General features: G+C 48.0%; 17 protein-coding genes and 2 pseudogenes (2 of these 19 running past the window's edge). 7 read left to right on the top strand and 12 right to left on the bottom strand.

The genetic code is table 11. The features are described 5' to 3' along the window. The 6 genes from ACOMG9_RS17165 to ACOMG9_RS17140 all read right to left on the bottom strand — a co-directional run. Positions 1 to 2,621, bottom strand: partial view of a hypothetical protein gene (locus tag ACOMG9_RS17165; protein ID WP_448217793.1) — the beginning only. The gene continues 3,706 nt to the left of window position 1, outside the view; only the first 2,621 of its 6,327 coding nucleotides appear in the window; the start codon lies at positions 2,619 to 2,621; its stop codon lies off the left edge, out of view. Between the two features lie 200 nt (positions 2,622 to 2,821). Beyond that, positions 2,822 to 7,489 carry a hypothetical protein gene (locus tag ACOMG9_RS17160; protein ID WP_494529154.1) on the bottom strand — a complete coding sequence of 1,556 codons (4,668 nt, stop codon included), beginning with the start codon at positions 7,487 to 7,489 and terminating at the stop codon, positions 2,822 to 2,824. A 161-nt stretch (positions 7,490 to 7,650) separates the two neighbouring features. Then, complete coding sequence (locus ACOMG9_RS17155; protein WP_494529153.1) at positions 7,651 to 17,721, bottom strand: coiled-coil domain-containing protein; 10,071 nt, start codon at positions 17,719 to 17,721, stop codon at positions 7,651 to 7,653. A 200-nt stretch (positions 17,722 to 17,921) separates the two neighbouring features. Then, on the bottom strand, positions 17,922 to 21,473 hold the full coding sequence (locus ACOMG9_RS17150) for a hypothetical protein (protein ID WP_448217790.1): 3,552 nt from the start codon (positions 21,471 to 21,473) through the stop codon (positions 17,922 to 17,924). Beyond that, positions 21,451 to 21,957 carry a hypothetical protein gene (locus ACOMG9_RS17145; protein ID WP_448217789.1) on the bottom strand — a complete coding sequence of 169 codons (507 nt, stop codon included), beginning with the start codon at positions 21,955 to 21,957 and terminating at the stop codon, positions 21,451 to 21,453. The genes ACOMG9_RS17150 and ACOMG9_RS17145 overlap by 23 nt, the downstream gene beginning before the upstream one ends. 168 nt (positions 21,958 to 22,125) lie before the next feature. Beyond that, positions 22,126 to 28,017 carry a coiled-coil domain-containing protein gene (locus ACOMG9_RS17140; protein ID WP_448217788.1) on the bottom strand — a complete coding sequence of 1,964 codons (5,892 nt, stop codon included), beginning with the start codon at positions 28,015 to 28,017 and terminating at the stop codon, positions 22,126 to 22,128. A gap of 469 nt (positions 28,018 to 28,486) precedes the next feature. Between ACOMG9_RS17140 and ACOMG9_RS17135 the strand changes: the two genes are divergently transcribed. Further along, entirely contained in the window at positions 28,487 to 28,612 is a 126-nt protein-coding gene (locus ACOMG9_RS17135; protein ID WP_448217787.1) for a hypothetical protein, read from the top strand. Beyond that, positions 28,609 to 29,550, top strand: a pseudogene (locus ACOMG9_RS17130) (AAA family ATPase); the annotation flags it as partial. The gene ACOMG9_RS17135 and the pseudogene ACOMG9_RS17130, both read left to right, overlap by 4 nt. A gap of 49 nt (positions 29,551 to 29,599) precedes the next feature. Here the strand turns inward: ACOMG9_RS17130 and ACOMG9_RS17125 are convergent. Next, positions 29,600 to 30,133, bottom strand: a pseudogene (locus ACOMG9_RS17125) (DUF4277 domain-containing protein); the annotation flags it as partial. A 97-nt stretch (positions 30,134 to 30,230) separates the two neighbouring features. Here ACOMG9_RS17125 and ACOMG9_RS17120 point away from each other — a divergent pair. After that, the gene (locus ACOMG9_RS17120) at positions 30,231 to 31,121 is read left to right on the top strand and encodes an ankyrin repeat domain-containing protein (RefSeq protein WP_494529152.1); all 891 of its coding nucleotides are present in this window, start codon (positions 30,231 to 30,233) and stop codon (positions 31,119 to 31,121) included. Here the strand turns inward: ACOMG9_RS17120 and ACOMG9_RS17115 are convergent. Beyond that, a protein-coding gene (locus ACOMG9_RS17115) for an IS3 family transposase (protein WP_448215008.1) occupies positions 31,118 to 32,682 on the bottom strand; the annotation gives its coding sequence in 2 pieces (ribosomal slippage) (positions 31,118 to 32,229 and positions 32,229 to 32,682; 1,566 coding nt in all). The genes ACOMG9_RS17120 and ACOMG9_RS17115 overlap by 4 nt on opposite strands. A gap of 410 nt (positions 32,683 to 33,092) precedes the next feature. Between ACOMG9_RS17115 and abiEi the strand changes: the two genes are divergently transcribed. The 4 genes from abiEi to ACOMG9_RS17095 all read left to right on the top strand — a co-directional run bounded on the left by abiEi (position 33,093) and on the right by ACOMG9_RS17095 (position 36,432). Then, positions 33,093 to 33,617, top strand: coding sequence for a type IV toxin-antitoxin system AbiEi family antitoxin (gene abiEi / locus ACOMG9_RS17110; protein ID WP_422134649.1), 525 nt, complete (start codon positions 33,093 to 33,095; stop codon positions 33,615 to 33,617). Position 33,618: 1 nt separating this feature from the next. Beyond that, positions 33,619 to 34,509, top strand: coding sequence for a nucleotidyl transferase AbiEii/AbiGii toxin family protein (locus tag ACOMG9_RS17105; protein WP_422413905.1), 891 nt, complete (start codon positions 33,619 to 33,621; stop codon positions 34,507 to 34,509). Positions 34,510 to 34,915: 406 nt separating this feature from the next. Further along, the gene (locus ACOMG9_RS17100; RefSeq protein ID WP_448217785.1) at positions 34,916 to 35,923 is read left to right on the top strand and encodes an AAA family ATPase; all 1,008 of its coding nucleotides are present in this window, start codon (positions 34,916 to 34,918) and stop codon (positions 35,921 to 35,923) included. A 2-nt stretch (positions 35,924 to 35,925) separates the two neighbouring features. After that, entirely contained in the window at positions 35,926 to 36,432 is a 507-nt protein-coding gene (locus tag ACOMG9_RS17095; RefSeq protein WP_448217784.1) for a hypothetical protein, read from the top strand. 160 nt (positions 36,433 to 36,592) lie between these two features. On the opposite strand, the gene ACOMG9_RS17090 is transcribed toward ACOMG9_RS17095, so the two are convergent. The 4 genes from ACOMG9_RS17090 to ACOMG9_RS17075 all read right to left on the bottom strand — a co-directional run. After that, positions 36,593 to 42,262, bottom strand: a complete 5,670-nt coding sequence (locus ACOMG9_RS17090; protein WP_448217783.1) for a coiled-coil domain-containing protein — start codon at positions 42,260 to 42,262, stop codon at positions 36,593 to 36,595. 97 nt (positions 42,263 to 42,359) lie between these two features. Continuing rightward, positions 42,360 to 48,185, bottom strand: coding sequence for a coiled-coil domain-containing protein (locus ACOMG9_RS17085; protein WP_448217782.1), 5,826 nt, complete (start codon positions 48,183 to 48,185; stop codon positions 42,360 to 42,362). Further along, entirely contained in the window at positions 48,182 to 53,077 is a 4,896-nt protein-coding gene (locus tag ACOMG9_RS17080; protein WP_448217781.1) for a hypothetical protein, read from the bottom strand. The genes ACOMG9_RS17085 and ACOMG9_RS17080 overlap by 4 nt, the downstream gene beginning before the upstream one ends. Positions 53,078 to 53,350: 273 nt before the next feature. Next, positions 53,351 to 57,671, bottom strand: partial view of a hypothetical protein gene (locus ACOMG9_RS17075; RefSeq protein WP_448217780.1) — the 3' portion only. It continues 338 nt past the right edge of the window; the window shows 4,321 of its 4,659 coding nt (coding positions 339-4,659); the start codon falls outside the window, past its right edge — the gene reads right to left on this strand; it ends in the stop codon at positions 53,351 to 53,353.

Raw genomic sequence — 57,671 nt, 5'->3', positions numbered from 1 at the left:
TTTCTTTTGATGCTCAGTTGCAAAAGATGTTCTTGCCCAACCTGTTCTATCCGTTGCTTGAGGTGTTGTTGAAGGGCATATTGCCGGTATTCCAGGTGATAATCGTTATCCGGAAGGCCGAGCTGATCTTCAAAGTTAGCCAGTCTCGTGCAGATTAAGTCGTCGATGAGTTCTGTCTTTTGTTGCAGTTCCTGTTGCAGCTGCTGCTGAATGGACTCAATGCGGGCAGCCAGATCGTTTTCATTGTTGGGAGTAATATCGTACTTGCTTTCAATGGATGCCAGTATTTCTTTTAAACCCTCTTGCGGAAGCTGTCCCGATTTGCTGATTTTATGAATTTCTTTTCTGATGATTGTGGCTTGTTCTGCCATTGTTGGCTCGGTCTCAACCCAGTTGTCAATACCGAGCTTATCTGCCAGTTGCTCGTTGTAATTTTCTATGGTTTCTATTACGGGATCACGAAGTTCCTCTCTCAGCACTGGAATTCGATCGACTTTCTGCTTCAGTTCCTGTAGCCAGTTTTTTTGTTTTTCCAGCTTTTGCAGATGCCGAAGATGCTGCTTACGGTGCTGACCTTCAATGTTTGCCAGCCTGTTCCAGGCGGCCTTATCGGTGAGTTTTTCCTGTTGTTGCAGGTGCTGTTGAATGGATTGAAAGCGGGTATCGAGATCGTTTTTATTATCTGGAACAATACCGAGCTGGCCTTCAATAGCGGCCAGATTTGTTCTTACAGTGTCTTCTTCAAGCTGTCCCGTTGCGGCAACTGCACTGAAGATTTTATGAATTCTCTCTCTGATGCGTGAGGCTTGCTCCTCTGATGTCTGGGTATCATCCCATTTGCCAATACCAAGCTCTTCGGCCAGTTCAGCGTTGCGAATTTTTGTGGCTTTTTCCATGGCATCAGTAACTAGTTGTACCCGCGACGGAAATCGTTTGGCTTCCTGCTGCTGTTTCTGTATCGGGTTTTGCTGTTCTTCCAGCGCTTTACGAGTTTTTGCAAGCCCATGCTCAGTCTGTTGCTTGAGTTCAGGTGCTCTGAGCTTTTCCCTTTCACTGTCCCTGTCTTTCTCTGCTGTGAGCTCCAAGTGTTTTATAGGCCTGATGTAATCGCCTTCTATTTTCTGCAGCGCATCTATTTTGTCATAGGTGTCAATCAACATCTGCCGGGACATGGCTTTCAGTACTCTTGAAGCAAACTCTTCATCTCCGGGAGCATCGGCCTGAACTTTGTAGATATCTCTGATAACGTGTATCAATTCCTCCATATTCTGAATAAAGCGCTGGTCAGTCAGAAGACTTTTCGTTGCGCCACAGAAACCGAAGTATTTTACCAGTTGATAGTGCATCCAGATTGGCGTGATGACTGACGAAGTGACTTTGAGATGTTCTAATGTGAGTTCAAATTTATCTGCTATCTGAGGCGTAGCGCTGACCAGTGCTTGCTGGAGAGCTTCATAGTATGCAAGCGAAGTCAGTTTATCCTTGCTAAATCCGGCATCGCTCCGGGCAGCTAATTCCTCCAGCAGTGCCCACTGCTTGCTTCGAATAACATGCAGGTAGCTTTTGACCTTATATTTTTGAACCTTTGTTGTTGCGTGAGTGAGGCCATCAGGCTCAGTTTCTGTCAGGAGGCTGTAGAGGTTTTCTACAAACGCGATATCGGCTGGATTCAGTTTCTGACTGTAGAAAACAATAGTATCTTCCTGAGTATGACCAGGTACCAGCTTTGGATAACCCGAAGGGGCAGGATAAACCTTTGTGCAATCTTCTTCGTGCACAACATATCCGATGGGTTTGCTCAGTGCCAACAGTCTATCAAGAGCCTCTTGTTGTAACTCTTCTTTCAGAACATGAACCTGGATATAGGCCGAGGTAGCTGCGGCCAGAAGCGTTTCATCATTGACAAAGAGCGATTGACCCAGTCGCTTCAGTTCAGGGGGCTGATCGCCCGAAGCGATAAGACGCATAAATGTTCGTCCATTCACTTCAACGGGTTCTACTTTTATGGTGGCAAGGGCAACATAGTGGTCGCTTGTGCCGAGGTTTCCTGCTCTGTCATCGGCACCTTCCAGCACTGCATACAGTTGTTCGGGTCTGGCTATTTTTGTTAAGGGTTCTAATGACGGTATGACAGTTAATTGATCACGAACAGCGTCAACGGTGTCCTGGTCGGTCATTCCGCCTCTGACTTCAATGGTCAGTTTCGTTTCTTCAAGGCTATGGGTGAACCTGAAGACTTCCTCATCACCCACCTTCAGGACTTTGGTGTATTTCTGAGCAATGTCATTCTCGCCTGTTTCAAACAGATCAACACTGGAGACGCCAGCACTAACGGCAGAAAGAATGTCTGTAAAACCATCAGAGGGAACCGTATAGCCGTCTCTGGCTTGAGTCTGATCAGGGTAAGTAGTGGTAAAGGATTTGGGTATTGGTTGCTGGTCACCCGATAAAGTTGGCTGAACCCTGACCAGACTCTGGGTAAACGACACGAATTCACTGTTCGAAATATCAAGAGATTTTGTCTGCAGCTTGCGCTCGGCTTGCGCCTGTGTACTGATGATAGAAGAGCTGATGGCAATGGCTACTGCAAGGCTTAATGCATTGGGGCGGACATTTGTCATTCTACTACCTCAGAGTTGGTGCTTTGGTTATCGTGAAAAGCGATTGCCACACCTGGCGAGGAAACAACTTACAGAGGCTCATAGCTCTTTAACGCTCATAGCCGCTCCGGTAAGCTGTTGAGATAATTTAGTTCACAGTGGTAAATCCGCTAGCCATTAAGCGAATTTAATTCTCGTGGCAAAGTTCACTGCCAGTGAAATTACAACTCGTTCCCTTGCTCTGCGTGGGAATGCATACATCCCCCAACCGGTGCTGCTTTCGGGGTTGCGGAGGGTTGCTCGGGCGCTGCAGTCCCTGACTCAAAGAAGGCACCCAGGGTGTAGGAATAAGGAATACTTTCTGCGTGGGAGAATGACCATTTGGGCACATTTTCCCTGAAGTATTTCTCCCAGCTATTCTCAGACAGTTTCATAGTGCGGTCCCGACGTTCACGGAACTGCAGGTAGTTTTCGTCTCGGGTCCAGCCATACACAGTGTCGTCTTTCTTAACGCAGTTTGCGTACTCTTCATCGGTTTCACCATAGCGTTGAGGTGTAGCAATGGCGGTACGTTTCACATATTCATCCTGGCTTTCACCGACGCCCCGCCAGCGATTAATCCTGTCAAGGCTACGACCCAGAGGTCCACCCAGCCATTGGGTGAGTATCTTGTTGTCGTTCATAAAGAAGTCGAAAGTGAGACCCGACGCCAGAGCGAAGCCAAAGGTTTGAGCATAGGTGAACCCGGATATAAGACCGTGGGCGTATGCTCCAACAGTGGCTACCGGACCCAGCACCAGACCGGCTGTGGCAGAGGCCAGTGTTTTTACTTTTTCTGGTGTCACACTGTTCAGCAACGGCATCTGAACCCCTTGTCCGGAACCCATGGATTTCACTATTTCCGGCACCAGACGGGAAAGGCTGCGATAGCTTTGAGGGTTGGCATTGTACTGTCTGGCAAACAGCGCAGAGCCGGTTCTTAACAGAATGACTGATGAAGCGGCTTTGCCCAGTGGCATGGCCAGTCCGCCCACTTCAGAGATTTGTTCAATGCCGCTGTGGTAGGCATATTGGCCGGTTCGGTCAAGATCAATGCCGTAGCTTTCCAGCCAGTGCTGGAAAGGTGTGAGCATTCTGTGCAGGTAATCACCTCTGTTGGTCAGATCCAGCAGATAGAGGAATGACATGTTTGCCAGGGACAGATTGGCAGCTTGCCAGTGGGTATGAACAACCAGAAGCGGTTTGTAGCTGGAGTAGTACCAGGTGACAGCCTGTACCAGGAAGGCTGAAGGTTTGACCCAGTAATTCGACAACTGTCGCTCAACCGCTGCGGCATGAACTTGCATCAATGTGTCATGAATAATATTGATCAGGTCTGTTCCAGACATCCCGACAGCATTGGTATAGGGTTTCAGGGTATCCTGAATATTGGTCAGGAGGGCTGCCGTCCTGTGGCCATTGTCAAAGGCAATATCATCAAGAACGTAGTTGGCAATGACAGCCGTTGCATACTCTTTCATGCCGTCAAGAGACTCTGTTATACCCGCTGGGCCAGTCGCCGTCACGGTTACAGGAGTAAAGGCACTCTTTGTGAACACCTCAACACCCTCGTCAGACAGCAACTGGACAACGCTCTTGAAGTGAGGCAGCTTGACGCCGTGTCTGTAGCCAAGGAAGTGTTCAAATTCAGCCACAGTCTGATAACCATCGACAGCCCGGGCGGCCTTTATGTAGTTCTCAAGTTCAATCTTGCTGATCAGGCCTTCTCCGATCATTGCCTGCAGGCGGATCGGTGCCAATTCATCGTCAAATTCCAACGTCGTAAGGTCGGGTATTTCCTTACCGCTCTCTACTGCCAGCTCTGCCAGACCCATTGCGTCCTCAAGGGCTTGTTTCTTAAGAGGGTGCTGCTGTACGATGTGGCCCATAATGTACAGAATGTGCTTCTGTCTTGGCGAGAGCTGGAAGGGACCGCTATCATTCTTGACGGCTTTCTTTGCAGCCCTCGCTTCTTCTACTGCACTGAGTGTCTCAAGTACTTCATGTTCGGCTTTTTGCTGGCCCCGGATGTAAGAATTCTCTATATCCTGTTGATCATTTAATGCCTCAACTCTCTGAAACAGGATTTTTTGTTGAGCCTCCATGGTCTGGATTTTTTCAAGCAGGCGTTCCTGCTGAACGTCAATATCTTCATCGCTATCAAAATCCTGAATGTTTAAATGTGTGGCAATGGTTGCAAAGCGTGCTTTGGTTGCAGCTATTTTTTCAGCTTCTGTTCTGATGTTCAGTTGCCGATGATATTCTTGCCCGACCTCGGCTATCTGCTGCTTCAGATGCTGTTGAAGAGTGTATTGACGGTATTCCAGGTCATTTACGTTATCCGGAACCAGGCCGAATTGACCTTCAATGTCAGCCAGGTCGTAGTGGATTCTATTGTCGATCAGATCTGTCTCTTCTTGCAGTTGATATCGCAGTTCCTGCTGAATAGTCTCAAGGCGGCCAGCCAGATCATTTTCATTTTTTGGAGTAATACCATGCTCGCTTTCAATGGACGCCAGTATTTTTTTTACAGCCTCTTTCTGAGGCTGCTCCGATTTGCTGATTTTACGAATTTTTTTGCTGACGAGTCTGGCCTGCTCTTCAGGTAACTCGAACACATCCAATTCAATACCAAGCTCATCTGCCAGTTGAAAGTTGTAATCTTCCATGGTTATTAATAGGGGGTCACGGACTTTTTCTCTCAGCGTTGGCATATGATCAACTTTCTGCTTAAATTCCTGCAACCGGTTTTTTTGTTTTTCCAGCTTTTGTATATGCTGAAGATGTTGCTGACCTTCAAAGTTAGTCAGTCTGTTCCAGACTTCTTTATGAGTTAATTTTTCTTGTTGTTGCAGGTGTTGTTGCAGGTGCTGTTGAATGGATTGAAAGCGGGCATCCAGATCGTTTTCATTATCTGGAACAATACCGAGTTGGCCTTCAATAGCGGCCAGATTTGTTCTTACGGTGTCTTTTTCAGGCTGTCCTGTTGCGGCAGCTGCTGTGAAGATTTTATTAATTCGCTCTCTGATGCGTGAGGCTTGCTCTTCTGGTGGCTGGGTATCATCCCAGTTATCAATACCAAGCTCTTCAGCCAGCTCAGTGTTGTGAATTGTTGTGACTTTTTCTCTGGCATCACGAACTTGTTGTTCCAGCGCTATTCGTTCGACCTCTTGCAGCATTTTTTGTGACTGGTTTTGCAGTTCTTCCAGCACTTTACGAGTCTGTGCATGCTCATCCTCAGCTTGTTGCTTGAGTTTAAGTGCTCTGAGTTTTTCCCTTTCAAAGCCAGTTTCTATCTCACCTATGCACTTTAAATGGTTTAGAATACGATTAAATTCGCCTTCTTTTTCCCGCAGCTCATCTATGTTTTTATAGGTCACACTCAGAAGCCTGGACATGTCTTCCATGACTTTGGCAGCAAACTTCTCGTCGTCACCAGTATCGGCCTGTGCTTTGTCGATATCGCTTAGAATGGGTATCACTTTCTCCATATTCTTAATAAATCGCTGGTCAGTCAGAAGATTTTTAAGTGTGCGTTTGAAGCCGAAGTATTTTACCAATTGATAATGCATCCAGGTTGACGTGACGACAGACGAAGTTACTTTGAAGTGTCCTGATGTGAATTCAAATTCATAGGCGCTACTTGGCGTAGCACTGCTTAATGCCAGCTGGAGAGATTCATAGTATGCAAGCAAAATCAGTTTATCTCTACTGAATTCAGCATCGTGCTGTGCAGCTAACTCCTCCAGCAGTATCATCTGCCTGCTACGAATAATATGCTGGTAGCTTTTGACATTATATTTTTTAACCTTCGTTGATACTGTCTGAGCTGGGTCTTTAGCCCCAGCTTCTTTCAGGAGTTTGTAGAGGTTTTCTACAAAAGCGACATCGGCTGGATTCTGCGTCAGACCATGAAAAACAATAATGTCTTCCCGCGCTTGCACTGCTTCCAGCTTTGGATAACCCGCAGGCACAGGATAAAGCTCCGGGTTATCCTCGGCGTGTACAACATATCCGACGGGTTTGCTGTGTGCCATCAGATTATTAAGAGACTCCTGTTGTAATTCCTCTTTCAGAACATGAACCTGGATATAGGCAGAAGTGGCTGCAACAAGGAGAGCTTCATCATTGACAAAGAGTGATTGACCCAGACGCTTCAGTTCAGGTGGCTGATCACCCCCTGAGATAAGAAGCATGAATGTACGCCCATTCACTTCAACTTGTTCTACTTTAATGGTGGCAAGGGCAACATAGTGATCGCTTGTGCCCAGGTTTCCTGCTCTGTCATTGGCAGCTTCCAGCACTATATAAAGATGTTCGGGTCTGGCTAATTTCGTTGAGGGTTCTAATGATGAGATGCAAGCCAATTGATCACTTACAGTGTCAACGGTAACCTGATCGGTTATCCCGCCCCTGACTTCAATGACCAGTTCCTTTTCTTCAAGGCTATGGGTGAACTTGAAGACGGCTTCATCACCCACCTTCAGTACTTTGGTGTATTTTTGAGCAACGTTATTCTCGCCTGTTTCAAACAGATCAACAATGGAGACAAGAGTACTGACGCCGGAAAAAACGTCTGTAAAGTCATCTGAAGGAACCCTGAAACCTTCTCTGACTGGAGTCTGGTCAGGGTAGATGGTGGTAAAAGATTTGGGTATTGGCTGCTGGTCATCCCCTAAAGTTGGCTGAACCTTGACCAGACTCTGGGTAAACACACTATATCCATTGTTCGAAATATCGACGGATTTTGTCTGCAGACTGCGCTCGGCACGTGCGTCTGTAGTAATGATGGAAGAGCTGATGGCAACGGCCACTGCTAGTCGTAATGCATTGGGGCAAGTATTGATCATGCTACTACCTCAGAGCTGTCAGTCGCTGATGGCTGTTTCGATAAGCCGTTGAGAGAATCTGCTGCAGAGTCCGATTTTCTGGAGAGGTATGCATTCCCACGCAGCCACAGGGCCTAAAAGCGTGAGAACGCGTTGTTGGAGTTTTGTACTGGTTTCTGATATCAAAGTTCGTCGCGGGTATTTTTACCTTTATCAAACTCGTGATCAGCCAGTGCTGCTTTCATAGCTGTGGAGGCGGCCTCAGGCGCCGCAGTCCCTGACTCAAATAAGGCACCCAGAGTGTAGGAGTAAGGAATACTTTCTGCGTGGGAGAATGACCATTTGGGCACATTTTCCTTGAAGTATTTCTCCCAGCTATTGTCGAACATCTTCATGGTGCGATCCCGGCGTTCACGGAACTGCAGATAGTTTTCGTGTCGAGTCCAGCCATACATCGTGTTATTTGCTTTAACGCGGTTTGCGTACTCTTCATCGGTTTCACTATAGCGTTGAGGTGTGGCAATGGCGGTACGTTTCACATATTCATCCTGGGTTTCACCGCCGCCGCGCCAGCGATTAATCCTGTCAAGGCTACGGCCCAGAGGTCCACCCAGCCATTGAGTGAGCATCTTGTTGTCGTTCATAAAGAAGTCGAAAGTGAGACCCGACGCCAGAGCGAAGCCGAAGGTTTGAGCATAGGTGAAACCGGATAGAAGTCCGTGGGCGTATGCTCCGACAGTGGCCACCGGACCCAGCACCAGACCAGCTGTGGCAGAGGCCAGCGTTTTTACTTTTTGTGGTGTCACACTGTTTAGCAGCGGTACCTGAACCCCTTGTCCGGAACCCATGGATTTCACTATTTCCGGCACCAGACGGGAAAGGCTGCGATAGCTGCGGGGGTTGGCATTGTACTGTCTGGTAAACAGCGCAGAGCCGGTTTTCAACAGAATGACTGAAGAAGCGGCTTTGCCCAGTGGCATGGCCAGCCCGCCCACTTCAGAGATTTGTTCAATGCCGCTGTGATAGGCATATTGGCCGGTTCGGTCAAGATCAACACCGTAGCGTTCCAGCCAGTGCTGGAAAGGTGTGAGCATTCTGTGCAGGTAATCACCTCTGTTGGTCAGATCCAGAAGATAGAGGAATGACATGTTTGCAAGGGACAGTTGGGCAGCCTGCCAGTCGCTATGAGTTGCCAGAAGAGGTTTGTAGCTGGAGTAGTACCAGGTGACAGCCTGTACCAGGAAGGCTGAAGGTTTGACCCAGTAATCATTGAGTTTCTGCTCAACCGCTGCGGAGTGAGCCTGCATCAATGTGTGATGGACAATCCTGATCAGCTCTGATTCAGACATCCCGACAGCATTGGCATAGGGTGTCAGGGTATCCTGAATATTGCTCAGGAAGGCTGCCGTCCTGCGGCCATTGTCAAAGGCAATATCATCAAGAACGTAGTTGGCGATGACAGCCGCTGCGTACTCTGTCATACCGGTAACCGATTCTTTCATCCCCGCCGGGCCAGTTGCAGTCACGGATACAGGAGTAAAGGCACTCTGTATGAGTTCTTCAACACCCTGGTCGGACAGCATCTGGACAACGGCTTTGAAGTCAGACACCCTGATGCCGTGTTTGTGGCCAAGGAAGTGTTCAAATTCATCCACTGTCTGATAGCCATCAACACCTTTGACAGCTTTCATGTAATTCTCAAGCTCAATCTTGCTGATCAGACCTTCACGCAGCAGAGCCATGATCTTGTTACCGCTGGCAGAACGGGTAGCGAAGTATTCCGAGAAGCTTTTCAGGTCCTTTGATTCTTGCTCGACGTAGTGAATGCCTGCTAAGCCCATGCCGCGAATTTCGACGTCGTATTGTCGGGCCCCGGCTTCTAAGTGCATCCTGGCCCTGTCCGTCAGAATCTCGATTTCTTTCAGCACATTCCGGGGTTGATCTTCTACAGACCCGGATGGGGATTCCGGGAAGGTGGCCTTCAGGTCATTGAAAATTTCCACAATCCGACCGGCCTGTTCAAACGTCAGTTTGTCTCCGATCATTGCCTGCAGGTGAATGGCTGCAAATTCATCGTTAAAATCGAAACTCGTAAAGAATGGTATTGCCTTGCCACGCTCTATCGCTGCTTCTGTCAGGCCAATTGCGGCTTCCAGAGCTCGTTTTTTGAGAGGGTGCTGCTTCGTGAATTTGTGGATGGCGTTCAGAACTTTTTCCTGATCCGGGGAGTACTGGAAGGGACCGCCATCACCTATGACGGCTTTTTCTGCAGTATTCAGGGCTTCCTTCAGTTTCACAATGTCTGCTTTTTGGGTTTCAATTTCACCTTCCAGGCGAGCCTGTTCCTGAATCTCTGCCAGTGATCCGAGGTCATCTTTTATCCGGGTGTTCAGATTTTTTGCGGCAGCTTCGTCGTTTTCATCCGGAACAGGGTGAACGTCATTGGCAATCATAACGGCCAATTTTTTGCGTGGAAGATCATTCAGCTTACGATGAAGCCATTCCAGCTTGGTTTCAGCTGCCAGTATTGCTCGCCTGGCCATGGCAACATCACGATCAAGAACGTAGCGGGGTTTAGGTCCCAGGCGAGCCATTTGCCTGTCAAGCGCATCATCGATAGCTGCGATACGCTCATTAACGTCAAGCTGGACCGCTTTGAAAAATTCTGCCTCCAGCTGCTCAAGTTTTGCCTCAATCAGACTATTTTGTTCGTCTATACCGGCATCATCTCCATAGTCCTTAATATCAAGTTGCTCAGCAATTTTATTGTTTTTGATCCTTCTGACACCTTCATCGTCATGGATTTCGTTTACTTCTACCCTTAATTTCTGAATTCTGCTTCTCAGTGCGTACTGTTTAGACAGTTTTGAATCGTCGTCATAAAACTCTATCTGCAGATCAGTGGCCAGTTTGGCCAGGAAAGTTTTGCCTCTTGCTTTTGCAGCAGGGTTTTTATCAGGATCGATATTGAGCTCTTTCTCCAGAGCAACAAGGTACTCTGCCTGTTTTTCTATGGCTCGCTTATCCGATTCTTTGACTATAAAGATAAGACGATCACGAATACATAAGAGTCTGAGATCCATTCTCACCTGCTCCAGATTTTCCCGCGACCTGTCAATTTCCGGCCAGAGGTTCATGTCCATCTGATCCAGCTGATAATTGGAGATATCACCATCATCAAGCCTTGTAAGAACGCTCTTCAGTCTTGCTGCCTTGTGATCATCTTCATCGGCTTTGATGTTGAGTAAGTTTTCCAGATAACTCAGTGTCATCAGGGCCTTATTCTCTGAGTGCTTTCTGGCTTCTCTGATGAATGCCCTCATGTCTGCAGAAATGTACAGGCGACGCAAATACACATCTTGCTCCTTAGTGAGGCGTTCATTCTTCAGTACTTTTTCTGCGGCACGAAGTGTTCTCAATACTTCAGACATGGCTTTTGGATGGCCTGGTGTTCTGATGTCTTCCAGTTCTTGTTCCAGCTCTCCAAGCTGGGAGAGCTTGTCATGAACTATTAACTCCAGGGCGGCACGATCTTCAGGAACCTGATCTAAACCAATAACCGCTGCCAGAGCATCTTTTCTGGCCAGGGTGTAAGAATGCTCTATATCCTGTTGATTGGCCATTGCATAAAGTTGTTGACGCAGATCTTGCTCCCGGGCATTTATTTCCTCAAATTTTTGAATCAGGAGTTCTTGTTGAACGTCAATATTTGCATGGCTATCAAAACCCTCAATGTTTGAATGTTCAGCAATGGTTGCAAAGCGGGCTTTTATTTCAGCTTCTTTTTCAGCGCTTGTCCCAGTGCTCTGTTGCTGAAGAAGTTGCTGAAGATTTTGCTGAAGATGTTGCTTTTGTTGAGTGATCCGGGCTAACCGCTGCTTAATGTCTCGTTTAACGGATTTATGAAGGACTTCCGGTTCATTGTCTGAAGTAAAATCGTACCAGCTTGCAATGGCAGGCAGTTTTTTCTTTAATTTTTCTTCCTGATAGTGTGCTGTTGAGGCAATGGAAGCTGTTGCAAACGGCGTTGCGCTGACGGGTGTTGAGGCAATGGAAGCTGTTGCAAGCGGCATTGCGCTAACGGGTGTTGAGACAATAGAAGCCGTTGCAACTGGCATTGCGCTAACGGGTGTTGGGGCAATCGAAGCTGTCGCAACCGGCGTTGCGCTAACCGGTCTTGAGGCAATGGATTTTACGGTAACCGATATACCGGCAACATCTCCATAGTCCTCTTCTCTGGTATCAGGGAATTGTGGTTTCCGTTTTGAAAGAAGCAGATCCTGTTGAAGATTTAGTTTCTTGAGTTCTTGAAGCAGATGTTTTTGTTGATCGCCAATATCTGCATTGCTATCAAAATTCTCAATGTTTAAATGTGCGGCAATGGTTGCATAGCGGGCTTTGATTTCAGCTTCTATTTCAGCCTCTGTGCCTATGCTCTGTTGCTGAAGAAACTGCTGTTGTTGAGCGATTTGGGCATTCTGCTCCCCAAGGTGTTGCCTAATGGTCTGACAGCGAACTTCCGGGTCTCTTTCGATACCAGGGGTCAGGCCGAGCTGACCTTCAATCCAGGCCAGTTTATTCTTGACTTCGCTAAAATCGGCTAATTCTGCATGTTTTTGCTGCAGGTACTGTTGCACAAACTGACAGCGGGCAAGCAGATCATTTTCGTCGTCTGGAGTAATATTGTGCCTGCTTTCAATGGCCGCCAGAGTTTCTTTGAAAGCTTCTTGCGGAGTTTGTGCGGTTGCGGCATTCGTTGTGGTCACCGATAATGTTGCAGTCACCAATGATGTTGCGATAACCGGTGTTGGGGCAATCGTTGTCGGGGTCATTGATGATGCGGTAATCTGAGCTACGGTCGCCGGTTGCTTGAGACCACGAATTTTCTGTCTAATGAGGCTGTCTTGTTGTTCCAGTGGCTGGGTATCATCCCAGTCATCAATTTCGAGCGCTGCTGCCAACTGAATGTTGTAATTTTTTCTGTTTTCCTCCATTGACTCAGGGGCTTCTTTTTTCGGTATTGAAATTCGATTAACTTCATCCTGAAGAAACTTTAGCCAGTTTCTCCGTTTTGCCAGTTCTTCCTGGTTCTCAACATGTTGCAGATAAGCCCTGCGTGACTCCTTCTGAATGCCCTGATGCAGGCTCAGGAGGCGGACTTCAGGGTCATCTTCGTTTTCCGGAACCAGGCCGAGTTTATTTTCAAAGAAAGTCAGTCTTTCCAGAATTTCCGGATAGGGTAGTTCTTCGTTTTGTTCCAGGCGCTGTCGCCGTGGAGTGAAATGAAGGGCAGCCGGATCTTCTTCATCGACCGAAGTAATGCCGCGCTTTTGGCTAATGGTCGGCGGTTTTGCTTTTACAGCTTCTTCATCAGACTGTCCTGTTGTGGCAACCGATGGTTTTATTTCATTAATTTTTTCTCTAATGAGCCTGGCTTGTTCTTCGGATGACTGGCTATCATCCCAGTCATCCATACCAAGCTCTGCTGCCAGTTGCGCGTTGCGAACTTTTGTGGCATCGGCTCTGGCAGTGAGTATTTGTTGTTCCAGCTCTGAGATTCGTTTGTCTTCCTGTTGGTGTTGATTCTGAAAAGGTTGTTGAGCAGTCTCTGTTACCTGCTGCTTCAGGTGTTGCTGAATGGCCTGGTGACGGGCTTTAAGGTCATCATTGTTTTCCGGAACCAGACCGAGATGACTTTCAAAGACAGTCAGTTTTTCCCGAACTTCCTCATCGGCCAGTTCGGTGTTTCCTTGCAGCCGCTTTTGAATGAGCAGAAGGGTGGCCGGATTGTTTTTATTGACCGAAGCAATCCCACGCCTGCCACTAATGGCCGCGGATTCTGTCGTTACAGCTTCTTCATCAGGCTGACCTGTTGCGGCCATTGATCTGTATATGTCATTAATTTTTTCTTCTATGAGTCTGTGTTGTTCTTCGAGTGGCAGGAGTTCATTCCAGTCATCAATACCAAGCCTTGCTGCTGTATGAGCGTAGTTAGCCTGCCTGGCAACTCTCCTGACAGTAAGAAGTTGCTTTTGCAGCTCTGGAACCATATCGGCTTTCTGCACAAGCTTCTCTAACTGGTTTTCCTCTCCTATCTGCATGGCCGACGGTTCCGCCTCTAAAGTTTCTTCATCAGACTGAGCTGTTGTGACAACCGATGGTTTCATTTCATTAACTTTTTCTCTAATGAGCCTGGCTTGTTCTTCGGGTGACTGGGTATCATCCCAGTCCTCCATACCAAGCTCTGCTGCCAGTTGAGCGTTGCGAACTTTTGTGGCAACTGCTCTGGCAGTGAGTACTTGTCGTTTCAGCTCTGAAATTCGTTTGTCTTCCTGTTGCTGTTGATTCTGAAAAGGTTGTTGAACGATCTCGGTTATCTGTTGCTTGAGGTGCTGTTGAATGGTCCGGTGACGGGCTTTGAGGTCATCATTGTTTTCCGGAACCAGGCCGAGATGATCTTCGAAGATAGTCAGTTTTTCCCGAACTTCCTCATCGGTCAGTTTGGTGTTTCCTTGCAGCCGCTGTTGAATGAGCAGAAGGGTGGCCGGATTGTTTTTATTGACCGAAGCAATCCCACGCCTGCCACTAATGGCCGCTGGCTCTCCCGTTGCGGCTTCTTCATCAGGCTGACCTGTTGCGGCCATTGATCTGTATATATCATTAATTTCTTCTTCTATGAGTCTTTGTTGTTCTTCGAGTGGCAGGGTATCGTCCCAGTCATGAATACCAAGCCTTGCTGCTGTATGAGCGTAGTTAGTGTTCCTGGCAATTCTCCTGACAGTAAGAAGTTGCTTTTGCAGCTCTGGGACCGTATCGGCTTTATGCACAAGTTTCTCTACTCCAGTCTTCAGAAGCTTCTCCAACCGGTTTTTCCGTTCTTTCAGCTCTCTTTGATTGACATCAAATGCCTTTTGTTCAAGGTGCTTCAGAATGTTCTGGTGACGGGCTTCCAGGTCCTCTTCTTTATTCGGGACCAAGCCGAGCTGGTCTTCCAGGTCAGACAGTTTTTCCTGAAAGTCCTCGTCGGGTTGTTCCGGATTTTGTTGCCGCTGCTCGTGGGTGATCAGAAGGGGTTGTTGAACAATCTCGGGTGCCTGCTGCTTGAGGTGTTGCTGAATGGCCCGATGACGGGCTTCAAGGTCATCATTGTTTTCCGGAACCAGGCCGAGATGACTTTCAAAGATAGTCAGTTTTTCCTGCACTTCCTCATCGGATAGTTTGGTGTTTTGTTGCAGCTCCTTTTGAATGAACAGAAGGATCGCCGGATTGTTTTTATTGACCGAAGCAATAACACGCCTGCCACCAATGGCCGCCGGTTCTGCTGTTACAGTTTCTTCATCAGGATGGCCTGTTGCGGCCATTGATCTGTATATGTCATTAATTTTTTCTTCTATGAGTCTGCGTTGTTCTTCGAGTGGCCGGGCTTCATCCCAGTCATCAATACCAAGCTTTGCTGCTCTCTGGGCGCAGCGAATTTTTCTGGCATATCTCTTGACAGTAAGAAGTTCCTTTTCCAGCTCTGGAACCCTACCGGCTTTCTGCACAAGTTTCTCTAACTGGTTTTCCTCTCCTATCTGCAGAAGCATCTCTAAGCGTTTTTTTCGTTCTTTCTGCTCTCGTTGATAGGCATCAAATGTCTTTTGCTCAAGGTGTTTCAGAATGTTCTGATGACGGGCTTCCAGGTCCTCTTCTTTATTCGGGACCAAGCCGAGCTGGTCTTCCAGGTTAGACAGTTTTTCCCGAAAGTCCTCGTCGGGTTGTTCCGGATTTTGTTGCAGCTGCTCGCGGGTGAGCATAAGGGTTTGCAGCTGGTCTTCACTGACCAAAATAATGCGACGTTTGTTGCCAGTGCCCGGCGGTTTTGCTTTTACAGTTTCTTCATCAGGCTCTTCTGTTGCGGCAACCGATGGTTTGATTGCCTGAATTTTTTTTCTGATGAGTCTGGCTTGTTCTTCCAGTGGCAGGGTATCGTCCCAGTTCTCAATACCAAGCTCTGCTGCCGTTTGAGCGTTGCGGTCTTTTGTGGCATCTGTTCTGGCATCATGAACCTTTTGTTCCAGCTCTGGAATTCGTTTGGCTTCCTGCTGAAGTTTCTGTAACTGGTTTTTCTGTTCTTCCTGCTCCTGTTGATCCTGAAAAAGTTGTTGAGCGGACTCGCGCCCCATCTGCCTGAGAAGTTCGAGAATGCTACGGAAGCGGGCTATAAGGTCTTCTTTGTTATCCGCTGTCAGGCCGAGCTTATCTTCTGCCATAGCCAGTGCCTGTTGAGCCCCCTTAAAGGCTGGCTCTGACTTTTGTAGCAACTGCTCGTAAATGGAACTGAAGCGGGCATCCAGATCGTCTTTATCGGCCGGAGTAATTTGGAAAATGGTTTCAATGGCTGCCATTTCCATACGTATAGCCTGTTTATAAAAATCAGCTTTTCCTGTTGCCGCCACCATTTGGTTGATTTCATCAATTTTATTTATGATTATTCTGGCTTGTTCTTCGGTTGGCTGGGTATAATCCCAGTTCTCAATACCAAGCTCCTTTGCCAGTTGACTGTTGTATACTTTTGAGGCGTCTGCCCTGGCATCAAGAACTTGTTTTTCCAATGCCGGAATTCGTTCGACTTCCTGCTGCAGTTTCTGTGACCGGTTTCGCAGTTCTTCCAGCGCTTTACGACTCTGCGCAAGCTCATGTTTGAGTTCAAGGGCTCTGAGTTTTTCCTTTGCATTGTCCTCCAGGTGTTTTAGAAGCCTGTTGTACTCGCCTTCTTTTGTCCGCAGCGCCTCTATTTTGTTATAGGTATTAATCATCTGCGCTGACATGCCTTTCACGACTTTGGCAGCAAACTCTTCATCTCCATCGACCTGCACTTTGTGGATAACTCTGATAAAGGGTATCAATTCCTCCATACTCTGAATAAAGCGCTGGTCAGTCAGAAGAGTTTTCATTGCGCTACGGAAACCGAAGTGTCTTACCAGTTGATAATGTATCCAGGTTGGCGTGAGGACTGATGAAGTGACTTTGAGATGTTCTAATGTGAGTTCAAATTCATCCGTTCTATAAGGCCTGGCGCTGTATAATGCCTGCCGGAGAGATTCATAGTATGCAAGCGAAGTCAGTTTATCCTTGCTGAATTCAGTATTGCCCTGGGCAGCCAACTCCTCCAGCAGTGCCCACTGCCTGCTTCGAATAACATGCTGGTAGCTTTTGACCTTATATGTTTTAACCTTTGTTGTTGCGTGAGTGAGGCCATCAGGCTCAGCTTCTGCCAGAAGTTTATAGAGGTTTTCTACAAAAGCGACATCGGCTGGATTCAGTTTCTGACTATAGAAGACAATAGTATCTTCCAGAGTATGACTGGGTACCAGCTTTGGATAACCCGAAGGCGCAGGGTAAACCCTTGTGGAATCTTCTCTTTGCATAACATATCCGACGGGTTTGCTCAGTGCCAGCAGTCTATCAAGAGCTTCCTGTTGCAACTCCTCTTTCAGGACATGAACCTGGATGTAGGCCGAGGTGGCTGCGGCCAGAAGCGCTTCATCATTGACAAAGAGCGATTGAGTAAGGCGGTTCAGTTCAGGGGGTTGATCGCCCGAAGCGATGAGACGCATAAACGTTCGCCCATTCACTTCAACGGGTTCTACTTTAATGGTGGCGAGGGCAACATAGTAGTTGCTTGTGCCGAGGTCTCCTGCTCTGTCATCGGCACCTTCCAGGACTGCATGCAGTTGTTCGGGTCTGGCTATTTTCGTTGAGGGTTCTAATGACGGTTTGACCGTTAATTGATCACGAACAGCGTCAACGGTCTCCTGGTCGGTCATTCCGGCTCTGACTTCAATGATCAGTTTCGTTTCTTCAAGGCTATGGGTGAACCTGAAGACTTCCTCATCGCCTACCTTCAGGACTTTGGTGTATTTCTGAGCAATGTCATTCTCGCCTGTTTCAAACAGATCAACACTGGTGACGTCAGCACTAACGGCAGAAAGAATGTCTGTAAAACCCTCAGAGGGAACCGCATAGCCTTCTCTGTCTTGAGTCTGATCAAGGTAAGTAGTGGTAAAGGATTTGGGTATTGGTTGCTGGTCACCCGCTAAAGTTGGCTGAACACTGACCAGACTCTGTGTAAACGACAAATGTCCTTCGTTAGAGATATCAAGAGATTTTGTCTGCAGCTTGCGCTCGGTTATTGCCTGTGTACTGATGATGGAAGAGCTGAGGGCAATGGCTACTGCAAGGCTTAATGCATTGGGGCGGGCATTTGTCATTCTACTACCTCAGAGTTGGTACTTTGATTACAGTGAAAAGTGTTTGCCACACCTGGCGAGGAAACAGCTTACAAAGGCTCTTGGCTGTCAATCGCTCATGGCTGTTCCGGTAAGCTGTTGAGAGAATTTAGTTCACAGTGGCAAATCCGCTAGCTGTTAAGCGAATTTAATTCACGTGGCAAAGTTCAATGCCAGTGAAATTACAACTCGTTCCTACGCTCTGCGTGGGAATGCATACCTCCCCCAACCGGTGCTGCTTTCACGGTTGCGGAAGGTTGCTCAGGCTCTGCGGTCCCCGACTCAAAAAAGGCACCCAGAGTGTAGGAATAAGGAATACTTTCTGCATGGGAGAACGACCATTTGGGCACATTTTCCCTGAAGTATTTCTCCCAGCTATTCTCGAACAGTTTCATGGTTCGATCACGGCGTTCACGGAACTGCAGGTAGTTTTCGTGTCGAGTCCAGCCATACACAGTGTCGTCTGTCTTAACGCGGCTTGCGTACTCTTCTTCGGTTTCACTATAGCGTTGAGGTGTCGCAATGGTCGTACGTTTCAGATATTCATCCTGGGTTTCACCGACGCCGCGCCAGCGATTAATCCTGTCAAGGCTACGACCCAGAGGTCCACCCAGCCATTGAGTGAGCATCTTGTTGTCGTTCATGAAGAAGTCGAAAGTGAGACCGGACGCCAGAGCAAAGCCAAAGGTTTGAGCATAGGTGAACCCGGATATAAGACCCTGGGCGTATGCTCCGACAGTGGCTACCGGACCCAGCACCAGACCGGCTGTGGCAGAGGCCAGCGTTTTTACTTTTTGTGGTCTCACCCTGTTCAGCAGCGGTACCTGAACCCCTTGCGCGGAACCCATGGATTTCACTATTTCCGGCACCAGACGGGAAATGCTGCGATACCTGTGTGGGTTGGCATTGTACTGTCTGGCAAACAGCGCAGAGCCGGTTTTTAACAGAATGACTGATGAAGCGGCTTTGCCCAGTGGCATGGCCAGTCCGCCCACTTCAGAGATTTGTTCAATGCCGCAGTGATAGGCATATTGGCCGGTTCGGTCAAGGTCAACGCCGTAGCGTTCCAGCCAGTGCTGGAAAGGTGTGAGCATTCTGTGCAGATAATCACCCCTGTTGGTCAGGTCCAGCAGATAGAGGAACGACATGTTTGAGAGGGATAGCTCGGCAGCCCGCCGAGCGTTAGTGCTCACCAGCAGTGGTTTGTAGCTGGAGTAATACCAGGTGACAGCCTGTACCAGGAAGGCTGAAGGTTTGATCCAGTAATCCGACAGCTGCCGCTCAACCGCCGCAGCATGAGCCTGCATCAATGTGTCATGGACAATCTTGATCAGGTCTGATTCAGACATCCCGACAGCATTGGCGTAGGGGGTCAGGGTCTCCTGAGCATTGGCCAGAAACGCTGCCGTCCTGCGGCCATTGTCAAAGGCAATATCATCAAGAACGTAGTTGGCGATGACTGCAGCTGCGTACTCTGTCATGCCGACAACCGACTCTTTCATACCTGCCGGGCCAGTTGCAGTAGCGGCTACAGGAGTGAAGGCACTCTGCATGAATTCCTCAGCACCCTGATCCGACAGCATCTGGACAACTTTCCTGAACTCAGTCATATGGATGCCGTGTTTGTAGCCAAGGAAGTGTTCAAATTCATCCACTGTCTGATGACCATCGACAACTCTGACAGCTTTCATGTAGTTCTCAAGTTCAATTTTGCTGATCAGACCTTCCCGCAGTAGAGCCATTATCCTGTTACCGCTGGCAGAATGGGCCTCGAAGTATTCCGAGAAGTCTTTCAGGTCCTTTGGTTCATGCCCGACGAAGTGAATGGCTCTTCTGCCCATGCTGTGAATTTCGTCGTCGTATTGTTTAGCCCCGGTTTTCATCTCATTCCAGGCTCTGTCTGCCAGAGCCTGGACTTGTTCAATGACATTCTGAGGCTGATCTTCCAGAGGCTCGGCAGGGAAGCTCGTTTTCAGATTTTTGAAGACTTCCACAATCTGACCGGCCCGATCAAATGTCAGATCGTCCCTCACCAGCGCCTGCAGGCCAAGTGGTGCAAATTCATCGTCAAAATCGAAAGTCGCAAGGTTGGGTATTGTCTTACCGGTGTTGATTGCTGACTCTACCTGACCCAGTGCAGCATCCAGAGACTGTTGCTTTTTAGCCACGGCAGGAGGCCGATCTTCCATAGGTACGACAGGGGTGAGCGGAAAAATCTTCTTCAGGTTCTTGAAGACTTCTACAATCCGACTGGCCTGATTAAACGTCAGTTCGTCTCCGGCCAGTGCCTGCAAGCGAATCGGTGCAAATTCATCGTCAAAATCGAAAGTCGTAAGGTCTGGTATTACCTTACCGCTGTTTAATGCTGATTCTGCCAGACCCAGTGCGGCATCCAGAGCCTGTTGTTTGAGAGAGTGCTGCTGCGTGAAGGTGCCCATATCGGCCAGAACGTTGGCTTGTCTCGGCGAGAACTGGAATGGACCGACGTTATTTTCGATGGCTTCCTCTGCTGTCCTCAGGACTTCATCCATTCTTTCCAGCCAACTTTCACTTTTTTGTATTGCTTGTCTGGCTCTGGCTAGCTCACGTTCAAGAACATATCGGGGTTTGGGTCCCAGCCGGGCCATTTGCCTGTCAAGTTCATTCTCAATGCCGGCGATACGATCATTAACCTCAGGTTGATCCTCATTGATCATTTCTTTGTCCAGCTGTCGGAGTTTTGTTGCAATCACACTGTTCTGGTTTTCGATAGGGTCATCTGCTTTATAATCCTCAATGTTGAGTTGCTGAGCTATTTCATTGTTCCAGGCTCTTCTGGCAGCTTCATCGTCGAAGAGTGCCTCTGATTTTTCGATTAATTCCTGAATGTTGGTTCTCAGGGTATTTTTCTGATCAGACAGGTCGTCATCCATGTCAAATGCTGCATGCAGATCTTTTGCCAGTTTGTCAGTGAAACTATTGCCTCTTTTTTTAGCAGCAGAGTTTTCGCTAATGTCGATGTTCAGCCTGTCCTCTAACGTTTTTAGTATCGCTTTTTGTTGTCTTATGGCTCGCTCATTCGCGTCTTTCAGTGCCTCTCCCTCTGCCTGTTGACTGACTTTTGTGATGTATCTCTGAATTTCCCCGGAAATGGCTTCACGACGGTAGTACAAATCGTCCTCTCTACCGAGGATATTCATCGCCAGGGCTTTTTCCACGGCAGTCAGTTTTTCAATGACTTCAGGCATGGCTTCTGGGTCAACGGGTGTTCTGATGTCTTTCTCCGTTATGAGCTTTAACTGCTTTCTGACCTGGATGAGTTCGCCTTTTGTTGCCAGATTCTCTGCCAGTGAGCTTTCCCATTCAATCAGCTGTTGGGTCATATCGCTCAGGACTTTGGACAGAAACGGGTCGTCGTTGCGAAGGGCATTTCTTTGTGAGGCGTCAACAGAGGGTAGATGATTCAGAATACTCTTAACAAAATGCTGTTCAGTCAGACTATCTCTGAGCATGGGTTTGAAGCTGAAGTATTTTGCCAGTTGAATCTGCTGCCAGGTTGGCGTAATGGCTAATGAAGTGAGCCTGATGTGTTCCAGTGTGAGCCCAAATTGATTCGTTCGAGCCGCTGCAGCAGGAGTGGCACTGACCAATGCCTGCTGAAGAAATTCATAGTATCCAAATGCATGCATCGCCTCCCTGTCTTCGTTTGTCATCGTCGGCGGTTGGTCATTGTTAAATCCACCCGTGTCGTGCAATAACCTCCTCCAGCAGAGCCATCTGCTTGCTTCGTATGACGTACTGGTAGCTTCTGACTTTTATGACCAGTTCGTTTTCTGCAAGGTTATGGGTAAACCTGAAGATGCCATCGTCACCCATTTTCAGGACTTTGGTGTATTTCTGAGCAACGTCATTCTCGTCTGTTGCAAACACATCAACAACAGAAACGTCCTCAAGAGCGTCAGCAAGAGCTTCCGTAAAGCCCACAGAATTAAAGTGATGGCTAAACCTGTCAGGAGGCTGAGCAGGGTAGGTGATGGATTTGGGTATTGGTTGCTGGTCATCCCCTGAAGTTGGCTGAACCCTGACCTCACTCAGGGTCATCTCCACATGTCCATTGCCCGGTATATTGGCAGCTTTTATCTGCAACTTGCGATCGGCCAGTGCCTGTGAACTAATGATGGAAGAACTGATTGCAACGGCCACTGCAAGACTTAATGCATTGGGGCGGGCATTTGTCATTCTACTACCTTATAGCTGAGTATTTTTATTACTGTGGCAAGTGACTTACACCTTGGGCGGTGAAACGGCTGCTAATTGCTCATGGCTGTTAATCGCTCATGGCTGTTTCGATAAGCCGTTGAGAGAATCTAGTTCATTGCGGCAAATCCGGTAAGCTTATCCCTTTCATCAGAGTTCGTTGCGGGTGTTCTTATTTTTATCTGGATCGAACTTCTCAACGTCATGATCAGTTGCTGCCGCCTTCCGATCGTAGAAGACACCCAGGGTGTAAGAGTAGGGAATACTTTGTGCGTGGGAGAATGACCATTTAGGCACATTGTCCCTAAAGTATTTCTCCCAGCTTTTCTCAGACAGTTTCATGGTGCGATCACGGCGTTCACGGAACTGCAGGTAATTCTCGTGCCGCGTCCAGCCATGCACCGTGTTTTTTGCATTAACACGGTTTACATACTCTTCATCGGTTTCATTGAAGCGTTGAGGTAAAGCAATTGCCTTGGGTTTCGCGCACTTATTTCGCGTTTTTATCGCGCATCTCCAGCGCTTCACATTGTCAAGACTGCGGCCCACAGGTCCACCCAGCCACTGAGTGAGCATCTTGTTGTCGTTCATAAAGAAGTCGAAAGTGAGACTCGACGCCAGGGCCAATCCGAAGGTTTGAGCATAGGTGAATCCGGATATAAGGCCGTGGGCGTATGCTCCCACAGTAGCTACCGGACCCAGCACCAGAGCGGCTGCGGCAGAGGCCAGCGTTTTTACTTTTTCGGGTGTTACCCTGTTTAGCAGCGGTACCTGAACCCCTTGTCCGGAACCCATGGATTTCACTATTTCGGGCACCAGACGGGAAAGGCTGCGATAGCTGTGTGGGTTGGCATTGTATTGTCTGGCAAACAGCATAGAGCCGGTTTGCAGCAGAATGACTGAAGAAGCGGCCTTGCCCAGGGGCATGGCCAGTCCGCCCACTTCAGAGATTTGTTCAATGCTGGTGTGGGAGGCATATTGCCGTCTTCGGTCAAGGTCAACACCGTAATGTTCCAGCCAGTGCTGGAAAGGTGTCAGCATCCGGTGCAGGTAATCACCCCGGTGGGTCAGATCCAGAAGATAGAGGTACCACATGTTTGTCAGGGACAGCCTGGCAGCCTCCAGAGCGGTACGGGTCACCAATAGAGGTTTGTAGCTGGAGAAGTACCAGGTGACAGCCTGTACCAGAGAGGCTGAAGGTTTGACCCAGTAATCAGTCAGCTGGTGCTCAAGGGCTGCAGCATGTGCCTGCATCAGTGTATCATTGAGAGCCATGATCAGGTCTGATTCAGACAGGCCAGCGGCATTGGCATAAGGTGTCAGGGTATTCTGAACATGGGTCAGAAATGCAGCCGTCCTGCGGCCATTGTCAAAGGCAATATCGTCAAGAACGTAGTTGGCGATGACAGCAGCTGCGAACTCTTTCATACCAGCAACCGACTCTTTCATACCTGCCGGGCCCGTTGCAGTGACGGTGACAGGAGTAAAGGCAATCTGCATAAATTCCTCAGCACCCTTGTCGGACAGCATCAGGATAACGGCATTCAAGTGAGGCAGATTGACGCCGTGTTTATAGCCAAGGAAGTGCTCAAATTCTTCCACTGTCTGATAACCATCGACACCTCTGACGGCCTTCATGTGGTTCTCAAGTTCAACCTTGCTGATCAGACCTTCACGAACCAGAGCTGTGATCCTGTTACTACTGGCATAACGGTTAGCGAAGTATTCCGGGAAGCCTTCCTGGTCCTTTGCTTCATGCTCGACGAAGTGCATGGCTATTTCGCCCATGCCGCTAATGACTTGGTCGTATTCTTGAGCCCCGTTTTGCAGCTCATCCCGGGCATCGTTCACCAGCCACTGAATTTTTGTCAGGACTATCGGAGGCTGAAATTCTAAAGGCTCAGGGTGAGCCGGAAAGTTATGGAGGGCCGGAAAGGTCTTCTTCAGGCTCCTGAAGACTTTCACAATCCGATTGGCCTGACCAACTGCCAGACCGTCTCCGACCAGTCCCTGCAGGTGAAAAGGCGCAAGTTCATCGTCAAAATTGAACGTCGTGAACTGGAGTTTTGGCTTACCGCTTTTCACTGCTAATTCTGTCAGACCTATGGCGGCTTCAAGCGCTTGTCTCTTGAGAGTGTGCTGCTGCATGAAGTCTTGTATACGGGTCAGAACTCTTACCTGTCTGGGCGTAAACTGAAAGAGACCGCCATCATTTTCCACGGCTTGCTCTGCAACATTCAGGTCTTCCTTCATTCTTGCAATGTCTGCTTCCCTGGTTTTAATCTCACCTTCCAGGCGGGCCTGTTCCTGAGTCAGTTGCTGGATTTTGCCGCCGTTACCATCATGCCCGCCCAGTTCTGCCTGATGGTTTCTCAGGGCATTAACCCGTTGTTCACTGCTGTCAGTAAAGTCAGGTTTAAGACCCATGGCTTCTTCAATAGCGTTAAGAGCTGCCTTATGATAATCCCTCAGAACCTCTTGTGCTTTTGAAACGGCATCACTTTTTTGCTTCAGGGCTAAATCCAGGCGAGCTATTTCGTTCTCTTGTAAGGCTTTAGCCTTCTCATCAATATTTTCAGAATGGATCATCTCCTGTTTTTTAAGATCCAGGTGTTCTTGTGCATTCCTCTCTTCATGCCGTGCATAGGTCACTTCCATACTTTTTTTGTGGTGCTCATGCAGGAATTCCGTAATTTGAGCGTACTTTTTCCTGATGAGAGGCAGTTCCCCCAAGGTTTCATCGAATTGATCAGTTTCGTCCCCGCCAGAAGTCTGTACGTTGGCTCTAATGGTAATAGCGCTATCAGCCTCATCCCGTAAATCAAATATAACTGGTTTGCGAGCCAGACCTCTCAGTTTGCGATGAACCTCTGTAAGCTCACTTTCAGCTTTTTGTAGTACCCGTCTGGCGACGGCTAGCTCACGATCAAGGACGAATCGGGGTTTAGGTCCCAGGCGGGCCATATGCTTGTCAAGCTCATTTTCAATAGCTGTGATACGCTCATTGATGTCAGGCTGGCCCGCATTGAGAAGTTCTTTTTCCAGCTGTCGGAGTTTTGTTTCAATCACACTGTTCTGGTTTTCGATAGAGGCATCTTCTTGATAATCCTCAATGTTAAGTTGATGAGCTATTTTATTGTTCCAGGCTCTTCTGGCAGCTTCATCGTCGTAGAGAGCGTCTGATTTTTCGATTAATTCCTGAATTTTGGTTCTCAGGATATCTTTCTGATCAGACAGGTCGTCATCCATGTCAAATGCTACATCCAGAACTTTTGCCAGTTTGACAGTGAAAGTCTTGCCTCTTTCTTTAACAGCAGAGCTTTTGCTCATGTCGATGTTCAGCTTGTCCTCTATGGCGGCAAGCAAACTTGCCTGTTTTTCTATGGTTTGCTTATCCAGGGACGAATCTTCGACTCTATATTCGAGAATTGCCCGAAGCTTGCTGAGATTGAGATCCCTCTCGTTCAGAGCTGTGCTGTCATCTTTCCAGAGGGTCTGACTTATCTGATCCAGCATAGCTTCTGAGACATCGTCGTCGTAAAGCAGGCTGCAAACCCGGGCAATTCTTGCTGCTTTGTCATTCTCTTCATTGAGTTTGATGTTGAGTATTTTTTCTACGGCTGGCAGCAGATCGGTCCCTTGTTCTCCGGCTGGCATATCCGGGTCAGGGTCTTCCAGTTTATAGTGAAGGTGAGCAAGAAGCCTGTTACGTTTGATATCTTTAGCGTCTGGATGAATTTTTCTTTCATGCATCCAGAGGATGATATCTATCCCATCCAGTATCTCATTCAGTACCTCATTTGAGAGATCAACCTTGTCAAGTATTATAAAAATTCTGGCGAGCCTTTTTTCTATGCCATCCTCTTTACTGACTTTCATATTGGAGGTTTCTTCCAAGGCTGTCAGTATGTCCAGGTTCTCTTGCTCTGTCAGCGACGTATCTTCTCTGATTCCTGTTGTTTTATCATTCTTGTCATTGACCTGGAGGTTGAGCTTTTCTTCTGCGACTTCCAGTACGTCCAGGGCCTTTTCTTCTGCCAGTTGTCTGTGGTCTCTGATGTACATCTGTAGGTTGTTTGAAATGTACTGGCGACGAAGATACACATCGTCATCTTGAGTAAGGCCCATCATCTCAAGGGCTTTTTCCACAGCTCTCAGTGTCTCAAGTATTTTCGGAACCGCTACAGAATCTTCCTCAGTCTGTCCTGCTGGTGGCTGGGTTTCGTCCAGGTTTTCAATACCAGGCTCTGTTGCCAGTTCAGTGTTGCGGGCCTTTATGACTTCTGCTCTGACATTAGCAACTTCTTGTTCCAGCTCCGGGATTCGTGCAACTTCCTCCCGAAGTTTCCGTATTTGTTTTTGCTGTTCTTCCATTGCATTAACAAGCTGATCAAGCTCCTTATCAGCCAGCTGCTTAAATTGAAGTGCTATGCGCTTTTGCCTTTCACTTTTAATGGCTTTCTCCGATGTGAGCTTTAACTGATTTCTAACCCGGGTGAGTTCGATTTCATTTTGCAGCAGCTCTTGCAGCTTGTTTTCCCTCTCAATCAGTTGTCTGGCTATGTCGCTCAAGACTCTGGAAGCAAAAAGTTCTCCTTCGTGAGAAACATCGGTCTTTAATACATAGGCAGCGGGTAAAAGGTTCAGAAAATTTTGAACAAAATGCTGGTTAGTCAGAAGATCTCTCAGTGCGGGTTTGAAGCTGAAGTGTTTTGCGAGTTGATTATGCATCCAGGCTGGCGTAATGAGAGACGCAGCGACTCTGAAGTGTTCTATTGAAAAATTAAATTCATCTGCCTGATCTGCAGTAGCACTGGTCAATGCTTGCTGGAGAGTTTCATAGAATGCAAGCACAAGTGTCGCCACCTGATCTTCCAATGCAAACCTCATCGGTTGAGCTTTGTTTACTGTAATATCGAGCCGCGCAACTAACTTCTCCAGCAGTTCCATCTGCCTGCTGCGAATAACGTACTGGTAGTTTTTGACTTTGTCTTTTTTAATCTGTGTTGATAATTCAGTAACGGGGGGATTAGCATCAGCTTTATCCACGATGTCAAAGAGTCCTTCCACAAAAGCGATATCGGTTGGATTCTGCTTCTGGCCATGGAAAACAACAATCTCTCCCGGAGCCTCAGTCACTTGCAGTTTTGGATAACCTGCAGGTACAGGATAAGTCTGCGTATCATCCCCAGTGTGTACTACATAGCCGACGGGTTTATGGTATGAAAACAGCTTATTCAGTACTTCCTGTTGCAGACCCTCACCCAGAACGTGAACCTGGACATAGGCAGAGGTGGCTGCTGCTAAAAGCACTTCATCATTGACGAAAAGCGATTGACCCAGACGTTGCAGTTCAGGAGGCTGGTCGCCTGCAGCAATAAGACGCATGAAGGTGCGCCCGTTCACCTCCACTTCTCCTGCTTGAAGAGTGGCAAGGACAGCATAGTCATCAACTTCGCCCAGGTTTCCTGCTCTTTCATTCGCCCCTTTCAGAACTGCCGCCAGATGTTCGGGGCTGGCAACTTTCGTTAACGGTTCTAATATCCGGTTGTCGTCTAATCGAGCGTGTACAGCTGCAATGGAATCCTGATGGGTCATTTTGTCTCTGACCTCAATGACCAGTCGTTCCTCTGCAAGGTTGTGAGTGAACTTGAAGATCCCTTCATTACCGACCTTGAGGACTTTGGTGTATTTCCGGGCAACGTCATTCTTGTCTGTTTCAAACAGATCAACAGTGGAAACACCTCCGTCGATGCCCGAAAGAACGTCTGTGAATCCTTCAGAGGGAACGTCATAGCCAGCTCTGGCCTGAGTCTGATCGGGGTAGGTGGTTGTGCAGGATTTGGGTATTGGCTGCAGGTCATCACCCAAGGTTGGCTGAACCATGACCTCACTATGGGTAAACTCCGCATGTCCAGTGCCGGTAATATCGACAGATTTTGTCTGCAGCCTTCGCTCGGCCAATGCTTGTGAAGCAATAATAGAAGAACTGATTGCAACGGTTACAGCAAGGCTTAATACATTGGGGCGAGTGTTTGTCATTCTATTACCTCAGGGCAGAGTACTTCCACTACCGTATATAGTGATTGCCAAACCGGGCGAGAAAGCGACTTCTAATTAATCATGGCTGTTAATCGCTTGTTAGAGCAGCTTCAGGTTCTTTTACCAGAGAAACCTATGTGGTCTCAGAAGGAAACGTTAAGCCTGGAACCATCACCGGTGTTTCATGGGGCACTGGTTCAGTATTGCTGGTCATTACTTGACGTGTAATTAATTCACCGGGGATTTCGCACTTGCCTCACTTCTGATCAGTTTCAGGCTGAGCGCCTGAGGCGGTCGTTAAAAAGCCTGGTTGAGAGATACCTTTGTTATCATGAACAGGAGCTTTCTTATTATCGCCCTTTTACCACTTGTAGAAGGCTCCAAGAGTGTAGGAGTAAAGAATACTTTCTGCATGGGAAAATGACCGTTCAGGCCTATTTTTCAACTCGTTCTCGTGCTCTGCGCGGGAATGCATACCTCCCCTGAAAAACTGACTCTACCCGACACCACTCCAACCAAGGCAAACTCGCCAGAAAGTGATACTCTGGAAGGACAACGATCACAACAACAGCCACTGACGGAAGCCGCCGGATGAAGCTTGAGTCCCTGACAATCAAAAACTACAAGGTTTTTCAGCATGTGGAGCTGAAAAAACTGCCCGGCATGTGCGTGTTTGTCGGCGCCAATGGCAGCGGTAAAACCACCCTGTTTGATGTGTTTGGTTTTCTCAGGGATGCCCTGCACGGTAATGTCCGCACCGCCCTTCAGAAACGGGGCGGGTTTCGGGAAGTCGCCACCCGTGGTGGTATTGATCAGCCTATCGAGTTTACCCTGCAGTTTCGCTTACCCATTGGCGGCGTTGATCGACTGGTGACTTATCTGTTGGAAATTCGACAGGACAAAGGTCGGCCTATTGTTGCCCGGGAGGTACTCCGTTATAAGCGGGGCAGTCAGGGTTCACCGTTTCATTTTCTGGATTTCCGGAGAGGTCGCGGTTACGCCATTCTCAATGAAGAAGACTTTAATAAAGCCGATTCAGAGCTGGAACGGGAAGAGCAGACGCTGGATAGTCCGGATATTCTGGCCGTAAAAGGACTCGGGCAATTTCAGCGATTCCGGGCGGCCAATGCCTTTCGCCAGCTTATTGAAAACTGGCATGTCTCCGATTTTCATATCAGCGATGCCCGCCAGGCACGGGACGCTGGCTATGCAGAGCATTTATCGCCCCGAGGGGAAAATGCCGCGCTGGTGGCCCAGTACCTCTACGAGCAACCCCCGGATATTTTCCAGCATGTACTGGATAAAATGAAACAGCGGGTGCCGGGAGTTGAAGATGTACAGGCAGTAGAAACTGACGATGGGCGCATTGTCCTGAAATTTCAGGATGGCAGCTTTAAAGACCCGTTTGTGGCTCGTTATGTCTCCGATGGCACCATCAAGATGTTCGCTTATTTGCTGTTGCTGAACGACCCGTCGCCCCATCCATTGCTCTGTGTCGAGGAGCCGGAAAACCAGCTCTACCCTAGCCTGTTGGTGGAGCTGGCGGAGGAGTTTTGCAGTTATGCCGAACAGGGTGGCCAGGTAACGATTGTTTCTGCCACAAGGCAAAAGCCTTCAATGCATCGTCCCGGCACAAAAAGGCCTTTTTGCTCAGCTTCTCCAGATCACGGGCCTCTTTCAATGACTGCTTTTGCATCTTTCGGGACAGTGTTTTCCGTTCACTAAGTCCGCGCTTTTTGTTGAGATACAAGTCGCTAACACCAGCGTCGTACAAACTGTCGTGAGCCTGACCAAGTACCTTGTCGTTCAAGTGTTCAGCCTGTGTACCTTCCCCGATAAGGCGGTCAATCGGCTTATCCTCAAAAAACTCAGGGAGCATGTACAGAGTTTGCCCCGTAAAGCCCAAGCCATTGATGATCATTGCGACTACAGCTTGTCCAATAGTGACATTACGAACATCGGAGTCATTTGTGATACGGGCATCAATGTATTCGGCTATCTTTAACTCCCGACACGTAGCGGCACCCAAGCCAAGGTGGTTGAGGTTCTTAGACTGGTATTGGGCTTGAGGCTTGTTGGTGTACCTGAATGTCTGTTTATTTCTTTGACAACAGATTTTAGGCAGATATCAATCGGTGTGGTGAAAGGCAGATACAAATGTACTACCATTGCTTTTTTTGTATCCAACCCACACTACTTATTGACCAACACAGATGTTCTTCTTGTATGTGGCATTGCTCGCTACCCTCTCCCCATGGACACTGGAAGCCGATCCCTGTCCTATTTGTTTAGCTCACTTCCATGACCGTTATGTAGCGCCTGTGGTCGTCAAAACCCAATGTTGCGGCCATCGCTTCGATCTGGACTGTATTTCGAGGTGTTTTGTTGATCAGCCCATCGGCTCACGTCGCTGCGCAATGTGTCGGAAAGACCCGATGCCTGTGGTGAATGAGAACACCAGTGAATCTCACCCGGATACATTTTTCCCCGATTGGACATTTTATGATGCCTGTTCTGACGGGGATTTGGATCAGGTGGAGAAGTCACTGGCAGAAGGTGTCAATGTTAATGCCGTTATGAATAATGGTCTCACTGCCTTGATGTTGGCATCCCGCGAGGGGCAAACTGACGTCGTCGAACGTCTGGTCAACGCCAGCGCAGACGTCAACACTGCTCGGGATGAGGATGGCGCCACCCCGCTGTTCTTAGCTGCTGTGACTGGCTATATCGACTGTGTAAAAATACTGATCAACGCCGAGGTGGATCCCAACATCCCTCGGACTTCGGATGGCGCCACCCCACTGTTCGCCGCCGCTGCGAAAGGCAATACCGAATGCGTGGAACTCCTGATCAACGCCGGGACGGATCTCAACATCCCTCGGACTTCGGATGGCGACACCCCTCTGTTCATAGCTGCTCAACAAAATAACATCGATTGCGTGAGACTCCTGATCAAGGCTGGGGCGGATCTCAACGCCGCCTTGTCGGATGGCACCACCCCGCTGTCCGTCGCAACTGAAATGGGCAACAATGACTGCGCGGAAGCCCTTACCGAGGCCGGGGCGGAGTTTTTCAAGATAGTTGTCCCGAAAACTGAATTTTAGGCTGCCTTTTTCTCGTTAATTCTTGCTTCAGACAACCGCTCAGGATTCAGTGCAACCGCACCTACAGGCTCCCAGTTTCTGATAACTCCTGACCAGCGCGTTGGATTAGCTTCTCGCGCTTTGGTATACACCTGTTTCCGGTGATTCAGGATTTCCTGATCTCTTTTCTCATGCCGTTGCGCAGGTGTCACAAAGCGGATTGAGCTATGGCGGTGTTCATTGTTATAAAAGCGCTCAAACTTCAGCATCCACTGTCGACTGTGTTCTAACGTCAGAAAACCTTGAGATGGCCACTGAGGACAGTACTTCACCGTTTTAAAGATCGATTCTGCAAATGCGTTATCGTTACTCACCCTTGGGCGACTATGAGAGGGAATAATGCCCAATTCCTCAAGCTTGGCCTTAAAGGTACTCGACGTCATTGGAGCCCCATTGTCTGAGTGCAGTACAAGCGGTGTTTTAGTGCATTTTTCAGCCACCATTGTCCGGTTAATCAGTTCACTGGCTAACTCACCAGACTCACGGCTATGAATCTCCCAACCAACAATCTTACGACTGTAAACGTCCAGTATCAGGTAGAGGTACCAGAACTGGCCGCGTACCCTGGAAGGTATGTAACTGATGTCCCAACACCAGACCTGGTTAGGGCCAGTAGCAACATAGGTTGTCGGCTTGTTGCTTTTCGATCGCTTTCTTGAACGACCGCGGTGGTGCAACTGACCATACTTTTTCAACACACGGTAAAAGCTAGATTCAGAAGCAACGTATACTCCCTTGTCTGCAAGGGCTGGCACGATCTGCGATGGTGGCAGGCTCGCATACTCATCTTCATTACTGATAGTCAGAATACGTTGCTCCTCTTCCTCAGTCAGTTTGTTAGAGGGTACCGGGCGCAAGGCATCCGGGCGTTTGTCCGTTAACACTGCACCATTGTCATCGCGCCAGCGATTCAGTGTTTTCAGGGATATTTCCAATTGTTCAGCAGCCTTCCAGCGAGAAGCGCCGTTTGCTATAGCCTCATCAAACCATGTCAGCAGTTGGCGGCGCTTATCGACAGGTGTCAGTTGTCCTCGCTGTCTATCCCGTAGAAGGCATCGAGCTTTTTTGATAGCACCAGCAGGGCTGCAGCTTCTGCCAACGCCTTGTCTTTACGGCGAAGCTCTTTTTCAAGGCTCTGATTGCGCTTACGCTCTTGTTTTAATTGCTTGCTTTCCTGGTCTGCACGCTGAGAAGCCTGAACAGCACCTGAAATACAAGCGTGCTTCCACTCCTTGACTTGTTGAGGATAAAGCCCTTTTTTACGGCAGTATTCACTTAACTCTGTTTCTGACAAAGCAGCGGTTTCGACGACCACGGCAAACTTGCTTTCAGCAGACCATTGTTCTGATTTTTGTTCGTTCCCTGGCACAGGTAATCCTTTGTCCCGTAGTTTTTTACGCCAATTATACAGGGTTTGTTCGCTGATACCTTCCTCTCTGGCAACATCCGGCACAGAGCGATTGTGTGGTGGTAACAGTTTTTTCAAAACAGCTGATTTACGTTCCTCTGAAAAACGAGGCATATTCAACGTCCATCGCCCACTGTCTAGCTTTTATTGGTTAATCAGTGAGCGGGACAACTATCCTGACACAGCGGGGGGGCGGCGAAGGGAACAAATGAAGGGTATTGTATTATCCTGTAAACACGGCTTTCAGGCGTTCCCATCTTCTGAGCTTTTGAGATGGGAATTTTATGGATGTCCTTATTTTTCTGTTTGGATGTCCTTATTTTTCTTTATTTGGATGTCCTTATTTTTTCTCTTTTTGGATGTCCTCATTTTTTCTCTTTTTGGATGTCCTCATTTTTTTTTCGAGCCCGATTGAAGATTCTGGTTCGGCGCGAATTTTATGGATGTCCTTATTTTTTCTCTTTGACAAAATCAAATGCAGGTCTACAATAAATTACATTATAGGTAACAATATGTAGACCTTTATGACCAAGAAAGATAGACTAGTTGCTGCACTATCAGAGTCAACCAAAGCGGGAGGTGGTATCAACACAGCGGCAGAGTTAGCCTATATGGTTGGCGAGAGACTCACTCCCGCGTTCACCAAGTTTCTCACTGTTTGTGCAAAAAAAGGCTTGATACGCAGGGTCGCCAAAGGCGTGTTTGAGAGCACGTTGACGCCTCCAGACCCAACGACTGCGATCTATAAGATAGCGAAAAAACTTCGCGCCAATGTCATAAGCTACATAAGCCTTGAGAGTCAACTTAGTCATACTGGGGACATCTCTCAAATACCCATGGGAAGGCTGACGATTGTGACGAAAGGCCGCAGCGGCACCTTCTCAACACCCTATGGCGTCATTGAATTCACTCACTCAAAAAAAACTATCAGAAATATTGCACCAAACCTGTATTTTGATGAATCTGTTGGCATGTACAGGGCACAATCCTCGCAAGCCATCAAAGACCTAAAGAACTGCAAAAGAAATACCCATATGCTGGAGAGCTAATGTGCTAAAGGAACAACTAAAAAGAATCGTGGAAGCAAATCCGGAATATGCAGCCATCACGCCAGTGATCGAGAAGGAAATTCTTCATCACGACATTGTGCACGTGCTGGTTAAGCAAGGGGCTATGCAGTCACTCACCTTCATAGGGGGCACATCACTCAGGATGTGCCATAACAGCTCCCGTTTGTCGGAAGATCTGGATTTTAATGGAGGGCTTGATTTCAAGCCCTCCGACTTTGACGGGCTGGAAACCGAAATCCAACAATTCATCCAGAACAAGTACGAGACCAACGTTTGGGTCAACAAGCCTGACCAAGATGAGCAGGGCGACACGTCGTCGTGGAAAATCAGCATAGAGAAGGAGGCCAACCGGCCTGATCTGCCAAGGCAGAAAATGCACATAGACATCTGCGCCATTCCCTCGTTTGACGCGAAAAAAAGACCCCTGATCAATCACTACAATATTGTGACGCCCACCGAAGGCCTGCTGGTACCGGTCCAGTCTCTCGAAGAGACGTTGGCGGACAAGTTTATTGCTCTGGCCTATCGGGCCAGACACATAAAACCTCGTGATGTCTGGGATATCGTTTGGATAAAACAAAAAGGAATTGATGTCTCTGCAGAGCTAGTCAATAAAAAACTGGAAGCAAGAGAAAAAAACAGGAAAGACTTCATGGAAATGCTCAGCAACCAAGTAACCAAAATATTAAAAGACGATGAGGTACGCATTAATTTCAATACTGAGATAAGTCGCTTTGTTCCTGAAAGCATAAAGCAGAGAACACTCGACAATCCGGAGTATTGGGATTACATCCAGAACGAGATCAAGTCCATGGCTAAGCTTCTTCTTGATGGCGACGAGCCCCGTAACAAGTTTGACATGAGCCTTTGACATTACTGCTCATTAAAATACTCAACTCTTAATTCTGACAGTCATACCGGCCTTTTGAACATTGCTGGTTCTCAGAAGTGAAACAGGACATCCATATAACCGCCTTTCACCACCCCTATCAGGAATACATGGACTCGTAAAAAATGCCCAAAATTTGAACGATCGTCCACTGCCTTTCCTTCAAGCCAATCACATGTTCCTCCTGATTATTGACCGTTAATACACTCAGCCCCTGGAAACAGAAAAATACCCATCTTGCTGTTGGGTTCTGGCAGGGCTTTTCCCCAACCAAGGCAAACCCACCAGAAAGTGATATGCTCAATGCAGGAAGCGTTCCTGTAGAGGTGGTAGTCTACCTCAGTCTCAGGAACCATTGCCTCTGTCGCCGCAAAAAGTGGATAACAAAATGATACAGGCGTTTGAGTTTAATAACCTCGGGCCGCTGGAAAAGGGCACTGCAGAAAACCTTGGTCAGATCAACCTGATTATCGGGCCTAACAGCTCTGGCAAAACCTGGCTGATGAAGGCACTCTACGCTGCCGTGCGCACTCTGGAAGAAACCGGACGGGGCGATGATCGCCGCTCAGCATCCGAGGTATTGAGTGAAAAGCTCTACTGGACGTTTCAACCGGATAAACTTGGGGATATTGTCACCAAAGGGAAAAGCAAAAAACTTTCAGCTTCCGTAACCCTGAAAGACCTGCCGCCGATTACTTTCGGTTTTGGCCCGGACACAACCAAGCAAGTCGATGTAGAAATTTCTGAGCGTCGCAGTGCCAATTCAATTTTTTTGCCGCCCAAGGAAGTGCTGTCGCTGGATAAAATTATTTTCCAGTTGGCCTATCAGGATCGGGTGTTCGGCTTTGATAGCACTTACTCTGATCTGGTTGTCGCCTTGCAGAAACAGATGCCCGCCGACAAATCCAATTCAGCCCTCTCTCAAACCAGCCAGCAGCTTGAGTCAATGTTTGATGGCGGTCGTATCGAGTATGATCGCCAGCGCAGTGATTGGTTTTACAAGCATAAAAAAGCTCGCTACTCCATCAATGCCACGGCTGAAGGCGTGAAGAAGATTGGTATTCTGGATACTTTAATCCGCAACGGATTCCTCACAGAAAATTCCATCATCTTTATCGACGAACCTGAGTCAGCATTGCACCCGACAGCCATTACCAAGCTGTTTAATATTATTGATGCCCTTGCCAGACTGGGCGTACAGTTTTTCATCGCCAGTCACTCCTATTTTGTGGTGAAAAAGCTCTACATCATGGCGCAGCGAGAAGAGATGGACATCCCGGTCATGATTTGCACCGATGGACAGTGGCAGCAAACCTCTCTGAATGAGGGTATGCCCGATAACGAAATCATCAACGAATCCATTCGACTGTTTGAGCAGGAAATAGGGGTAGCCTGATCTTGGAGTTTACAGAATCCGGTTTGTCGTTCTGTTTTGAGGATGACCGTTGTTATCGTATTGAGAATGCTCAGGGAGCCATTGGCGTTGGTGAAGGGATAAAAAAGGCCGAGTTTCTTTACATCGACGCTGGTAATAACTTATGGGTGTTGGAAGCAAAGACAACGTTCCCAAATGAACAGAAAAGCAAAGAGGCGTTTGAAGCTGAGTTGCAAGCGATTTATGAAAAACTCTATAACTCTTTGCAACTCGCTGTTTTGGGGCTGGCCGGACGTTATCAGCCGATCAATAAGGAACTGCCTGCAGAATTTAAAAACTCTGATTGGTCGGGTTTGACCATTCAGCTTGTACTGGTCATTCCGGGCGTGCCACCGATGTTTTTACCCGGCCTTACTGATAAGCTTAGAAAGAAGTTTTCAACCTGGTTTTTAAAAGTCTGGAATATTAAGGAAGCCAATATTCAAGTTTTAAATCGGGACATCGCTCAAAGAAAAGCCCTCTGCCAATAACATTTTTTTCCATTTTTTCGGGGTGACTTGCCCCGTTCTTCTGCGAACTTTCTTATGATGACCGAAGGTCAACTAGAACACCTCTGTTTAGAGTGGTTCCGCACGGCTGGCCGGGATTTCGCAACACCCTCCATCATGAAGGCACTTCAGCTGAGTAATCTCACTTCTGCTCAGTTTCAGACTGAGCGCCTGAGTCAACAGTCAGAAAGCTTGGTTGAGAGATACCTCTGTTATCATGAACAGGAGCTATCTGATCATCGCCCTGTCGCCACTTGTAGAAGGCTCCCAGAGTGTAGGAGTAAGGAATACTTTCTGCATGGGAAAATGACCATGTAGGTACATTTTCCCTGAAGTATTTCTCCCAGCTATTCTCGAATAGCTTCATGGTGCGATCCCGGCGTTCACGGAACTGCAGGTAATTTTCGTGTCGGGTCCAGCCGTGCGAACTGTTGCTTGCTTTAACACGGTTTGCATAGTCTTCATCGGTTTCAGTGAAGCGTTGAGGCGAAGCAACAGCGGTACGTTTTCCATATTCATCGTCTGTTTCGCCCATGCCTATCCAGCGATTGATTTTGTCCAGACTGCGACCCAAAGGTCCACCCAGCCATTGAGTGAGCATCTTGTTGTCGTTCATAAAGAAGTCGAAAGTAAGACTCGACGCCAGCGCGAATGCGAATGTTTGGGTATAGGTAAACCCTGATAAAAGGCTATGGACGTATGTACCGGTGATGGCTACCGGACCCAGCACCAGACCAGCTGCGGCGGAGGCCAGCGTTTTCACTGTTTGTGGTGTCACCCTGTGCAGCAGCGGTACCTGAATCCCTTGTCGGGAACCCATGGATTTCACTATTTCCGGCACCAGACGGAAAATGCTGCGATACATTTGAGGGTTGGCGTTGTGCTGTCTGGCAAACAACATGGAGCCGGTTTTCAGCAGAATGACTGCAGAAGCGGCCTTGCCGAGTGGCATGGCCAGTCCGCCCAATTCAGAGATTTGTTCAATTCTGCTGTGGTAGGCATATTGGTCAGTTCGGTCAAGATCAGCACCGCAGTGTTCCAACCAGTGCTGGAAAGGTGTGAGCATTCTGTGCAGATAATCGCCCCTGTTGGTCAGGTCCAGAAGATAGAGAAAGGACATGTTTGACAGGGACAGCCCGGCAGCCTGCCAGGCGCTACGATCTATCAGAAGAGGTTTGTAGCTGGAGTAGTACCAGGTGACAGCCTGTACCAGAAAGGCTGAAGGTTTAACCCAGTACTCCTTTAGCTGCTGCTCAACCGCTGCGGCATGGGCCTGCATCAATGTGTCATGGACAGCCTTGATCAGTTCTGATTCAGATATTCCAACAGCATTGGCATAAGGTGTCAGGGTATCCTGAACGTTGGCCAGGAATGCTGCTGTTCTGCGGCCATTGTCAAAGGCAATATCGTCAAGAACATAGTTGGCGATAACAGCAGCTGCGTACTCTTTCATGCCAGCAACCGACTCTTTCATACCTGCCGGGCCATTGGCAGTCAGGGTCTCAGGAGTCAAGACAGCCTGCATGAACTGCTCAACACCCTTGTCGGACAGCATTTGTACAACCTTTTTGAACTCAGGCACCCTGATGCCGTGTTTATAATCAAGGAAGTGCTCAAATTCGTCCACTGTCTGATAACCGTCGACCCCTCTGACGGCTTTCATGTAGTTCTCAAGTTCAACCTTACTGATCAGACCTTCACGCAGCAGAGCTATGATCTTGTTGCCACTGGCAGAATGGGCAGCGAAATATTCCGAGAAGCCTTTCTGGTCCTTTGGTTCATGCTCGACGAAGTGAAGGGCTGTTTTACCCATGCCGTAAATTTCGTCGTCGTATTCTTGTGCTCCGGTTTTTATCTCATTCCTGGCTCTGTGCACCAGAATCTGAACTTCTTCCAGGGCCGTCAGAGAACTCGTTTTCAGGCGCTTGAAGAGTTCCACAAGTCGACTGGCCTGGGCAAACGTCAGTTCGTCACCTACCAGTGCCTGCATGCGAATCGGTGCAAATTCGTTGTCAAAATCGAAACTTGTAAGACTGGGTATTGTGTTACCGCTTTTTGCTGCTGATTCTGCCAGAGCAAATGCGGCTTCCAGAGCTTGTTTATTGAGAGCGTGCTGCTGCGCGAATGTCTGGATAGCGTCACGAACTTCTGCCTGTTTCGGCGTGTACTGGAAGGGACCAGGATTATTTTCGACGGCTTTCCCGGCATTACTCAGGACTTCCTTCATTTTCTCAATGTCTGATTCCCTGGTTCTAATGTCATCTTCCAGACGGGCCTGTTCCCGGACCGACAGCTTACGTTCAGCTTCTTCTAATACTCGTTTCGCGATGGCCAGCTCACGCTCAAGAACGTATCGGGGTTTAGGTCCCAGGCGCGCTATTTGCCTGTCAAGCTCATTCTCAATGAATGAGATACGCTCATTAACATCAGGCCGACCCCCTCTGAAAGCAGCTTCATTAAGCTGTATGAGTTTTTCTGTAATCAGACTGTTCTGTTCCTCAACAGGGGCATGAACTTTATAGTCTTCAATGTTGAGTTGATGAGCCATTTCATTGTTTCTGAGTCTTTTGACATTTTCATCTTCATAGTCTTCGTTTACCTTATCCATCAGTACAAAAGTTTTGATACATAGATCACGCCTGCGCTGAAACAGGCTGAGATCCTTTTCAAATTCTACCCCCAGATCATCGGCCAGCTTAGTGGTTAAAGCCATGCCTTTTTCCATAGCAGTAAAGCTTTTATAAGGGTCGATTTTTAGCTCTTCTTCTATAGCCATTAGATAAAATGCCTGTTTTACTTCGGCTCGTTTATCCGACTCTTCGACTTTAAAGGTAAGACGCTCACGAATATTGTTGAGTCTGACCCTGGCCACCATCTTCTCCGAAGCTGTGCTGCCATCTTCCCAAAGGACTTTATCCATCTGGTCCAGCATGTATTCCGAAATCTGATCGCCAGCAAGTTTTATACGAACCTGGTCTAATCTTGCAGTTTTGTCATCACCTTCATTGATTTTGATGTTGAATAATTCTTCTAAGGCTTCCAGTATCTTCAGGGCCTCTTCTTCCGATCGTTGTCTGGCTTCTTTGATATGGGTTTGCATAACATCAGAAATCGCCTGGCGTCGGAGATAAGCATCGTCTTCTACAGAGAAGAGATCCATCTTCAGGGCGCTTTCCACGGCTCTGAGTTTCCCAAGTACTTCAGGCATGACTTTGGGGGGGGCGGGGTTTTTGATGTCATCCAGTTCTTTTTTCAGCTCTACAAGCTCGAAGAGCTTGGCATTGACTGTTGATTCCAGAAGGTCACGGTTTTCTGGTGTGTTGTCTGGACTCAGCTCTTTACCAAGTACCGCTGCCAGAGCATCTTTTCTGGCCCTGGTGTAAGAATTCTCCAGATATTGTTGATTGCTCAATTTCTGGGTTTTCTCAGCCAAAGACTCATGATTCTCGTAAATGATGTCTTCGTAACTCTCCATTGTCTTAAGTTTTTGAAGCAGAAATTGTTCTTGGACAGCCATTGTCTTAATTCTTTGGAGCAAGCTTTTTTGCTGAAAGTCAATATCTGCATCGACATCAAAATCCTCAACATTTAAATGTACGGCAAAGGTTTTATATTGGCTTTTTATTGCAGCCACTGTGCTGGTGGCCAGAAGATGCCGTTGTAACCGATCAAGAATGGCCTGGTGACGTGCTACCAGATCAGCTTCGTTATCTGGTGCCAGATTGAGCCGATTTTCAATGCGCGCCAGTTTCAGGTAGGCTGCGCCATCAGATGGGTCTGGCATTTGTTGCATATGCTGTTGAATGGTCTGATAGCGGGCATCGACATCGTTTTCATCCACCGGGATAATACCGAACTGGCCTTCAATGACGGCCAGTTCTGCCGTCAGAGTTTCCAGACTGGATCTTCCTGCCGCCACCCATTGTTTGATTTCATAAATTTTCATTCTGATGAGCCTGGCTTGTTCTTCTGGTGGCTGGGCATCATCCCAGTTATCAATACCAAGCTCTGCGGCCATTTGAGTGTTAACTGCGTTTGTGGCTTCTGCCCTGATATTACGAACTTGTTTTTCCAGCTCCGGGATTCGTTGAACTTGCTGCAGAATTTTCAGTTCCTGATTTTCCAGATCTTCCAGCTCGATTTGAACCCTTGCAAGCTCCTCCTCAACTTCCCGATAGCGCTGCTGTGCTCTCAGTTTTTCCTTCTGACTGACATTCGCTCTCTCTGTTGTGCGCCGTAAGTTGTTATGAAGTTGGACGAGTTCCTCTTCTTCTGCCTGTAGTTCCTCCAGTTTTTCAAGCAGCTGTCTGGTCATATCTCTTATGACTTTGGCAGCAAACTTTTTGTCGTTACCACGAGAACCGGTCTGCACCTGGTTGATATCGTTGATAACGGGTACAGAATTCTGAATATTCCTGGCAAAATGTGGGTTAATCAGAAGGTTTCTGAGTACAGGTTTGAAACCGAAGTGTTTTACCAGTTGAGTATGCACCCAGGGTGAGGTGATGACCGACGAAGCGACTCTTATGTGTTCCAGTGTGAATTCAAATTCACTGGCAAAAATCGTATGATCGGGAGTCGCACTGGCTAATGCCTGCTGGAGATATTCGTAGTAAACAAGCGCATGCATTGCCGGTTTGTCTTCGTTTGTGAGCGTCGTCGGCAGCTCAGCACCGTGTCGCGCAACAAACTCCTCCAGTATTGCCATCTGCATGCTTCGAATGGCGTACCGGTAGCTTTTGGCCTTATATTTTTTAACCTGTGTTACCAATGCGGCGGCGTGGGTATGACCCTCAACTTCATTCCATAGCTCATAGAGGTTTTCTACAAAAACGATTTCATGGGGGTTCAGCTTCTGTCCATGGAAAACAATCATCTTCCCCGGAACTTCTGCTACTTCCAGCTTTGGATAACCCGCAGGCACAGGATAAACCTGCTTGTCATCCACGACATGTACAACGTAGCCGACGGGTTTGCTGTGTGCTAACAGTTTATTAAGAGCCTGCTGTTGTAACTCCTCTCCCAGGACATGAACATGGATATAGGCAGAGGTGGCAGCTGCCAGGAGAACATCGTCATTGACAAAGAGTGATTGACCCAGGCGCCGCAGTTCAGGGGGTTGATCTTTCGAAGCAATATGACGCATGAAGGTGCGCCCGTTCACTGCAACTTTTTCTACTTCAATGGTGGCAAGGGCAACATAGTGATCGCTGGTGCCGAGATTTCCTGTTCTGTCATAGACAGTATTCAGCAAATCATTGAGTCGAAAGGGGTTGGCGATTTTCGTTAAGGGCTCTAATGATTGGGCGCCGTGAAGTGGCCAGGGGAATCCAGCACGAACCGCCTCAACAGAATCCTGATCGGTCATTCCGGCTCTGACTTCAATGACCAGCTCCTTTTCTTCAAGGTTATGGGTGAACCTGAAGACTCCCTCATCACCTACCTTCAGTACTTTGGTGTATTTCTGAGCCACGTCATTCTCGTCTGTTTCAAACAGATCAACAATGGACATGACGCCATCAACAAAAGAAAGAACTTGTGTAAAGCTTACGGCAGGAAGGACCTGGTTCTCCTTGTCTGCAGCCAGGGCAATGTAGGTGGTTGTACAGGATTTGGGTATTGGCTGCTGGTCAGGGTCTAAAGTTGGCCGAACCATGGCTTCACTGTGGGTAAACTCCATATGTCCATTGACCAGAATATTGATAGATTTTGTCCGCAGCTTCCGATCGGCCAGTGTCTGTGTGGCAATGATCGAAGAGCTGATGGCAATGGCTACTGCAAGGCTTAAAGCCCTGGGGCGAGCATTCGTCATTCCAATACCTCAGAGGTCTGTGGGCTCAGAAGGAGAGGCTTGATTGCGGGGCATTCGTTTTATCATGAACAGGCGCTTTCTCATTATCGCCCTTTTATCATTGGTAAAAGGCTCCAAGAGTGTAGGAGTATGGAATGCTTTCTGCGTGGGAAAACGACCATTTAGGTACATTTTCCTTAAAGTATTTCTCCCAGCTATTCTCAGACATCTTCATGGTGCGATCACGGCGTTCACGAAACTGCAGGTAATTTTCATGGAGGGTCCAGCCATACATTGTGTTACCTGCTTTAACACGGTTGGCATAAGATTCATCGGTTTCACTGAAGCGTTGAGGCGTGGCAATAAGCGTACGTTTTATATATTCATCCCGCGTTTCACCGCTGCCTTGCCAGCGATTAATGCTGTCAAGGGTTCGGCCCAGAGGGCCACCCAGCCATTGAGTGAGCATCTTGTTGTCGTTCATAAAAAAATCGAAAGTGAGACTCGACGCCAGGGCGAACCCGAAGGTTTGAGCGTAGGTAAAACCGAATAAAAGACCGTGGGCGTATGTTCCGAAGGTGGCTACCGGGCCCAGTACCAGACCGGCTGTGGCAGAAGCCAGAGTTTTTACTTTTTGTGGTGTCACCCTGTGCAGCAGCGGGACCTGAACCCCTTGCCCGGAACCCATGGATTTCACTATTTCCGGTACCAGACGGGATATGCCGCGATACATCTGCGGGTTGGCGTTGTACTGTCGGGTAAACAGCATGGAGCCGGTTTTCAGCAAAATGACGGAGGAGGCGGCTTTACCCAACGGCATGCCCAGCCCACCCACTTCAGAGAGTTGTTCAATTCCACTGTGATAGGCATATTGCCCGGTTCGGTCGAGATCAACACCATAGTCTTGCAACCAGTTCTGGAAAGGTATGAGCACCCGATGCAGGTAATCACCCCTGTTGGTCAGATCCAGAAGATAGAGGAATGCCATGTTTGAGAGAGACAGTGTGCCAGCCTGCCAGGTGGTCTGGGTCGCCAGCAGGGGTTTGTAGCTGGAGAAGTACCAGGTGACAGCCTGTACCAGAAAGGCTGAAGGTTTGACCCAGTAATCATTGAGCTGCTGCTCAACCGCTGCGGCATGAGCCTGCATCAATGTGTCATGGACAGCTTTGATCAGTTCTGATTCAGAGAGTCCGGCAGCATTGGCGTAAGGTGTCAGGGTATCCTGAACATTGGCCAGAAGCGCTGCCGTCCTGCGGCCATTGTCAAAGGCAATATCGTCAAGAACATAGTTGGCAATGACAGCAAATGCGTATTCTTTCATGTCGGCAACAGAAGCTTTTATACCCGCCGCGCCAGCCACCGTCACAGGGTTAAAGGCACTTTCCAGGAATTCATCAATCCCCCTGTCGGACAGCATCCGGACAATATTCCTGAAGCGAGGCATATCGACGCCGTGTTTGTAGTCAAGGAAGTGCTCAAATTCATCCACTGTCTGATAACCGTCGACATCTCTGATGGCCTTCATGTAGTTCTCAAGTTCAATCTTGCTGATCATGCCTTCACGCAGCAGAGTTATGATCTTGTTACCACTGGCAGAATGGCTAGCGAAGTATTCCGGGAAATCTTTCAGTTTCCCTGGTGCATCTTTGACGAAGTGAATGGCTGTTTTGGCCATGTCGTTAATTTCGTCGTTGTATTGTTGAGACTCGGTTTTCATCTCTTTTCTGGCCCTGTTTGCCAGAGTCTGGACTTCTTCCAGAATATTCAAGGGCCGATCTTCAACAGGTTCGAAAGGGCATTCCGGAAAGTTTGTCTTCAAACGCGTGAAGAATTCCACAATTCGACCGGCCTGACTGAACGTCAGATCGTCTCCGGCCAACGCCTGCAAGCGAATTGGCGCAAATTCATCGTCAAAGTCGAGACATGTAAGAGGGCGTATATTCTCAGGTTTTTTTGCTGCTAATTCTGCCAGACCTAATGCGACGTGCAGAGCTTGTTTCTTGAGAGGGTGCTGCTCCATGAAGGTGTGCATATCGGTCAGAACTTTTAACTGCCCCGGCGTGTACTGGCAGGGACTACCCTCATTTTCGTGAGCTTTCTCTGTAGCCCCCAGGGCTTCCTCTGCAGCCCCCAGGGCTTCCTTTAACCTCTCAATATCTGCTTGCCTGGTTTCAATCTCCTCTTCCAGGCGGGCCTGTTCCTGAGTCAGTTGTTGGATATAGCCGCCACTACCATCATCACCGCCCAGCTCTGTCAGCCTGTTTCTCAGGGCATTAACCCGGTATTCATTGGTGTCAGTGGCGTCTGGTTTAAGACCGATGAGTCTTTCCATCGAGTCAAGACGGGCTTCAAGATCCTCCAGGTCCTCTTCTGCTTTTGCTACAGCCTTACTTTTCTGCTCCAGGGCTTTATTCAGCTGAACTATTTCTTTCTTGTATACGGTTTCAGTCTTCTCATCGGTGTTTTCAAAACGCTTGATTTCCTCTTTCTTAAGTTCCAGATTCTCTCGTGCATTCCTCTCTTCAAGCAGTGCACTGGTCACCTGCCTGTTTTTCTTGTCGTGACGACGCAGGAATTGCCTGACTTGAATGTACTTTGCCTTGGCCAGAGGCAGTTCACCCAATGGTTCAGCAACTTTATCATCTTGGTCTTGATCATTATTATCTGGATTGCTCCGAAAGATAAAAAAGTAATCATCATCTTCCCGAAAACTTTCGACATCTCCTTTCATCTCGAGGTTCGCATTTGTTTTGGCTCCCAGTTGCTCAAGGATTTCATTCCGTGTCGCTTTACTGTACCTCCCCAGGAAATGCATGATGTCCTCAATTCGCCCAGCAGGTCTTTGTTCATCACCTGCAGCCAGGCCAAGGCCGGTCTGCAATTGTTTCATTGCCTTAGTTAAAAGCGTGTCGTCTTCATCGAAGATATGTTGGACGTCAGCACGGTTCCCCGCAAATAACACATTTTTGCCACGAATTTCATTCAGTTTGCGATGAACATCATTCAGCTCGCTTTCAGCTTCTTTTAATGCGCGACTGGCCATGGCCAGATCACGTTCAAAGACGAATCGAGGCTTAGGTCCCAGGCGCGCCATTTGCCTGTCAAGCTCTTCATTAATGGCTGCGATACGCTCATGAACGTCGGGCTGATCTACTTTTAAAACGATTTCATGCAGATATTGGAGAGTTTCTTTAATGAGATTGGACTGAACATCCACAGCGGCATCGTCTTTATAGTTCCCAATGCCAAGGCGATGGGCAATCTCGTTATTTCTGGTTCTTATAATACCTTCGTTATCGTAGAGTTCGTCTAGCTGATAAATCAGTGCCTGAATTTTGGCTGCCATAACTTCCTTCTGTTCATTCAGGCTGGCATCTTTTTCAAATTCTATTTCCAGAGTATCGGCCAGTGTAGCAATGAAAGTCCGGCTTGCTTTTTTAGCAGCAACGTTTTTACTTGTGTCGATACCCAGCTCGTCTTCTACAGTTTCAAGCATCCTTGTCTGTTGCTGTAAGGCTCGATGACCGGCGTCTTTGATATAAAAGACAAGACGTTTAACAAGCCTCCGAATTTTATCTTCCCGGTTTTCGTTCTCAGGTTTGAAGTCTTCTTGCCTGAAGGCATGCTCTATATGATCCAGTTTTTTTTCGGTGATATTATTGCTGACAAGTTTTATAAGAATTCTGTGAAGTCGTGTTTTGTTGGGATCACCTTCATTGACCTCGATCCCGAGGATTCCTTCGGCGTTTTTCAGTAACTCCAGTGCCTCTTCCTCTGTCCGCTGTCTGGCTTTTGTGATGAATGTCTGAATTTCTTCAGAAATGGCCTGACGACGACTGTACTCATCGTCTTCTCTATCGAGGACATCCATGTCCAGGGCTGCTTCCAGAGCACTCAGTTTATGAAGTACTTCAAGCTTGAATTCGGGGGGATTTTCCACACCTGCAAGTCTGTCGACCCCGCGCTTAGTGTCTTCTGACAGTACCTGACGGTCTTCTAACCTGTTGCCTTCAGTCAGTCCAAAACCAAGAACCTCCCTCACGCTATCTTTCCTTAATTTGATGAAAGCTTCGTCCTCAGTGACTTGAGCATTCAGGGTCTGAATGCTCTGAATCAGGCGTTCTTGTTGAGCGTCAATATCTGTATTGCTATCAAAATTCTGAATGTTCAAATGTTCGGCAAGAGCTGCAAAGCGGGCTCTGATTTCAGCTGATTTTTCAGCCTCTGTGCTGATGCCTGGTTGCCTCTCTGTCACCAGTGCCAGTTTCTCCGGGTCTGACAGGTCTGTCTGTTGTTGCCGATACTGTTGAATGAAGTGAGAGTCGGCAACCGCTCTGTGCATGTCGTTAATTTTTTCCAGGAGACGAATGGCTTGCTCATCCGGTGACCAGGTATCATCCCAGTCATCTATGCCAAGCAGTATTGCCATTTCAGAGTTGTAAACACTTCTGGCATCACGGACTAGTTGTTCCGGCTGGTCATCGACCTCAGTCAGCTGTCGGTCCATGTTGTTGGCGGAACTGACGACAGTGGGTATATAGCTCAGCATCTTCTGAACAGAATGCGGGTCAGTCAGAAGATCTCTGAGTACAGGTTTGAAGCTGAAGTGTTTTAAGAGTTGGTCCTGCATCCAGGTTGGCGTGATAACTGACGAAGCAGCTTTGATGTGTTCCAGTGTGAACTCAAATTTATGTGTTTGATCCGGAGTCGCACTGCTCAATGCCTGCTGCAGAGATTCATAGTTGGCAAGCGCAAGCGCCGTCAATTTATCTTCCTGTGCAAGTGTCATTTGATCTTTGTTAACTCCGGCTTCGTGCCGTGCAACAAACTCTTCCAGTACTGCCAACTGCCTGCTTCGAATGACGTATCGGTAGCTATTGACCTTATGTTCTTGAATCTCTGTTGTTACTTTATGAACGGGGTCATTACCCTCAGCTTCTTTCAGGAGGTTATTGAAGGTTTCTACAAAAGCGATATCGGTCGCGCTCTGTTTCTGACCATGGAAAACAATAACCTCTCCGGGGGCCTCGGTCACTTCGAGTTTTGGATAACCGGCAGGCACAGAGTAAGTCTGCATGTTATCCTCGACGTGTACTATATATCCGACGGGTTTATGGTATGACAGCAGCTTGTTGAGAGCTTCCTGTTGTAACTCTCCTGCCAGTACATGAACCTGTATATAGGCAGAGGTGGCCGCCGCCAGGAGAACCTCATCATTGACAAAGAGCGATTGTCCCAGACGCTCCGGTTCTGGAGGCCGTTCACCCCCCGAGATAAGCCGCATGAAGGTACGCCCACTGACATCAACCTTGTCTACTTCAATAGTGGCAAGGGCAACATAGTGATCACTCGAGCCGAGGTTTCCTGCCCTCTCATCAACGCTTTCCAGCACTGCTAACATCTGTGTGGGTCTGGCGATTTCCGTTAAAGGTTCCAGGGATTTCATGTCAGCCCATTGAGAAAGAACCATCTTAACAGAGTCCTGATCGGTCATTCCGCCTCTGACTTCAATGACCAGTTTCTTTTCTTCAAGGTTATGGCTGAACCTGAAGACTCCCTCATCTCCCACCTTGAGGACTTTGGTGTATTTCTGAGCAACGTCATTCTCGCCGGTTTCAAACAGATCAACACTGGAAACATGACAATCGAAATCAGAAAGAATGTCTGTAAAGCCTCCGGCAGGGCTGACATAGCCCACTCTGAGTCCAGAGAAATCAGGATCAGGGTAGGTAGTTGTAAAGGATTTAGGTATTGGCTGCTGGTTATCATCTAAAGTTGGCCGAACTATGACCTCACTTTGGGTAAACTCCACATGTCGGTCGCCCTGAATATCAACAGATTTTGTCTGCAACCTGCGGTCGGCCAGTGCCTGTGTAGCAATGATGGAAGAATTGATTGCAATCGCCATTGCGAGGCTTAATGCACTGGGGTAAGCATTTGTCATTCTACTACCTCGAACAAAGCATCCAAAGTGTAGGAGTAAGGAATACTTTCTGCATGGGAGAATGACCATTTCGGCACATTTTCCCTGAAGTATTTCTCCCAGCCATTGTCAAACGGTTTCATGGTGCGATCCCGGCGTTCTCGGAACTGCAAATAGTTTTCGTGTCGAGTCCAGCCATGCATCGTGTTGTTTGCTTTAACACGGTTTGCATATTCTTCATCGGTTTCATTGAAGCGTTGAGGCGTGGCAATAGCCGAACGTTTCACATATTCATCGTCGGTTTCGCCGATGCCTCGCCAGCGATTTATCCTGTCAATACTCCGGCCCAGAGGTCCGCCCAGCCATTGAGTGAGTATCTTGTTGTCGTTCATAAAGAAGTCGAAAGTAAGACTCGATGCCAGTGCGAATCCGAATGTTTGAGCATAGGTAAACCCGGATACAAGACCGTGAACGTATGCTCCGATAGTAGCTACTGGACCGAGCACCAGACCGGCTGTAGCAGAGGCCAGTTGTTTTACTTTTTGCGGTGTCAGCCTGTGCACCAGTGGCACCTGAACCCCTTGCCCGGAACCCATGGATTTCACTGTTTCGGGTACCAGGCGGGAAATGCTGCGATATCTGTAAGGATTGGCGTTGCGCTGTCTGGCAAAGAGCATGGAGCCGGTTCTTAGCAGAATGACTGAGGAAGCGGCTTTAGCCAATGGCATGGCCAGTCCGCCCACTTCAGAGACTTGTTCAACTGCACTGTGGCAGGCATATTGAACGGTTCGGTCAAGATCAACACCATAGCGTTCCAGCCAATGCTGGAAAGGTGTCAATATCCTGTGCGTATAATCGCCCCTGTTGGTCAGATCCAGAAGATAGAGGAACGACATATTCAAGAGCGACAGCTCGGCAGCCTGCCGGGCACTGCAGGTCACCAGCAGGGGTTTGTAGTTGGAAAAGTACCAGGTCACAGCCTGTATCAGGAAGGCTGAAGGTTTGACCCAGTAATCCTTTAGCTGCTGCTCAACCGCTGCGGCATGAGCCTGCATCAAGTTGTCATGGATAGTCTGGATCAGTTCTGATTCAGATATTCCGGCAGCATGGGCATAAGGTGTCAGGGTATCCTGAACATGGGTCAGGAAAGCTGCCGTCCTGCGGCCATTGTCAAAGGCAATATCGTCAAGAACATAGTTGGCGATGACTGCAGCAGCGTACTCTTTCATGCCGGTAACAGACTCTTGCATAGCCGTCGGGTCAGCCCCGGTCACAGGAGTAAGGGCACTTTCCATGAATTTCTCAACGTCTTTGTCAGACAGTATCCGTAAGGCGGCCTTAAAGTGAGTCAACTGGACGCCGTGTTTGTAGCCAAGGAAATGTTCAAATTCATCCACTGTCTTATAATTATCGACTCTTCTGATGGCCTTTATGTAGTTCTCAAGTTCAACCTTGCTGATCAGGCCTTCATGCAGCAGAGCCATGATCTTTTTACCGCTGGCAGAATGTCTGGCGAAGTATTCCGTGAAGCTATTCAGGTCACCTGATTTATGATCAACGTAGTGAATGGCGGTTTTGCCCAGGTTGTGAATTTCTTCGTCGTATTGTTCAGGCCCTTTCTGTATCTCATTCCTGGCCCTTTGCACCAGCGACTGGATTTTTTCCAGAACATTCTGTGACTGATCCTCCATAAGCTCGGGAGAAGGTTCCGGGAAGCTGGTTTTAAAGCTCCTGAAAACGGCCACAATCCGGCTGGCCTGGGCAAACGTCAGTTCATCGCCGACCAGTGCCTGCAAGCGAACCGGTGCCAATTCATTGTCAAAATCGAAACTCGTAAGGCAGGGTATTGCCTTACCGCTTTTTGCTGCTGATTGTGCCAGACCCATTGCGGCTTCCAGAGCCTGTTTCCTGAGAGAGTGCTGCTGCACGAAGGCGTGCATATCGGCCCGAACTTTTTCCTGTCTTGGCGTGAACTGGAAGGGGCCGCCGTCATTTTCGATGGCTTCCACTGCAGACTTCAGGACTTCTTTCATTCTCTCAACGTCTGCTTTTCTGGCTTCAACCTCAGCTTCCAGACGGGTCTTTTCCTGAGTCAGTTGCTGGCTCATCTTGCTGCCAGTACCACCATTACCGCCCGCTTGTGTCTGTCTTTTTCCCGGGGCCTTAACCGGTTGTTCACTGCTGTCAGTAGTGTCCAGTTCAAGATCCACGGCTTCTTCAATGGTGCTAAGAGTGGGTTGTTGCGAGATACGTCGGAGGTAGGCACGGGTCCCGGTAAATACAAGTTGTTTGATGCGCATAACATCCAGTTTTTGATGAGCAGTTTTCAGCTCATTTTCAGCTTCTTCCAATAAGCGCCTGGCTGTGGCTAACTCACGATCAAGAGCGTATCGGGGTTTAGATCCCAGGCGAGCCATTTGCTTGTCAAGCTCGTCCTCTATAGCCGCAATGCGCTCATTAACATCAAGCTTGCCCGCCCCGAGAACTTCTTTACGCAGCTGTGTGAGTTTTTCTTTAATAAGACTGATCTGGTCGTCAATAGTGGCATGATCCTGATAGTCTTCAATGTTGAGTTGATGGGCTATTTCATTGTTTCTGTCTCTTTTGATACTTTCATCTTCATAGACATCTGAGACTTCATCAGTGAGTGCCCAAACTTTGGCTAATAGAATATGCTTCTTGTCAGAGAGGTTGATATCCTTTTCAAACTCCACCTGCAGATCATTGGCCAGTCTGGCAGTCAGAGTCTTGCCTTTTTCTATAGCGGCATCGCTTTTATAAGGGTAGATCTCCAGCTCATCTTCTAAAGACGAAAGATAATAGGTCTGTTGTTCTTTGGCTCGTTGTTCCCATTCTTCGACTTTAAAAGTAAGACGCCCATGAATCGAGTTGAGTCTGACATCCCTTCCTTCCAGATCTTCCGGGGCTGTGCTGAAATCCTCCCAGAGGATCTTGTCCATCTTATCCAGGTCGTCAGCTGAGACATCTCCGCCATCAAGCCTTTTATAAACCCTCTCAAGTCTTGCTGCCTGGTCATCACCTTCATTGATTTCTATGTTGAACATTTTTTCTATGCTTGCCAGTATGTTCAGGGCCTTTTCCTCTGAACGCTCTCTGGCTTCTCTGATGTATTTCTGTATGTCTTCAGAAATGATCTGTTGATGGAGATACTCATCGTCTTCATAACTGAGGCGGTCGTCCTCAAGGGCTCTTACCACGGCTTTCAGTTTATTGAGTACTTCAGGCCTGGCTTTGCGGTGGCCTGGGATTTGGGTTATTGTTTCTTCCGGCTTTTCAAGCTCATTCCCGTCTTCCCAACAGGGACTTCGTGCTTTCTGTTTTTCCTTATCACCGGCGTCAGCTCTTTCCGTTTCGTGCTGCAACTGACTTTTAAGCTGGGAGAGCCTGGCCTCTGAGATCTGTAGCTGTTCTCGCCTGCTGTCCAGTTTAATATGCTCTTTGGCCATGTCACTCAGGACTTTGGCAGCAAACTGTTCGTCTTCGTAAAAAAAATCGGTCATTAAATGGGAGTAGACAGGTATGGTATTGAGAATATTCTGAACAAAATGCTGGTTAGTCAGAAGATTTCTAAGTGCGGGTTTGAAACTGAAGTGCTCTGAGAGTTGAATCTTCAACCAGGTTGGCGTCATGACTGACGAAGCAATTCTGAAGTGTTCCAGTGCGAACTGAAATCCCTCTGCCTGATCTGAAGTAGCACTGGTCAATGCCTGCTGGAGAGATTCGTAGTAGGCCAGCGTAATCAGTTGACTTTCGTCAAGGTCGGCAGCAGCCAACTGAGCAGCAATCTTTTCCAGCACTGCTATCTGCCTGCTTCGAATGACGTACTGATAGCTTTTGACTTTATGTTTATTAACCCGGGCTGTTGCAGGAGCCGGGTGATTAGCCCCAATTTGTGCCTGGGATTTATAGAGGTTTTCTACAAAAGCGACATCATCCGGACTCTGCATCTGACCATGAAAAACAATCACTTCCCCCGGAGCTTCTGTCACTTCCAACTTTGGATAACCGGCAGGCACAGGATAAACCTGTGTGTCATCCTCGACGTGTACAACATATCCGACGGGTTTGCTGTGTGCCAGCAGTTCATTAAGCGCCTTCTGTTGTAAAGCCTCTTGCAGGACATGAACCTGGATATAGGCAGAGGTAGCTGCTGCCAGGAGAACATCATCATTGACAAAGAGTGACTGACCCAGACGTTGCAGTTCAGGAGGCTGATTACCTGCGACGAGAGGACGCATGAAGGTACGTCTGTTCACTTCAACTTCTTCTACTTCAATGGTGGCAAGGGGGACATAGTGGTCACTTGCGCCGAGTTTTCCTGCCCTGATACTGGCAGCTTCGAGCACATTAGCCAGTCCTCCGGGCCCGGCAATTTTCGTTAGCGGTTCTAATGGTTCGATGCCAGGAAATCGATTATGCACAGTCGCAACTGAATCCTGATCGGTCATTCCGCTTCTGACTTCAATGACCAGTTCTTTTTCGTTAAGGCTATGGGTGAACTTGAAGACTTCCTCATCACCTACCTTCAGGACTTTGGTGTATTTCTGAGCAACATCATTCTCGCCTGTTGTAAACAGGTCGACGCTGGAAACGTCAGCACTGATGGCAGAAAGAATGTTTGTAAAGCCATCAGAAGGAACGATATAGCCCTCTCTGGCTGGCGTCAGATCGGGGTAGGTGGTGGTAAAGGATTTGGGTATTGGCTGCCGGTCTTCAGCTAAAGTTGGCTGAACCCTGACCTCACTCCGGGTAAACTCCACTTGTCCATCTTTCACAATATCGATAGATTTTGTCAGCAGCCTGCGCTCGGCCAGTGCCTGTGTAACGATAATGGAAGAGCTGACTGCAAGGGCCACAGCAAGGCTGAATGCATTACGGCGGGCATCTGTCATTCTATTACCTCAGAGCTGAGTACCGTGAAAAGCGATTTTCACACCGGGAGAGGTAGCGATTTTTAATCGCTCAAGGCTGTCAATCGCTCAAGGCTGTCAATCGTTCATGGTTGTGGCGGTAAGCTGTTGAGTGAATTTAGTTCACAGTGGCAAATACGTTAAGCTGGTGAGTGAATTTAGCCGATAGCCCATTCTGAAAGAAACCAGTATGTAGTCCCTGATACTGGTTCCATTTGGATAGTTATGAAGGGGGGCATCCTCTGGTTTCTGATATCAAAGTTCGTCGCGGGTATTCTTGTCATGATCGAACTTCTCAACCTTGTGATCAGTCAGCGCTGCTTTTGGCTCGAAGAAGGCACCCAGCAAGTAAGAGTAAGGAATACTTTCTGAGTGGGAGAATGACCATTTAGGCACATTTTCCCTGAAGTATTTCTCCCAGCCATCGGCAAACAGCTTCATGGTACGATCCCGGCGTTCACGGAACTGCAGGTAATTTTCGTAACGCGTCCAGCCATGCATTCTGTTGCTCGCTTTAACACGATTCGTATAGGCGGCATCGGTTTCATTGAAGTGCTGAGGCGAGGCAATAGCGGCACGTTGCACATATTCATCCTGCGTTTCACCCAGGCCTGTCCAGCGATTCATCTTGTCAAGACTACGACCCAGAGGCCCACCCAGCCATTGACTAAGCATCTTGTTGTCGTTCATAAAAAAGTCGAAAGTCAGACTCGACGCCAGTGTGAGTCCGAAGGTTTGGGCGAAGGTAAACCCGGATACAAGGCCGTGGGCGTATGCACCGACAGTGGCTACCGGACCCAGCACCAGACCGGCGGTGGCAGAAGCCAGAGTTTTTACTTTTTGTGGTGTCACTCTGTGTAGCAGCGGAATCTGAACTCCCTGTCCTGAGCCCATGGATTTCACTATTTCAGGCACCAGACGGGAAATACTGCGATACCTATGAGGATTGGCATTGTGCTGTCGGGCAAATAACATGGAGCCGGTTTTCAGCAGAATGACTGAGGCTGCGGCTTTACCCAATGGCATGGCCAGTCCGCCCACTTCAGAGATTTTTTCAATCCTGCCGTGGCAGGCATATTGTCCGGTTCGGTCAAGATCTACACCGTATCGTTCCAACCAGTGCTGGAAAGGTGTGAGCATTCTGTGCAGATAATCACCTCTGTTGGTCAGGTCCAGCAGATAGAGGAATGACATGTTTGCAAGGGACTGCGTGGTAGCCTGCGAGGCGGTATGAGTCACCAGTAGTGGTTTGTAGCTGGAGTAGTACCAGGTCACTGCCTGCAGCAGGAAGGCTGAAGGCTTGAGCCAGTAATCATTGAGCTGCTGCTCAACTGCGGCAGCATGAGCCTGCATCAATGTGCCATGGATAGTCTGGATCAGTTCTGATTCAGATATTCCGGCCGCATTGGCGTGAGGTGTCAGGGTATCCTGAAGATGGGTCAGGAAAGCTGCTGTCCTGCGGCCATTGTCAAAGGCAATATCGTCAAGAATGTAGTTGGCAATGACCGCAGCTGCGTACTCCTTCGTGCCGGTAACAGACTCTTTCATACCTGCCGGAGCGGTTGCGGTCACAGGAGTGAGGGCAGTCTGTATGAATTCCTCGATACCTTTTTCTGACAGCATCTGGATAACGGATTTGAACTCAGCCACCCCCATGTCGTGTTTATGGCCAAGGAAGTGCTCAAATTCCTGCTCAATCTCGTAACCGCCGACATCTCTGGCGGCCTTCATGTAGTTTTCAAGTTCAACCTTGCTGATCAGCCCTTCATGGAGCAAAGTGATGATCTTGTTGCCACTGGCAGAACGGGCAGAGAAGTATTCCATGAAGCTTTTCAGATCTTCTGGCTCATGTTCAACGTAATGAATGGCTGCTGAGTTCATGTCCAGAATTTCATCGTCGTATAGCTGTGTGTCTTTTCTGGCATGGCTGAAAGAATCTGTCTGAGCATCAAAATCCTGCATGCCTGAGTGTGCGGCAACCGGTGTGGGGGTAACCGGTGTTGCGACAACCGGTGTTGGGGCAATCGATGTTGGGGCAATCGATGCCGGGGTAACAGGTTGACTGATTTCATGAATGTTCTGGTGGCTGAGTCTGGCTTGTTTTTCTGGTGGCTGGGTACCATCCCGTTTATCAATACCAAGCTTTGCCACCATTTGAGTGATGTAATCTTGACTGATTTCTTCTACAGCGACACTAATTACTCTTTTCATAGGTGGGATTCGATCGGTTTGCTCCTGAAGACTCTTTAACCAGTTTCTCCGTTCTGTCATTTCTTTTGCCATCTGAAGGCCCTGTAACCTGAGGTGTTGATGAATGGCCTGGCAACGGATTTCCGGGTCCTTTTCGATATCCGGAACCAGACCGAGCTGAACTTCAATGTGAGCCAGCTTCTTATGGATTATCCGCTCGGTTAGTTCTTTCTTTTGTTGCAGGTATTGTTTAAAGGACTGAAGGATACGCAGGTCACCTTTATTGACCGAAGTTATATCTCGCTTGCCTTCTGTGGCCGGTGTTTTTGCTTTTACAGCTTCTTCATCAGGCAGTGCTGTTGCGTGTATCAATTGCCTGATTTTATTCGTTCTTTTTCTGATGAGTCTGGTTTGTTCTTCGGGTAGTCGGGTATCATCCCGGTCATCAATACCAGGCTCTGCTGCCAGTTGAGCGTTGCGAACTTTTGTGGTGTCTGTTGTTGCATCATGAGTCTGTCGCTCCAGCTCTGGAATTCGTTCGACTTTCTGCTGAAGTTTCGTTCTGGTGCTCTGTTGCTGAACAGGTTGTTGATCACTCTGAGCTTCCAGCTGCCTGACTTCAAAGACAGCCAGTCTTTTAGGGACTTTCTCATTGGTTACTTGTATGTCTTGTTGCAGCAGTTGTCGAATGAACTGAAGGTAACCCAGACCGTTTTCATCGATCGAAACAATACTGCACTCGCCTTCAGTGGCTACCGCTTTTGCTTTGACAGCTTCTTCATCAGACTGCCCTGTTACGGCAAATAGTGCGGCAACCAATTGGTTGATTTTGAGCACTTTTTTTTTGATGAGTCGGTCTTGTTCTCTAAATGGCTGGATATCATCCCAGTCATCAATACCAAGCTCTGCCGCCATTTGAGCGTTGCGAGCTGTTGTCAGGTCAAAACGCATTTGTTGTTTCTGCTCTGGAAATCGTTCAACTTCCGGCTGAAGTTTCTGTAACAGGTTGTTCTGTTGTTGCTGCTCATAACGAAGCTGCATAAGCTCATCATCAATTCGTTTTTTGAGTTGAGCTATTCTGAGATGTTCTTTTTCACTGGTAGTGGTTTTTTCTATTTTAAACAGCACTTGCCGTCTAAGATGGGTGAGACCGTATTCTTTTAACAGCAATATTTTCTGATTGTTTTCCGTCTCAATTATCTGTCTGGTAGTCTCGCTTCCGACCTTGAAAACAAGCTTTTTTTTAGTCTCACGAGTATCACCCAGCTCTTGGTTGATACGATTGTAAGCAGGCATCAGGTCATGAATGTCCTGAATAAAGCGCTGGTTATTCAGAAGATTTTCCAGTGCAGGTTTAAAGCTGAAGTTTTTTTCGAGTTGATTAAACATCAAGGCAGGCGTGAAGATCGATGAAGTGACTTTAATCTGTCCTATTGAGAGGTCAAATTCATCTGCTCCATCTTGCATAGCAACGGTCAACGCCTGCTGAAGATATTCATAGTATAAAAGCGTCGTCAGCTGCTGTTCGTATGAGAACATTGACAGTTTCTTTTTGATGGCAAGTGTCGTTTTTTCATCTTTGCCAGGTTCAGGATTGTGCTGTTCAGCTATCCTCTCCAGCAGTGCCATCTGCTTGCCTCGAATGATGTTTTGGTAGCTTTTGACTTTGTCTTTTTTAACTCGTGTTATTGCTTCAGAAGGGGGGCAATTGCAGTCATACCATTGCAACCAGATGTCATACAGAAGCTCTACAAAAGCGACATCAGCCGGGTTCTGCTTCTGACCATGGAAAACAATAACCTCTCCCTGAGCCTCAGTCACTTCCAGTTTTGGACAATTCTCAGGCACAGCATAAGCCTGTGTGTCATCCTCGACGTGTATAACGTATCCGACGGGTTTATGGAATGATAACAGATCGTTCAGAGCTTCCTGTTGTAATTCTTTTCCCAGAACATGAACCTGGGTATAGGCAGAGGAAGCTGCTGCTAAAAGTGCTTCATCATTGATAAAGAGCGTTTGACCCAGACGCTGCAGCCTGGGAGGTTGATCGCCGACAGCGACAAGACGCATGAAGGTACGCCCATTCACTTCAACCCGGTCTACTTCAACTGTGGCAAGGGCAACATAGTCATCAACTTCGCCAAGCTTTCCTGCTCTTCCATGGGCCCCCTTCAGCACTGCAGCCAGTTGTTCGGGGCTGGCGATTTTTGTTAACGGATCTAATGGTTGGATGTCACCTGACTGAGTTCGAACAATCTCAATGGAGCCCTGATCGGTCATTCCGTTTCTGACTTCAATGACCAGTTTCTTTTCTGCAAGGTTATGGATGAACCTGAAGACCCCCTCATCACCCACCTTCAGGACTTTGGTGTATTTCTGAGCAGCG

The organism is Endozoicomonas sp. PH6C, assembly GCF_059322965.1.
Note: the sequence above shows the minus strand (reverse complement) of the source record. Positions and strands in the feature narration are given on the sequence as shown.

Coding starts and splice junctions, on each gene's coding strand:
- ACOMG9_RS17080 (WP_448217781.1), bottom strand. CDS start 53,077: ATGACAGATGCCCGCCGTAATGCATTCAGCCTTGCTGTGGCCCTTGCA.
- ACOMG9_RS17160 (WP_494529154.1), bottom strand. CDS start 7,489: ATGATCAATACTTGCCCCAATGCATTACGACTAGCAGTGGCCGTTGCC.
- ACOMG9_RS17145 (WP_448217789.1), bottom strand. CDS start 21,957: ATGACAAATGCCCGCCCCAATGCATTAAGTCTTGCAGTGGCCGTTGCA.
- ACOMG9_RS17120 (WP_494529152.1), top strand. CDS start 30,231: ATGTTCTTCTTGTATGTGGCATTGCTCGCTACCCTCTCCCCATGGACA.
- abiEi (WP_422134649.1), top strand. CDS start 33,093: ATGACCAAGAAAGATAGACTAGTTGCTGCACTATCAGAGTCAACCAAA.
- ACOMG9_RS17155 (WP_494529153.1), bottom strand. CDS start 17,721: ATGACAAATGCCCGCCCCAATGCATTAAGCCTTGCAGTAGCCATTGCC.
- ACOMG9_RS17140 (WP_448217788.1), bottom strand. CDS start 28,017: ATGACAAACACTCGCCCCAATGTATTAAGCCTTGCTGTAACCGTTGCA.
- ACOMG9_RS17135 (WP_448217787.1), top strand. CDS start 28,487: ATGCATACCTCCCCTGAAAAACTGACTCTACCCGACACCACTCCAACC.
- ACOMG9_RS17100 (WP_448217785.1), top strand. CDS start 34,916: ATGATACAGGCGTTTGAGTTTAATAACCTCGGGCCGCTGGAAAAGGGC.
- ACOMG9_RS17090 (WP_448217783.1), bottom strand. CDS start 42,262: ATGACGAATGCTCGCCCCAGGGCTTTAAGCCTTGCAGTAGCCATTGCC.
- ACOMG9_RS17085 (WP_448217782.1), bottom strand. CDS start 48,185: ATGACAAATGCTTACCCCAGTGCATTAAGCCTCGCAATGGCGATTGCA.